Annotated in this window: 54 protein-coding genes; 29 read left to right on the forward strand and 25 right to left on the reverse strand. The window is 67.0% G+C overall.

Annotated elements, in window-relative coordinates; translation table 11 throughout:
• Positions 1–209 precede the first annotated feature (209 nt).
• Both AX750_RS25630 and AX750_RS25635 read left to right on the forward strand, forming a co-directional pair.
• On the forward strand, positions 210–1418 hold the full coding sequence (locus tag AX750_RS25630) for a DUF262 domain-containing protein (protein WP_082735147.1): 1209 nt from the start codon (positions 210–212) through the stop codon (positions 1416–1418).
• Positions 1411–2682: an AAA family ATPase gene (locus AX750_RS25635; protein WP_197426636.1), complete on the forward strand. Its 1272-nt coding sequence runs from the start codon at positions 1411–1413 to the stop codon at positions 2680–2682. The genes AX750_RS25630 and AX750_RS25635 overlap by 8 nt, the downstream gene beginning before the upstream one ends.
• Here AX750_RS25635 and AX750_RS17255 read toward each other — a convergent pair.
• The 6 genes from AX750_RS17255 to aceB all read right to left on the reverse strand — a co-directional run bounded on the left by AX750_RS17255 (position 2673) and on the right by aceB (position 8857).
• Positions 2673–3284, reverse strand: coding sequence for a hypothetical protein (locus tag AX750_RS17255; protein ID WP_066721597.1), 612 nt, complete (start codon positions 3282–3284; stop codon positions 2673–2675). The genes AX750_RS25635 and AX750_RS17255 overlap by 10 nt on opposite strands.
• Positions 3285–3465: 181 nt before the next feature.
• On the reverse strand, positions 3466–3966 hold the full coding sequence (locus AX750_RS17260) for a hypothetical protein (RefSeq protein WP_066721595.1): 501 nt from the start codon (positions 3964–3966) through the stop codon (positions 3466–3468).
• Positions 3923–4540 (reverse strand): hypothetical protein, encoded by a 618-nt coding sequence (locus AX750_RS17265; protein WP_066721592.1) that lies wholly within the window; start codon positions 4538–4540, stop codon positions 3923–3925. Before AX750_RS17265 ends, AX750_RS17260 begins: the two co-directional genes overlap by 44 nt.
• Positions 4541–4665: 125 nt before the next feature.
• A complete protein-coding gene (locus AX750_RS17270) occupies positions 4666–5253 on the reverse strand; it encodes a hypothetical protein (protein ID WP_066721590.1) in 588 nt (195 codons plus the stop codon).
• A gap of 46 nt (positions 5254–5299) precedes the next feature.
• Positions 5300–6694 carry an ISL3 family transposase gene (locus tag AX750_RS17275; RefSeq protein ID WP_066721588.1) on the reverse strand — a complete coding sequence of 465 codons (1395 nt, stop codon included), beginning with the start codon at positions 6692–6694 and terminating at the stop codon, positions 5300–5302.
• Positions 6695–7255: 561 nt separating this feature from the next.
• Positions 7256–8857, reverse strand: a complete 1602-nt coding sequence (gene aceB, locus AX750_RS17280; protein WP_066721587.1) for a malate synthase A — start codon at positions 8855–8857, stop codon at positions 7256–7258.
• 245 nt (positions 8858–9102) lie between these two features.
• On the opposite strand from aceB, the gene AX750_RS17285 reads away from it, so the two are divergent.
• Complete coding sequence (locus AX750_RS17285) at positions 9103–10383, forward strand: pilus assembly protein (RefSeq protein ID WP_082735145.1); 1281 nt, start codon at positions 9103–9105, stop codon at positions 10381–10383.
• Here the strand turns inward: AX750_RS17285 and AX750_RS17290 are convergent.
• Genes AX750_RS17290 through AX750_RS17300 form a run of 3 tightly spaced genes read right to left on the reverse strand, consistent with a single transcriptional unit; the run spans position 10358 to position 12500 of the window.
• On the reverse strand, positions 10358–10972 hold the full coding sequence (locus tag AX750_RS17290; RefSeq protein ID WP_066721583.1) for an HD family hydrolase: 615 nt from the start codon (positions 10970–10972) through the stop codon (positions 10358–10360). The two genes, AX750_RS17285 and AX750_RS17290, sit on opposite strands and share 26 nt — an antisense overlap.
• A 2-nt stretch (positions 10973–10974) precedes the next feature.
• Entirely contained in the window at positions 10975–11619 is a 645-nt protein-coding gene (locus AX750_RS17295) for a DNA-3-methyladenine glycosylase I (protein ID WP_082735144.1), read from the reverse strand.
• On the reverse strand, positions 11616–12500 hold the full coding sequence (locus tag AX750_RS17300) for a folate-binding protein YgfZ (RefSeq protein WP_066721581.1): 885 nt from the start codon (positions 12498–12500) through the stop codon (positions 11616–11618). Before AX750_RS17300 ends, AX750_RS17295 begins: the two co-directional genes overlap by 4 nt.
• A 118-nt stretch (positions 12501–12618) precedes the next feature.
• On the opposite strand from AX750_RS17300, the gene AX750_RS17305 reads away from it, so the two are divergent.
• A complete protein-coding gene (locus tag AX750_RS17305; protein ID WP_066721579.1) occupies positions 12619–13956 on the forward strand; it encodes a dihydroorotase in 1338 nt (445 codons plus the stop codon).
• A gap of 176 nt (positions 13957–14132) precedes the next feature.
• On the opposite strand, the gene AX750_RS17310 is transcribed toward AX750_RS17305, so the two are convergent.
• Entirely contained in the window at positions 14133–14648 is a 516-nt protein-coding gene (locus AX750_RS17310; RefSeq protein WP_066721578.1) for a hypothetical protein, read from the reverse strand.
• A 123-nt stretch (positions 14649–14771) separates the two neighbouring features.
• Between AX750_RS17310 and AX750_RS17315 the strand changes: the two genes are divergently transcribed.
• The 5 genes from AX750_RS17315 to AX750_RS17335 all read left to right on the forward strand — a co-directional run bounded on the left by AX750_RS17315 (position 14772) and on the right by AX750_RS17335 (position 20268).
• Positions 14772–15884, forward strand: a complete 1113-nt coding sequence (locus AX750_RS17315; protein ID WP_245282427.1) for an ABC transporter ATP-binding protein — start codon at positions 14772–14774, stop codon at positions 15882–15884.
• Between the two features lie 22 nt (positions 15885–15906).
• Positions 15907–17037, forward strand: coding sequence for an extracellular solute-binding protein (locus tag AX750_RS17320; RefSeq protein ID WP_066721573.1), 1131 nt, complete (start codon positions 15907–15909; stop codon positions 17035–17037).
• Positions 17038–17203: 166 nt separating this feature from the next.
• Entirely contained in the window at positions 17204–18037 is an 834-nt protein-coding gene (locus AX750_RS17325; RefSeq protein WP_066721571.1) for an ABC transporter permease subunit, read from the forward strand.
• Positions 18034–18849 (forward strand): ABC transporter permease subunit, encoded by an 816-nt coding sequence (locus AX750_RS17330; RefSeq protein WP_066721568.1) that lies wholly within the window; start codon positions 18034–18036, stop codon positions 18847–18849. Before AX750_RS17325 ends, AX750_RS17330 begins: the two co-directional genes overlap by 4 nt.
• A gap of 96 nt (positions 18850–18945) precedes the next feature.
• Positions 18946–20268 carry an O-antigen ligase gene (locus tag AX750_RS17335; protein WP_066721567.1) on the forward strand — a complete coding sequence of 441 codons (1323 nt, stop codon included), beginning with the start codon at positions 18946–18948 and terminating at the stop codon, positions 20266–20268.
• Between the two features lie 22 nt (positions 20269–20290).
• On the opposite strand, the gene AX750_RS17340 is transcribed toward AX750_RS17335, so the two are convergent.
• A complete protein-coding gene (locus AX750_RS17340) occupies positions 20291–21406 on the reverse strand; it encodes an acyltransferase (RefSeq protein ID WP_066721566.1) in 1116 nt (371 codons plus the stop codon).
• A 238-nt stretch (positions 21407–21644) separates the two neighbouring features.
• Between AX750_RS17340 and hydA the strand changes: the two genes are divergently transcribed.
• The gene (gene hydA / locus AX750_RS17345) at positions 21645–23093 is read left to right on the forward strand and encodes a dihydropyrimidinase (RefSeq protein WP_066721564.1); all 1449 of its coding nucleotides are present in this window, start codon (positions 21645–21647) and stop codon (positions 23091–23093) included.
• A 10-nt stretch (positions 23094–23103) separates the two neighbouring features.
• Here hydA and AX750_RS17350 read toward each other — a convergent pair whose 3' ends face one another.
• Both AX750_RS17350 and AX750_RS17355 read right to left on the reverse strand, forming a co-directional pair.
• Positions 23104–23985, reverse strand: a complete 882-nt coding sequence (locus tag AX750_RS17350; RefSeq protein ID WP_066721562.1) for a DMT family transporter — start codon at positions 23983–23985, stop codon at positions 23104–23106.
• A 208-nt stretch (positions 23986–24193) separates the two neighbouring features.
• Positions 24194–24586: a cytochrome c family protein gene (locus AX750_RS17355; RefSeq protein WP_066721560.1), complete on the reverse strand. Its 393-nt coding sequence runs from the start codon at positions 24584–24586 to the stop codon at positions 24194–24196.
• Positions 24587–24835: 249 nt separating this feature from the next.
• On the opposite strand from AX750_RS17355, the gene dxs reads away from it, so the two are divergent.
• The 8 genes from dxs to AX750_RS26210 are packed head-to-tail and all read left to right on the forward strand — an operon-like array spanning position 24836 to position 34383.
• Positions 24836–26812 carry a 1-deoxy-D-xylulose-5-phosphate synthase gene (gene dxs, locus AX750_RS17360; RefSeq protein ID WP_082735143.1) on the forward strand — a complete coding sequence of 659 codons (1977 nt, stop codon included), beginning with the start codon at positions 24836–24838 and terminating at the stop codon, positions 26810–26812.
• Complete coding sequence (ispH, locus tag AX750_RS17365; protein WP_066721558.1) at positions 26809–27774, forward strand: 4-hydroxy-3-methylbut-2-enyl diphosphate reductase; 966 nt, start codon at positions 26809–26811, stop codon at positions 27772–27774. Before dxs ends, ispH begins: the two co-directional genes overlap by 4 nt.
• 17 nt (positions 27775–27791) lie before the next feature.
• Complete coding sequence (gene bchI, locus AX750_RS17370; protein ID WP_082735142.1) at positions 27792–28943, forward strand: magnesium chelatase ATPase subunit I; 1152 nt, start codon at positions 27792–27794, stop codon at positions 28941–28943.
• Positions 28940–30712, forward strand: coding sequence for a magnesium chelatase subunit D (locus AX750_RS17375; protein ID WP_066720209.1), 1773 nt, complete (start codon positions 28940–28942; stop codon positions 30710–30712). The genes bchI and AX750_RS17375 overlap by 4 nt, the downstream gene beginning before the upstream one ends.
• Positions 30709–31602, forward strand: a complete 894-nt coding sequence (bchO, locus tag AX750_RS17380) for an alpha/beta fold hydrolase BchO (protein ID WP_066734783.1) — start codon at positions 30709–30711, stop codon at positions 31600–31602. Before AX750_RS17375 ends, bchO begins: the two co-directional genes overlap by 4 nt.
• Positions 31596–33140 (forward strand): phytoene desaturase, encoded by a 1545-nt coding sequence (locus AX750_RS17385; protein ID WP_066718827.1) that lies wholly within the window; start codon positions 31596–31598, stop codon positions 33138–33140. The genes bchO and AX750_RS17385 overlap by 7 nt, the downstream gene beginning before the upstream one ends.
• On the forward strand, positions 33121–34191 hold the full coding sequence (locus tag AX750_RS17390) for a phytoene/squalene synthase family protein (RefSeq protein WP_066718830.1): 1071 nt from the start codon (positions 33121–33123) through the stop codon (positions 34189–34191). Before AX750_RS17385 ends, AX750_RS17390 begins: the two co-directional genes overlap by 20 nt.
• Positions 34192–34206: 15 nt before the next feature.
• Positions 34207–34383, forward strand: a complete 177-nt coding sequence (locus AX750_RS26210; RefSeq protein ID WP_156446480.1) for a hypothetical protein — start codon at positions 34207–34209, stop codon at positions 34381–34383.
• Here the strand turns inward: AX750_RS26210 and AX750_RS17395 are convergent.
• Together AX750_RS17395 and crtD are read right to left on the reverse strand one after the other, a co-directional pair.
• Positions 34361–35074 (reverse strand): hydratase, encoded by a 714-nt coding sequence (locus tag AX750_RS17395; protein ID WP_068075177.1) that lies wholly within the window; start codon positions 35072–35074, stop codon positions 34361–34363. The two genes, AX750_RS26210 and AX750_RS17395, sit on opposite strands and share 23 nt — an antisense overlap.
• A gap of 155 nt (positions 35075–35229) precedes the next feature.
• Positions 35230–36768, reverse strand: a complete 1539-nt coding sequence (gene crtD / locus AX750_RS17400) for a 1-hydroxycarotenoid 3,4-desaturase CrtD (RefSeq protein ID WP_066726473.1) — start codon at positions 36766–36768, stop codon at positions 35230–35232.
• A 96-nt stretch (positions 36769–36864) separates the two neighbouring features.
• Between crtD and AX750_RS17405 the strand changes: the two genes are divergently transcribed.
• The 11 genes from AX750_RS17405 (at position 36865) to pufM (ending at position 46814) form a co-directional block, all read left to right on the forward strand.
• On the forward strand, positions 36865–37734 hold the full coding sequence (locus tag AX750_RS17405; RefSeq protein ID WP_066726471.1) for a polyprenyl synthetase family protein: 870 nt from the start codon (positions 36865–36867) through the stop codon (positions 37732–37734).
• A 14-nt stretch (positions 37735–37748) separates the two neighbouring features.
• The gene (locus AX750_RS17410) at positions 37749–38903 is read left to right on the forward strand and encodes a methyltransferase (protein WP_348626288.1); all 1155 of its coding nucleotides are present in this window, start codon (positions 37749–37751) and stop codon (positions 38901–38903) included.
• Between the two features lie 109 nt (positions 38904–39012).
• Positions 39013–39945, forward strand: coding sequence for a chlorophyll synthesis pathway protein BchC (gene bchC / locus AX750_RS17415; protein WP_066726467.1), 933 nt, complete (start codon positions 39013–39015; stop codon positions 39943–39945).
• A gap of 41 nt (positions 39946–39986) precedes the next feature.
• Positions 39987–40958, forward strand: coding sequence for a chlorophyllide a reductase iron protein subunit X (locus AX750_RS17420; RefSeq protein WP_066726476.1), 972 nt, complete (start codon positions 39987–39989; stop codon positions 40956–40958).
• 8 nt (positions 40959–40966) lie between these two features.
• On the forward strand, positions 40967–42505 hold the full coding sequence (bchY, locus tag AX750_RS17425) for a chlorophyllide a reductase subunit Y (RefSeq protein ID WP_066726464.1): 1539 nt from the start codon (positions 40967–40969) through the stop codon (positions 42503–42505).
• Positions 42505–43956 (forward strand): chlorophyllide a reductase subunit Z, encoded by a 1452-nt coding sequence (gene bchZ, locus AX750_RS17430; RefSeq protein WP_066726461.1) that lies wholly within the window; start codon positions 42505–42507, stop codon positions 43954–43956. The genes bchY and bchZ overlap by 1 nt, the downstream gene beginning before the upstream one ends.
• 67 nt (positions 43957–44023) lie before the next feature.
• Positions 44024–44260: a hypothetical protein gene (locus AX750_RS17435; RefSeq protein WP_066726456.1), complete on the forward strand. Its 237-nt coding sequence runs from the start codon at positions 44024–44026 to the stop codon at positions 44258–44260.
• A gap of 129 nt (positions 44261–44389) precedes the next feature.
• A complete protein-coding gene (gene pufB, locus AX750_RS17440; protein ID WP_066726453.1) occupies positions 44390–44608 on the forward strand; it encodes a light-harvesting antenna LH1, beta subunit in 219 nt (72 codons plus the stop codon).
• Between the two features lie 15 nt (positions 44609–44623).
• Positions 44624–44824: a light-harvesting antenna LH1, alpha subunit gene (gene pufA / locus AX750_RS17445; protein ID WP_066726450.1), complete on the forward strand. Its 201-nt coding sequence runs from the start codon at positions 44624–44626 to the stop codon at positions 44822–44824.
• Between the two features lie 127 nt (positions 44825–44951).
• The gene (gene pufL, locus AX750_RS17450; RefSeq protein ID WP_066726447.1) at positions 44952–45776 is read left to right on the forward strand and encodes a photosynthetic reaction center subunit L; all 825 of its coding nucleotides are present in this window, start codon (positions 44952–44954) and stop codon (positions 45774–45776) included.
• A 69-nt stretch (positions 45777–45845) separates the two neighbouring features.
• Positions 45846–46814, forward strand: coding sequence for a photosynthetic reaction center subunit M (pufM, locus tag AX750_RS17455; RefSeq protein ID WP_066726445.1), 969 nt, complete (start codon positions 45846–45848; stop codon positions 46812–46814).
• Positions 46815–47008: 194 nt separating this feature from the next.
• On the opposite strand, the gene hemA is transcribed toward pufM, so the two are convergent.
• From hemA to bchL, 10 genes are read right to left on the reverse strand one after another with little or no spacing between them, the layout of a single operon-like run.
• Positions 47009–48220 (reverse strand): 5-aminolevulinate synthase, encoded by a 1212-nt coding sequence (gene hemA, locus AX750_RS17460; protein WP_066726436.1) that lies wholly within the window; start codon positions 48218–48220, stop codon positions 47009–47011.
• A gap of 28 nt (positions 48221–48248) precedes the next feature.
• The gene (gene puhE, locus AX750_RS17465; RefSeq protein ID WP_082735491.1) at positions 48249–49109 is read right to left on the reverse strand and encodes a putative photosynthetic complex assembly protein PuhE; all 861 of its coding nucleotides are present in this window, start codon (positions 49107–49109) and stop codon (positions 48249–48251) included.
• 14 nt (positions 49110–49123) lie between these two features.
• Positions 49124–50203, reverse strand: coding sequence for a magnesium-protoporphyrin IX monomethyl ester (oxidative) cyclase (gene acsF / locus AX750_RS17470; protein ID WP_066726431.1), 1080 nt, complete (start codon positions 50201–50203; stop codon positions 49124–49126).
• Entirely contained in the window at positions 50200–50520 is a 321-nt protein-coding gene (locus AX750_RS17475) for a hypothetical protein (protein ID WP_066726428.1), read from the reverse strand. The genes acsF and AX750_RS17475 overlap by 4 nt, the downstream gene beginning before the upstream one ends.
• On the reverse strand, positions 50517–50990 hold the full coding sequence (gene puhC, locus AX750_RS17480) for a photosynthetic complex assembly protein PuhC (protein WP_066726425.1): 474 nt from the start codon (positions 50988–50990) through the stop codon (positions 50517–50519). Before puhC ends, AX750_RS17475 begins: the two co-directional genes overlap by 4 nt.
• 10 nt (positions 50991–51000) lie before the next feature.
• Positions 51001–51663, reverse strand: coding sequence for a photosynthetic complex putative assembly protein PuhB (gene puhB, locus AX750_RS17485; protein WP_066726421.1), 663 nt, complete (start codon positions 51661–51663; stop codon positions 51001–51003).
• Positions 51660–52436: a photosynthetic reaction center subunit H gene (gene puhA, locus AX750_RS17490; protein ID WP_197426728.1), complete on the reverse strand. Its 777-nt coding sequence runs from the start codon at positions 52434–52436 to the stop codon at positions 51660–51662. The genes puhB and puhA overlap by 4 nt, the downstream gene beginning before the upstream one ends.
• 39 nt (positions 52437–52475) lie before the next feature.
• Complete coding sequence (locus AX750_RS17495; RefSeq protein ID WP_066726414.1) at positions 52476–53909, reverse strand: BCD family MFS transporter; 1434 nt, start codon at positions 53907–53909, stop codon at positions 52476–52478.
• Complete coding sequence (gene bchM, locus AX750_RS17500; RefSeq protein ID WP_066726411.1) at positions 53906–54607, reverse strand: magnesium protoporphyrin IX methyltransferase; 702 nt, start codon at positions 54605–54607, stop codon at positions 53906–53908. Before bchM ends, AX750_RS17495 begins: the two co-directional genes overlap by 4 nt.
• On the reverse strand, positions 54607–55437 hold the full coding sequence (gene bchL / locus AX750_RS17505) for a ferredoxin:protochlorophyllide reductase (ATP-dependent) iron-sulfur ATP-binding protein (RefSeq protein ID WP_210171827.1): 831 nt from the start codon (positions 55435–55437) through the stop codon (positions 54607–54609). The genes bchM and bchL overlap by 1 nt, the downstream gene beginning before the upstream one ends.
• Between the last annotated feature and the right edge of the window lie 42 nt (positions 55438–55479).

Below are 55479 nucleotides of genomic sequence, written 5' to 3' on the forward strand. Positions count from 1 at the left end.
AGCGTCAGATGTGTATAAGAGACAGCCCACCAACGGCTTGCCTTCCGGATGGCTGCCCCTCGGGGGTGAGGTGGTGGCAGAGTAAGGGCGGTGTGGGAGGCGGGGATAAACTTCAGTCGTGGATTCGGTTTCGGCGCTTTCTCTTAGCTGTGCGAGCCTGCTAAGAGCGCTATGGTGCGGTTGTCGAGAACCCGGACTCTGAGCGTGCAATGCGAATAGACCAATCCTCCGTCGATATTTCGACCCTTGTCGATAAAGTCCGGCGAAGCGAGATCGATCTACAGCCGAGTTTCCAACGCGGCCAAGTGTGGGCTGAGTCAAAGAAGCGGCGCCTCATCGATACGATTTTGCGGCAATGGTATGTGCCAGCCATTCACATTGTGGTAGTAGATGAATTTGACCGAGAGGAAATTCTTGACGGTCAGCAAAGGCTTAGAGCAATAATCGATTTTATGGAGGATAGATTTACAGTAGACGGTCGCATTGAGCCGGAAGACGAAGAAATAATATCTCTTCACGGTTCATTTTACTCGCAGCTACCTGAAAGAATAAAGTCAAAATTTCGTCGATTTACAATAACTACGGTCAGGCTTAGGGATTTTAATCCAGAGGAACCGGGCGAGCTATTTTTCAGACTGAATCAGCTGACGGCATTGACTGCTGCTGAGCAGCGAAATGCTTTGATAGGGGCGCCTCGTAATCAGGTTCGTGATTTAGTACGCCTTTTAGAAGAACAGATATCAGGCTATGGTATCGGTTTTACTAATGCTCGCATGAATTTTGACGACACTATCGCGCGCGTTGCAATTTATCTTGAACTTGGATCTTTAAGTGAGAAGGTTACAGCTAGCGTGCTCGAGAGACGATATAGGGCCGGAAATTCGTTTCCGTCCGGCATTCTAGATCGAATTGCGCGTTCAATATTTGCGATATCTAAATTAATAATTGTAAATAACGTTAGAACTCGGCTTAATAAAGCTAGCTTATTCTCCTGGTTGTATTTTTATTCATATTATGGAGTCGGGCAAAGCGAAGAAGCGCAATCCGATTTTTCGGAGTTTTTTGCTGCATTCGAAGCTGTTCGACTCGGACTGAGTGACACCAGTTGGTTAAAATCTAGGTTGAGTGATAGCGTGGGGGTTCGAACGCTGGAGGTTATTGCTTCGATATTTAACGATCGAGCCTCTTCTCGCGTGAATGATACTGCCTCTGTGGTTTTGAGAGATATGTGCCTTGCTGTTTCTTTCGTTGCTGCTTACCCATCATTCTTAAGGCATTCTCCGACTCTTGGCGATCGGATTGAGGTTGTAAATAGTACTCTGTATATTTTATCGGAATTTCCAAGCGACGTAGCGGAGCGCGCAATGGCGGAGTATCGCTTAGCGCGCCAGTGGGAGTCGCGCCGTGCGATTGGCTGAACTCAATAAACTGCGAGAAGATCTCAGCTCTCGTCACAAAGCAGCGGCTCCATCTATCGAATCGTTTAGAATCAAGAACCTCTCCGGCTTTGCAGATTGTGTTATCAATCCAAAAGGAGGCTTCTTGGTCATCTGCGGTGGAACAGGTGTCGGAAAAACAACGCTGTTGGAGCTACTCTATTCGTCGCTCCGCGGCGAAGATGACCCCGCGCCGAGGAATATGAGTCGATTATCCGGGGCTTTTGCTGAGGTGAATGTCGCGTTTCCAGCTGAAATGAAGGGGGATTACAGAGGGATATTTACATTAGATCAGGCTCCGGCAGGAGTTCAGACGGGAGTCCGTTTTGTGGGACTTGAGGCGAGAACTGCGGAGATTCAGTTTGCGCTTGCGGATGAGGATTTCGACGTACTTAAAGAAGGAGCAGGTCGGAAGTTTTTTGATAGAAGCTTGGTCGATTTGGTTTCTTTGGTTTGCTCTAAGTCTTATGATAGAATTTCATTTTATGAAACAGAGATTGGTGATAGAAACGTGCCAATTTTTGAAGTTGAAATGGATGGCCTGATTTACAATTCAAATTCGATGGCGACAGGGGAGCTTTCTGTATTTTATCTTGCATGGGTTATTTCCACGGCGCCTCCTTATAGTATTCTTATAATTGAAGAACCTGAAGCTCATCTTCCGCCGCTGAGTCATTTTGCAATATTTGGTTTGCTTGCGAGATATACTTTAAAACTTAAGCTGTGTCTTGTTATTTCTACGCACTCTCCCACTATTGCTTCAGAGGTGCCGGATCGTTCGCTGGTTTCGATTCGGCGCGCTGGAAGGCAGTCGATATTGCCTGTTGGCATAGAATCGAAAACAAAGATTTTGGCGCGTCTCGGTCTCCAACCCAGGCGTCAAGCCGTGCTGTTCGTAGAAGATAACCTCGCTCGAGATGTCCTTTACGAGCTAATTGCGGAACATGAAATCAATAGTGCTTGCTTTGTTGAGATCCATGTCTGTATAAACGGTGCTGGTGAGATTAAAACAAGACTTGAGAATATTCCATCAGGACTAACGTCTATATCATTTGTGGGCGTATTGGACGGGGATATGAGGCAGAAATCGGCGAGTTGGAAGACTGCAAATCCGATCGTGTTTTTACCTTTTGTAAAGGAGATGGAAGTTGAATTTTTAGGGATATGCGGTTTGAATTGTGGGGTTGTTTCTGTTCGAAAGACCTGTTTTTCAGGCCGCTGTGGGATAGGCTGCGATCATTCGTAGGCGCGCGTGAACGCTTTTGCTTCGAGTGCTAGCCCGGCGTTGCTGAGAAACGAACAGACGATGGCTACGTCGTCGCTCGTGGGCTTGGCCCGCCATCGCACTGCAGCCGCTCTCAGCGTGGCACTGCGCGGCACCTCGATTGGAGCGGTGCTACGCGGCATGAAGTCGAAGTAGCTCATCGCCATCGCGGCGGCGATGGCGACCGCTCGTAGCGGGCCATGAACCGAGAACGTGTCTAAGCGCTGAGTGTGATATTTTACGAGCACATGCGTCGTGAGGATCAGGACCTTGGAGATCTCTTCGTGGTTTCTCCAGCCATAGTCCATCCAGACATCCGCGGACTCTGTTGGCAGGACGGCCTTTTTGTAGGCGCAGCGCATCGCGGCATCGGCGGCTGCGACGACGTGCTCTTCCGCGATGCCTACGGCAGACGGATCGCCTTCGGTCTCGCCTAACGCGACGTAGGCGTGTTTTCCGATGCCGATGAAGTTGCTGTAGCTCATGTCCTCAGAGGTCACGAGCTGGATTGTGTAAGGGAATGGCACGGGTTTCTTGCCGTAGAAGGCCAGGAGGACCCGCCACGTCATGTCTGCATCGGCCATCGCCTTCGCCTTGGCTTGACAGATGTTCCCTGCACGTCCGGCCCAGGCGAAGCCGATGGATCTTGGATCCAGTCCACGTCCCCTTCCGATGACGACGGTGTATCGGCGGGATGCCGACCCGGATTGGTTCCAGTCGGGATAGTTCGCCATTGAAATTCGAGAACGTGAGATACCTGACGCCCTATGACGAGACGACTTCTTGGCTTGGCAGAGGAGTCTTATCGAGCTCTCGCCAGTCGATGCCGGTGCGCTGTTGCTCATACGCGTACCAGCGCTCGTCGTGCGGCATGCGCAGGCGCCGGAGCGGCTCGGCTTCAACGAACAGCATCCGCCGACGGAATGCCATGGGGCTCTCGGCGAGGAGAAAGGGCTTTTCCGCATCGACTCCAGGAGGGAACCAGGGCTCCTTGAGGAAGCGCTTCTTCTTGTCGACCCAGTCGGGCGGGAGTCCGATCCGCCAGCGGCGCGCGAGATGCTCGCCAGCGGCGCCGATGTAGGCGTCGATGTGGGGTTGCTCCGTCAGGGCTGGCTCCTCGGAGATTCGGGACAAGCGGCTGGCAGCATCCGGATCGGCGTAGAATTCGTCGAGGAACTCGTTGAGCGCGACGACGAGCTTCTGCTCGCCGGTCAGCGTCCTTCTAACGACCTCTTTGAGCGTTCCAGGTCTGCCTGCTGGTATCATGGGGTCTCGTTTCGGTCTCTCTGGCAATGGCGTCTTCGATGCGGGCGATGATCCGGTGGTCGACGCCCTTCACCGTCGGGAAGAAGTTTCTCACGGTCGCGAGCATGCTCTCCTTATCGCACCTCTTCGTGATGCGCATAAGGCTCACGACGTCGTCGCGATCTCGACTTGCCTTCTCGATGTCGTCTCGCTGGGAGATGATCAGCTTCATGGCGAGGATATATTCCGGCGTCGGGAGGTGAACGCGCAGGCCCGGGACGTTGTCGTCGCGAGGATATTCGCCGAACAGCGTCAACTTCGAGGGCGGCCCGACGCGTCCGTTGACCATGTGGGCGATTGCCTCGTTTAGCCAATTCTGAGGCAGGTCTCGCTTCCCCGAGATGGTCTTGGCTGCGTTCGCGATGAACTCGCCTTCCTTCAGGAAAGCCGCGTCTACGTCTTTCGTGACATCGCGGGCGTCTGTGGCGAGCATCAGCGATGCGCCGCCGTAGACGGCGATCTCGCATATGAGGCCGCTATCCCTGGCCATCTGTCCGAGATCGTCGAAGGCCTGTTCAAGGATCTCCGTATTCATTTCAGCAGGCATTATCCGTCTTTCTATGGAGGCCGGCAATCAATCTTGATCCGCGACGATCTTCTCACGATCCTCTCTAAAGTCCATTGGCGACGGATTCTTTGATGGACGAAGCGCCGTAATCGCTAGAGCTCGAACCCGTCGCGCGACCTTGTCGCAGCTTTCTTCCTATGCCGCGCCTCGCGCTCGTTGTACTCGCCAACGAAGTCGTTCATGCGCTCGACGAACTCCTCGATGCTCGGGCCGCGCCAGGGCGCCGGCTTCCATGCCTCGCTGTCGCGGTCCGTGGCCCAGGCCTCCGGCAGGCTGTGGCGCTTCAGCGTCGCGGCTAAGTCTGCCGGATCCGTGATCAGCCGGGCTCGTCCGAGCGTTACGAACCAGGTCCTAGTCCTCTTGACGAGGCCGAGCTTGCCGCTGGCCGGCAACTCAATCCAGCTTCCGAGGCCGTCCATGTACGCAACGGTGGCATCGTCGACGAACCGCGTGCCGAGCTCTTCCACTTCGAAGTCCTCGAGCGGGAAGGCCTCGCGTCGCGCGATGGTGGCCGACAGCGCCATCGTTCCGGCTGGCTTGACGAGGAACGTCGCGATCCGCATCTCGATGTGGAGATCCGGGGCGCTCTCGGTCGGATGCGGCAGGTCCTCCGCCCCGTCCAGGCGCCAGGCCCTGTAGAGGCCGATCAGGTTGCGCGAGCTCGTCGATGTTGGGTTCACAGGGCTCTCCGGGGGTCGGTCCCCAATTTTCTGCCCCTGCTTCCTCTCAGGTTTGGTCCGGGTGGCTGGCGCCCGGTTCCTCCAAAAGCCACGCTGCCAACTCAGTCTGAAATTCGGCTATCGTGCGCCGGCGGTAGGTCGTGGTGGCCGGCACGATCAGCCTCTCGTAGACGACGTCTCGATCCTCGGCGCCGAACACCATGAACGACATTGAATCGTCGTGGCGACGTGGTTTTCGTCGGATCGACGAGCGTCCCTTCACTGTCACCTCCTTGTAGAGGAGGCGAGCCCGCAGCACGTCGAAGCTGTATCCGCGGCCTTGCCGGTCGATCTGTCGGATCGCGGCGTTGACGCCTTCGGTGAAGCCGTTGGTGAAGCGGTGGTCGAAGTAAGCGAGGATCTCAGGCCGCCAGTTCTTGACGATGCTGAGGAGCCCTTCGAAGTCGCCGTCCAGGTGCGATGGGATCTTCCGGAGGCAGTCCCCTAGTAAGCGCGCCGCCTCATCCCGATCGCCGACTTCGTATAGGGCCGAGAGGCGTTCTTTGGTTTCGTAAGCTGCGCGCAGGTCGGGAAACTCGGCGAGCCAAGGCTGGATGCGGTGCCATTCCTCGTCGGTTAGCGATCGCTCCCGCGTGAGCAGGAGGAAGCGCTCGTCCTTCAGCCGGATCTTCTGCTCGTGTTTCAGCCTGCGGCCGGTGCGCTTCCTAATCTCGTCCAGTCCCTTCTGGGCGAAGCGCACAACGTGGAACTTGTCGACGACGACGGGGCGTCCGGGAAAGTGGACGCGCGCGAGGTCATGATAAGGCCGCCACATGTCGGCGACGACGACCTTCACCCGTTCTTTGCCTGGCAAGGCGCCGAGGTAGGGGTCGAGATAGTCCTTAGTGCGGGACGGCAGGAGATCGAAGATCTTCTTTCCCTCAAGGTCGGTCAGGACGCAAAGTGCTCCTTTGAGGTGGATCTCGTCGATTCCGAGCACAGGCGGCGTCTCTCGGCGATCGTTGCGCTCCATCTCCTCGACGAAGTCCTTGAAGACGGCTCGTATCGTGCTCTCGTCGAGACCGACGTCGTCGGCGACGCTGTAATTGGTGTCCTTGAGGCAGCGCTTCACGATGAATTGGCGTAGCCGCTTGGTCATGAGCCGCCCGTCATCCAGGGACGGGATCTTCTCCATCCACGTATGGCCGCACGAGCTGCATTTGAAGCGATTTCGCCGCAGCTTGAGGACGGTTGGCTCGCCGTGCGGGATGTCGCGGAACTCTTGCTCGATCGGTCCGTGCTTATGGACCCATCTCGGCTCTTTGGTGCAGGATGGGCACGCCGGCCGGTCCAGTAGCGACTGGACGACGATCAGCTTCTCATCAGGTTGAGAGAGGACGGTGATCGTCCTGAGATCGGGCAGGCCGAGCATATCGCCCAGCGACGGAATATGGATGTTCATAGGTCGACCATGGCATCATGGGGGTAACCAACGTGCTACCGGGTGTCCCACAGCTCATCCCGCAGATGACCTATCCTTAACGTATCAAATTTTATTTATTCCACGTGACATACCGCATATCCATTTTTAGATTCGGCTGAATCTAGCTTAGCTAATTTTGCCAAACGAATTGGACGAAAGGTCGACAATCTAGAATATTCTTTGTCTTCGACTCAAGGTCAAAATTATCACGATAGGTATAAAAACGTTTCATATAAATTGAGAATGGATGAAATTGCGTTCACTAACCATGCTCTGAAGCATTGGGTTTCTAAAAAAGGCCGTACGCGCGCCATCAAGCGCTTCATGTCTTCTTTGTCTAAGGCTATCGGATTGAATGGTATTTAGTTCTCTATCAAAAAATACATTTTGATATTCTATTATATGAGTATTTGAAAAAATTTAATCTTATTAAGTGCGTGGATCGGTTTGATTTTTTTGCTTTGCTCCGCTGCACGCGATTCAAGGCGAAAAAGGCGCCGCCTCGCGGCGGCGCCCTCGCATCATTAGTGCCTTAGCCCCTCACAGCTTCCCATAGGCCGGCAGGGTCAGGAAATCCTCGAACTGCGGAGCGAGCGAGAGGTCCGAGAACAGCGCGATCGCCTCGGGGAAGCGGCCCTTGTCGTAGGCTTCGGCGCCGAGTTCGGTCTTCACGCGGGCCATCTCCTCGGTGAGGCAGCGCCTGAACAGGTCGGGGGTGACCTTGGTGCCGCCTTCGAGTTCGACGCCGTAGCTGACGAACTGCCAAATCTGGGCGCGGCTGATCTCGGCCGTCGCGGCGTCCTCCATCATATTGTAGATCGGCACCGCGCCGCGGCCGCGCAGCCAGGCCTCGAGATACTGGACGCCGACGCGGATGTTCTCGCGGAAGCCCTCTTCGGTGCGCGTGCCCTGATGGACTTCGAGCAGGTCCTGCGCCGTGACCTGCACATCGTCGCGCTTCTTGTCGAGCTGGTTGGCCTGCGGCATCAGCCGGTCGAAGACCTCCATGGCGACGGGGACGAGGTCGGGATGGGCGACCCAGGTGCCGTCATGCCCGTTGCCGGCCTCGCGCTCCTTGTCGGCCTTGACCTTGGCGAAGGCGGCGGCGTTGGCCTCGGGATTGTTCTTGACCGGGATCTGCGCCGCCATGCCGCCCATGGCGAAGGCGCCGCGGCGGTGGCAGGTCTTGATCAGCAGCAGCGAATAGGCGTTCAGGAAGGCCTTGGTCATCACGACCTGCGAGCGGTCGGGCAGGACATAGGCCGGGTTGCGGGCGAGCTTCTTGATGAAGGAGAAGATGTAGTCCCAGCGGCCGCAGTTCAGGCCGGCCATGTGGTCGCGCAGCTCGTAGAGGATCTCGTCCATCTCGAAGGCGGCCGGCAGCGTCTCGATCAGGACGGTGGCCTTGATCGTGCCGGTCTTCAGACCGAGCGCTCCTTGCGCCGCGACGAAGACGTCGTTCCAGAGGCGCGCCTCGAGATGGCTCTCGAGCTTGGGCAGGTAGAAATAGGGGCCGGAGCCCGCCGCCAGGGCGGCCTTGGCGTTATGGAAGAGATAGAGCCCGAAATCGACCAGCGAGCCCGAGGCCTCCTCTCCATCGATCAGAATATGCCGCTCCGGCAGGTGCCAGCCGCGCGGGCGGATGATCAGCACGGCGGGCTTGGCCGACAGCTTGTAGGCCTTGCCGGTGGTCGGGTCGGTGAAGTCGATCGCGTTTGCCCAGCGGTCCTTCAGGTTGATCTGGCCCTCGACCATGTTGGCCCAGACCGGCGAGGAGGCGTCCTCGAAATCGGCCATGAAGACCTTCGCGCCGCAGTTCAGCGCGTTGACGATCATCTTGCGGTCGACCGGGCCGGTGATCTCGACGCGGCGGTCGAGCAGGTCGGCGGGGATCGGCGCCACCGTCCAGTCGCCCTCGCGGATATGGCGGGTCTCGGCCAGGAAGTCCGGCGTCTCGCCGGCGTCGAAGCGCTTCTGCCGCTCGGCGCGCAGCGCCAGCAGGCGCTTGCGCGTCTCGTTGAAGCGGCGGTGCAGATCGGCGACGAAGGCGAGCGCATCATGGCTCAGCACCTCGTCATAGCGCGCGGCGAGCGCGCCCTTGACGACGACGCCCTTGGGTAGGGTGAGGGAAGCTTCGGTCATGGCTCGCGCTCCGGCTGGCTTGTGCTGGCGCCCCTTATCGCCCGCAAGCATCCTTCACGAAAGAGCGCAAAAAGGTCAGGACCTTTGCCCAAATGGAAAGAATGGGCTGACGTGCCCCATCGAACGACCTGACCATTTTTCATCAAAAGCCGTCCACCAGGGCGATCCCGACAATTCGAGCGATCGGATTCAGCCGGCTGCAACAGAGGCTCCTTCTTGATGGTGGCGGGTATCGGGGGATAGCCATGAGAGTGCCTGCCATGCTGAAGCGGTTGAAATGGCTGAGGCGTCTGCGCTCGGACGAGCGCGGCAATGTGATGGTGATGTTCAGCTTCGCCATGGTCCCGATCATTGGGCTGACGGGCGCGACCATCGACTATTCCCGCGCCAGCGAAGCGCGGATGATGCTGAACTCGGCGGTCGACTCGGCGGCCCTGATGGCGGCGCGCGACGCGACCAAGCTCAGCGACAGCGAATTGCGCGAGCGGATCAACAAGTGGATCGCGGCCAATCTCAGCGGCGAGGCGGCCAAGAGCTTCACCAGTGCCACCATCTCCATCGACCGCACCAACCGCATCATCACGGTGGGCGCCAACCTCGCCGTCGACACCAGCCTGGCGCGGGTGATGGGCCAGAACAGCATCGCGGTGGCGAGCTCGGCCCAGTCGACCTGGGGCACCAATACGATCGAACTGGCGCTGGCGCTCGACAATACGGGCTCGATGGCCTCGTCCGGCAAGATGGACGCGCTGAAGGCCGCCTCGCTCGACCTGATCAAGATCATGAAGGAAGCGACGCTGACGACGGACCAGATCCGCATTTCGGTCGTGCCCTTCGCCACGCAGGTCAAGGTCTCGACCTCGCTGAAGGACGAATCCTGGCTGCGCTTCGACCAGACGCAGACGACCTGGTCCCGCGACCGCTGGGGCAACTGGATCGCCAACACGGTCACAATCAACAAGTCGAGCTGGACCGGCTGCATCAGCGACCGCGACCAGCCCAACGACGTCAAGGACAATGAGTCCGTCTCGGCTTATGCGACGCTGTACCCGGCGGATTTCTGCGCGCAGTCGACGCTGGCGCCGATCACGCCGCTGACATCCGACTGGACGGCCCTGACCAACGCGATCAATGCGATGACTCCGGTGGGGAACACCAACGTCACCATCGGCGCGAACTGGGGCATGGCGACGCTGACGCCGGGCGCACCCTTTACCGGGGCGAAGGCCTTCAACACGCCGCGCCTGCAGAAGTACATGATCCTGCTCACCGACGGCGAGAACACGCAGAACCGCTTCACGACCAATGGCAGCGCAATCGACGATCGCACCAAGCTCGCCTGCCAGAGCGCCAAGGATGCCGGTATCCGCGTGTACACGGTGCGCGTGATCAATGGCGACCGCACCTTGCTGCAGAACTGCGCCAGCACGCCGAGCATGTATTACGAGGTCAGCAACGCCGCGCAGCTCACGCCCGTCTTCCAGCAGATCGCCCGCGAGATCAGCCAGATCCGCCTGACGCAGTGAGCGCCGCGAAGCGCGCGAGGAAGCGCTCCTGCGCGGCCTGGGTGTCGAGCGGCTGCAACAGCACGGTTACCGCCCGCGGCAGCGCCTGCGGCCGGCCGAAATAGCGCAGCGCCTCGTCGCGCGAGAAGCCGGCCAGTTCCGTCGCCTCGAGGAAGGCGGCGATGGTGTCGGCCTCCTTGGTCTTGCGCTTCTGCATCGCGGGCGGGGCCGCCGGCAGGCCGAAGCGCAGATGAATGGCGCCGAGGAGGCGCGTCTCCACCGCCTTATAGGCGTCGCCCATTACGAGTTTGAAGGGCGAGATCATGTCGCCGATGACGTATTCCGGCGCGTCATGCAGCAGCGCCATCAGCTTCCAGGCCTGCGACCAATTGGGGTTGAGATGATCGGCGATCGCCTCGACCAGCAGGCTGTGCTGCGCCACCGAAAAGGAGTGCGGCCCTTGCGTCTGGCCATTCCAGCGCGCGACGCGGGCGAGCCCATGGGCGATGTCCTCGATCTCGACATCGAGCGGGGAGGGGTCGAGCAGATCGAGCCGGCGTCCGGACAGCATGCGCTGCCAGGCGCGAGGCGGGGCGGGGGCGCGGGCCATGGTCAGGCGGCGGGCTTGAGGTCGCGCGCCAGGGCGGCGCATTCCTGCCAGCGGAAGCAGCCGGTGAGGTGGTCGTTGACCAGCCCGCAGGCCTCCATGAAGGCGTAGACGATCGTCGGGCCGCAGAAGGTGAAGCCGGCCTTCTTCAACTCCTTCGCCATCGCCTCGGAGATCGCAGTCTGCGTCGGCACCTCGCCTTGCGTGCGGAAGCTGTTCTGCAGGACGCGGCCGTCGAGATGCTTCCAGAGGAAATCCGCGAAGGGCTCGCGCTCGCTGATGGCGAGATAGGCGCGCGCGCTCTTGATCGTGCCCTCGATCTTGCCGCGATGGCGGATGATGCCGGGGTCGGCGAGCAGGCGGGCGACATCGGCTTCCGTGAAGCGCGCGACCTGTTCCGGATCGAAGTTCGCGAAGCCGGCGCGGAAGGCGTCGCGCTTGCGCAGGATGGTGATCCAGGACAGGCCGGCCTGAAAGCCGTCGAGGATCAGCTTCTCCCAGAGCGCGCGGGAGTCGTATTCCGGCACGCCCCATTCGGTGTCGTGATAGGCGAGATAGAGCGGGTCGCTGCCCGGCCAGCGACAGCGGAACTTGCCGTCGGGCCCTGCGATGGCGACGCGCTCCTCGCCGGCAGTGATCGCATCGCTCATGCCGCGGCTCCGAAGCCCGCCTCGCCCGGGAAGGGGAAGCGGATGAAATCCGGCTTCACCAGCGTGAAGGCCATGCCGCCGCCGAGCAGGGGCTCTCCGGCCGCCTGTGCCTCGGCGACACGGTCGAGCCGGAGCAGAGCGAGCGCGCGGCCGTTGGCGCCGGAGCCGATCCGGCCCAGCGGCTTGCCGCCGGCTATCGCCTCGGCGCCGGTCTCGGCCGCGATGCCGCCCTCGAAGACGACCGGCACGACGCGGGTGCGGGCGGTGCCGCGATGCTGCATGCGGGAGACGACCTCTTGGCCGATATAGCAGCCCTTCTTGAAGGAGACGCCGCCGGTCTGGTCGAGCAGCGCCTCATGCGGGAAGGCGTCGCCATAGGCGAAATCGCGCCCGCCCTCGGGGATGCCGAGCGCGACGCGCCGCGCGTGCCAGTCGTCGGCGGGGGCGGTCGCGATCTCGGTGACGGCGTCGCGGTCGATCAGGGCGCGCTGGCCCAGGCCCGGCAGGCGCGGATCGGCATAGACGAGGCCGCTATCGGCCGGTAGCGCGCCGCCATCGGTCGCGGCGACCACGGCTGTCGCCTCCGTGAGGTCGTCCAGCGTCACCTTGGCGCGCAGCTTGTAGAGCTTGAGGCGTTTCATCAGGTCGGCGGTCTGGAGCAGGGGCGTGTCGAGCAGGAAGCCACCGCCCTCGTCCTCGGGGACCGCGACGATGAGAAAATCGCAGATGATCTTGCCCTGCGGTGTCAGCAGCGCGCCATAGCCGGCCTTGTCCGGCGTCACCGCCTCCAGGTCGTTGGTGACGAGGTTCTGCAGGAAGGGGCGAGCCTCCTCGCCGGCGACACGGATGACGCCACGGTCGATCAGATGGGTGACGGGCATGGCATCGGCTCCAGCGGACAGAGGCGATAGGTAGGCGGCTTCGCGCGCGTTCTCAACTCGCCAGCGCCCGTCGTTTCGGCTAATCGCGGTTCATTGCAGACCGACCGGGAGACCCGCCATGCCGCAGACCTTCGACGTGATCCTCAAGGGCGGCACGGTGGTGAACCATGACGGGCGCGTGCAGCGCGACCTCGGCATCACCGGCGGCAAGATCATGGCGCTCGGCGATCTCTCGCGCGCCTCGGCCGGGGAGGTCGTCGATTGCACGGGGCTGCACATCCTGCCTGGCGTGATCGACAGCCAAGTGCATTTTCGCGAGCCGGGGCTCGACCATAAGGAGGATCTCGAGACCGGCTCGCGCGCGGCCGTGCTGGGCGGCGTCACCTGCGTCTTCGAGATGCCCAACACGAATCCCCTGACCACGAGCGAGGCGGCGCTGGCCGACAAGATCGCGCGCGGGCAGCACCGCATGCATTGCGACTTCGCCTTCTGGGTCGGCGGGACGCATGAGAATGTGAAGGACATCCCCGAACTGGAGCGCCTGCCGGGCGCGGCCGGCATCAAGGTCTTCATGGGCTCGTCGACCGGCAACCTGCTGGTCGAGGACGATGAGGGCGTCGCCGCGATCCTGCGCCAGACGCGCCGGCGTGCCGCCTTCCACTCCGAGGACGAGGCCATGCTGCGCGAGCGGATGGGCCTGCGCGTCACGGGCGACCCGGCGAGCCACCCGGTCTGGCGTTCGCCGGAGGTGGCGCTGACCTGCACGCAGCGTCTGGTGCGGATCGCGCATGAGACGGGGGCCAGGGTGCATGTCCTGCACATCTCGACCGGCGACGAGATGCTGTTCCTGAAGGACCACAAGGATGTCGCCACGGTCGAGGTGCTGCCCAACCACCTGACCCTGGTCGCGCCGGACTGCTACGAGCGGCTCGGCACCTATGCCCAGATGAACCCGCCGATCCGCGACGACAGTCACCGCCAGCGCATCTGGTGGGGGCTCACACAGGGCATCGTCGACGTGCTCGGCTCCGACCATGCGCCGCACACGCATGAGGAAAAGCACCACGCCTATCCCGCCAGCCATTCCGGCATGCCGGGCGTGCAGACGCTGGTGCCGATCATGCTCGACCATGTGAATGCCGGCCGCCTGACGCTCGAGCGCTTCGTCGATCTCTCCAGCCACGGGCCGCAGCGCATCTTCGGGATGGAGGGCAAGGGACGCATCGCCGCCGGCTACGACGCCGACCTCACCATCGTCGATCTGAAGCGGCGCGAGACGATCACCAACGCCTGGGGCGCCTCGAAATGCGGCTGGACGCCCTATGACGGCGTCACCGTCACCGGCTGGCCGGTTGGCACCTATGTGCGCGGCCGCAAGGTGATGTGGGAGGCCGAGATCGTGACACCCTCGCAGGGCGAGCCGGCGCGGTTCCTCGAGGCGCTGCCGCGGGGGTGAGGGTTCGCGATTGAACCACTGTCGTCATTGCGGGGCAGGCCGAAGGCCTGAGCCCGGAACCCATGAACACTGTCCATGACGAGACGGGCGGCGATCGCCCCGCCTATTGCTGAACCATCAGCGGATCTGGGTTCCGGGCTCTTCGCTGCGCGAAGCCCCGGAATGACGGTGGAGGTTCACCCAAGCGTCACCGTCTCGGTAATGCGCCAGTCGGCTATGGGCACGTCCTGGCCCGACGTCACCACACAGAGGCGGTCGAAGCGGATCGGGCGGCCGGTGAGCGCGGTCGACACCTGCGCGGCGGCCTCCGCTTTCGGGCCGGCGGGGACCGGGCCGTAGAGCAGCGAGACATGCGGCAGGAAGGGCTCGCGCGCCTGCGGGTCGAGCCGCTGCTTGAGCGCGGCCAGCGGGGCCGACACGGCAAAGCGCGCATAGAAGGAGCGGAAGAAAGTCTCGCTCGTCTCGATCCCCAGCACCTCCCCGGAGAAAGCCGCGACCTCGTCGGCTGCGGCTGCGGCTGCGATCTCGGTCGCGAGCTGCGTCACCGGCCTGTCGGTATCGCCTGCGATGGTGAGGTGTGGCGTGAAGAGGGGCGTGCCGAAGCGGGCGGAGAGATCGGCGAGGACGCTCGCGAGCCGGGCGCCGTCTTCGGCCGCGGGCATGAGCCAGAGGGAGTGGATCGGGGCTGTCATCAGAGCTTCATAAACCTATTGCACACGGTCCGACACAGACGTTATGTTTGCTCCAAGCGTATCGGAAATGGAAGGTTCATTCCATTTCAGCCGAGCAAAATGCGCGTTTAGGGAGATGGCACCGTGCCAACCGACATGCCCAACGGGCCGCGCAGCGGCGCGTCGATCGCCGTGCGCGACCTGAAAGTCGCCTATGGCGGCACGCGGGTGCTGCATGGCGTCAGCCTGGATTTCGAGCCGGGCAGCTTCACTGCGCTGCTGGGCTCTTCTGGTTGCGGCAAGACCACTCTGCTGCGCGCCCTGTCGGGCTTCGTGCCGGTCGAGTCCGGCGCGATCCTGGTCGGTGGGCAGGACGTCGCCCCGTTGCCGCCCGAGAAGCGCGGCATGGCGATGGTTTTCCAGTCCTATGCGCTGTGGCCGCACATGACCGTGCTGCAGAACATGGGCTACGGGCTGAAGCTGCGCGGCGTGCCGAAGGCGCAGATCGCGGCCAAGGTCGGCGCGCTGCTCGCGATGCTCGGCCTTTCCGGCTATGAGGACCGCAAGGTCACGGCGCTGTCGGGCGGGCAGCGCCAGCGCGTCGCGCTCGGCCGGGCGCTGGCCATCGACCCCGGTATCCTCCTGCTCGACGAGCCGCTCTCCAATCTCGACGCCAAAATCCGCATGGTGATGCGCCACGAGATCCGCGCCATTCAGCAGCGGCTCGGGCTCACCGCGGTCCATGTCACGCATGACCGCGAGGAGGCCATGACCATGGCCGACCGGCTGGTGATCATGCAGGCGGGGCGCGTCGCCCAGGTCGGCACGCCGGAGGAGGTCTATGACCGTCCGGCCAGCGCCTTCGTCGCCAATTTCATGGGCGCGGAGAACGTTCTGCCGCTGCATGTGGCGCGCGCCGAGGGCGGCGCCTCTGTCATCGCCGGCACGGCGATGGCGCGGCTCGCGCCGGAGGCAGCCCAGGCGCTGCCGGCCGGCGAGGCGGTCGCCTATTTCCGCGACGATGTCGCCAGGCTCGACGCCAGCGACGCAGCGGCGGGCGGGGATCTGCTGGTCCCCGCCACAATCGCTGCGCGCGCCTATCCGGGCGGGGTCTATCGCTACCGGGTCGAGGCCGCCGGCCGCCAGATCACGGTCGACGACGCCGACCGCCACGAACTCGGAACCACGATCGGCCTGCGCATCCCGCTGCAGCGCCTGCACATCTTCCCGGCGTCCGAGGCCGGGATCGCCGCCTGACGTCCCACCACAGGAGTCTCCCATGCGCATCCTCACGATTGCCTGCTCGCTCGCGGCGCTGATGGCGGCATCCCCGCTTTCGGCCCAGACCCTCAACGTCGCCTCGGCCGGCGACCAGAACATGGTCGACTACGTCAAGGACTTCCTCGGCCCGATGTTCGAGAAGGCCAATCCCGGCGTGAAGGTCGTCTCGGTCGGGACCGGCGCGGGCGATTCCGGCTCGCAGAAGATCTACGAGAAGCTCGACGCCCAGAAGGGCTCGGCGACGACCGATTTCGACGTCGTCGTGATCCACCAGAAGGCCGCCGGCCAGATGGTCAGGGAAGGGCTGCTCGACAAATACACCGCCAATGTCCCGACGGCGAAGCTCGCCACCGGCGAGGCGGCCAAAAATGCGCTCGGCACCGACGTCTCGGGCTATGTCATCCCGATGTTCCAGTCGCAGACGGCGCTCGCCTACAATGCCGACATGGTCAAGACGCCGCCCTCGACCTTCGCCGAGCTGGCGGAGTGGGCGAAGAAGAACCCGAAACAGTTCGGCTATAACGGCATCAAGGGCGGCATGTCCGGCGTCTCCTTCGTCGCCGGCTGGGTCTACGCCTTCGGCGGCGACGCCGAGAAGCTGATGAAGGGCCCCTATGACGCTGCCACCAAGACGACTTGGGACAAGGCCTTCGCCGATCTCAAGGAGTTCAACAAGAACGCCACGATCACCCCCGGCAATGCCGGCACGCTCGACATGCTCAACCGTGGCGAGATCGCGATCGGCCCGGTCTGGGTCGACATGTTCTATTCCTGGCAGGCCGACGGCAAGCTGCCGCCGAACATGAAGCTGAAGCTGATCTCGCCCGGCATGCCCGGCCAGCCGATGTACTATGCCGTGCCCGCCAAGGCCGGCCAGAAGAAGCTGGCCGAGGCCTTCATCGCGCTCGCCACCTCGCCGCAGGTCCAGGCCGACGGCATCGTCAAGAAGTTCAACTGGTATCCGGGCATCGACGCCGCCAACCTCGAGGGCAAGCTCGACAAGGCCGCCTGGGACAAGCTCTTCGTCGACGTCACCCCGGCCGACCTCGCCAAGAACGGCAAGGCCTTCCCGATCGCGCCCTACTTCAACGACATCCTCGAGGGCTACGAGAAGAAGGTCGCGAACTGAGACGGCATCCCACGCCACGTCATTCTCGGGCGAAGCGCAGCGCAGACCCGAGAATCTCGGCCTCTAGCCCGCTGGTCTGAGAGATGGTCGGGTCAAGCCCGACCATGACGCAAGCCTCCGTCCCGGCTCGATGCCGGGCCGCTCCTCCTTCGAAAAGCGCAGTGGAATGAGCCTCTCCCAACGCCATCTGGCGCTGCTGCTGATCACGCCCGGCCTCGTGCTTGTCGCGGCGCTGTTTCTGTATCCGCTCGGCTTCTCGCTGATCTCCGCCTTCAGCAAGGACGGCGCGTTCACGCTGGAGTGGTTCGCCAAGGCGTTCGAGCTCTACTCGACCGACATGGTCTTCACGGTGGTGATCGTGCTCACCTCCTGCGCGCTGACGGCGCTGGCCGCCATCATCATCGCCGGCACGCTGACGCTGGGCGAGAACCGCTACATCGTCGGCACGCTGAAGGCGCTCTATCGCTGGCCGCTGTTCATTCCCTTCATCGTCGCGGCGCAGTGCATGCGCACCTTCCTCGCCAAGAACGGGCTGATGAACAACAGCTTCGTCTCGCTGGGGCTGATGGAGCCGCTGCAGGCGGTGAGCTATCTCGACTGGCGCGGCATCATCGCCACCTTCGTCTGGAAGCAGACGCCCTTCGTGGCGCTGCTGCTGGCGGGGGCCCTCGCCTCGATCGACCGGGCAACGCTGGAGGCCGGCCGCAATCTCGGCGCCTCGCGGCTGCGGGTGCTGATCGAACTCGCGCTGCCGCAGGTCATGCAGACGCTGCTGGTCGCGCTCGTGCTCTCCTTCGTGACGATGCTCTCGGTGCTGTCGGTCCCGCTGATGGTCTCGGGCTCGCAGCCGACCATGCTGACCGTCGACATGGCCTTCCGCATCAACGCCTATGGCGACTACGCCACCGCCAATGCGCTCGGCGTCATCACCTATCTGATCAGCGCGGGGGCCGCGATCCTGTATCTGCGCCGCGGCCTGTCGCAGGAGGCGCCGCGATGACGAGACTGGCCTCCTCCGCCCGCACGGTCCTGGCCGCGAGCCTGCTCGCCGCCTTCGCCTTCGTCCTGATCGGGCCGATCCTGAACCTCGCGCTCTGGTCCGTCGCCGAGCGCTGGTACACGCCATACAAGCTGCCGGTGACCTATGGCACGCGCTATTGGGAGCAGGTCTTCCGGCCGACGGGCGACGCCATGGCCTCGCTCGGCACCAGCGTCTGGATCGCGGTGCTGACGGTGCTGTTTGCGCTCGCCCTGTCGATTCCCGCCGGCTATGCGCTGGCGCGCTTGAGGCTGCCGATGCGGGCGCTGTTCATGCTGATGTTCCTGCTGCCGCAGGCGTTTCCGTCGGTGGCGATCTACATCAACGTCGCCCGGATCTTCTACCAGCTCGGCATCAACGGCACGGTGCTGGCGGTGGTGCTGGTCCATGCCGCGCATGGGCTGGTGTTCTCGGTCTGGATCGCGGCGGCGGCCTTTGCCGCGGTCGACAAGGATCTCGAACTGGCGGCGCGCAACATGGGCGCCTCGCCGCTGCGGGCCTTCTTCACCGTGACGCTGCCGCTGGCGGCGCCGGGCATCATCGCGAGCGGCATCTTCGTGTTCCTGGAGTCGCTCGACGAGTTCACCGGGACCTTCTTCGTCGGCGTGCCGCAGGTCACGACGCTGCCGCTGCTGCTCTACAATGCGGCGATGGGCGGCAACTATCAGGTCGCCTCGATCACGGCGCTGATCCTGCTCGTGCCCTCGGTGCTGTTCATGCTGTTCATCGAGCGCTTCCTGCGGGCCGACGTGCTCGCCAAGGTCGGGACGTGAGGGGCGGGCTTTCGCGGATCGCGGCTACAGGGTCTTAAGCTTCGCGCCCTTATCGTCGGTCTCGGCCCCTGCGGCCGGAAGGGCCAGCGGAGCGGCATGTCGATCACGGCGGGCGAGACGAAGGGCGGCGAGGGCGCGATCGATCCGCGCGCGGCGCAGGCTCGTGCGCGGGCGATTGCCGCCTTCCTCTCGGGCTTCGGGCTGTTCCTGCTGCTGCTGACGCTGCAGCCCTTTGCCGGGCCGCCGCAGACGCTCGAAGGCGAGTCGAGCGGCAACATCGTCAACCAGATCGGCTATGTCACGCTCGCGCTGATCTATGGCGGCGCGATGGCGGCGTTCTGCGAGCGGGCGGCGCTGGCGCGGCTGGGGACGAGCAGCCTGATTATCGTCTTCGCGGTCGCGGCGTTCTCGCTGCCGCAGGCGGTCGATTCCGAGGCTTCCTTCCGGGCGCTGCTGCTGGCGAGCTTCGCCATGGTGCTGGTCGCCGGCGTGCTGCTGCTGCCCTGGAGCGAGCAGAGCTTCGCCACCGCGGCGGCGCATGCGACGCTGGCGCTGCTCGCTCTGGTCTATGCCGCGCTGCTGCTGGCGCCGTCGCTGGCGATCCATGGTTCGGAAGGTGTCGAGGGCGTGCATGCCGGCCACTGGCGCGGGCATCTCACGCACAAGAACTACGCCGCCCCGGTGTTCTCGATGGTGGCGATGATCGGGATCTATGTCTGGCGCATGGGGCTGCGCTGGCGCGGCGCGGCGATCGTGCTGCTCAGCGTCGTCTTCGTGCTCAACAGCGGGTCGAAGACGACGATGGGGTTCCTGCCGATCGCGATCGGGCTCGTGCTGCTGGCGCGCCTGACGGGGCGGCCGCGGCTGATGCTGATCATGCATGCCTGCATGGTGCTGCTGGTCGGCGCTCTGACGGTGGGCACCGTGTTCTCGCCGGCGCTGCTCAAGCTTTCCGCGGCGATCAACGCCGACCCGACCTTCACCGGGCGCGACGAGATCTGGAAATTCGCCGCCGCCAAGATCGCCGAGAAGCCCTGGCTCGGCTATGGCTATGTCAGTTTCTGGCAGACGCCGGTGGTGACCCGGCTGGAGGAGAACTTCGAGGCGAGCTGGGACATCCGCGGCATCGGCTCCGGCCATAACAGCTATCTCGACGCGCTGCTGATGTTCGGCGTCCCCGGCGGTCTGGTGATGATCTATGTGCTGATGATCAAGCCGCTGGGGAATTATCTCGCCGCGCAGGCCGACCCGCAGCGCCGCCGCCTCGCCGATCTCGGAGCGATGATGGTGATGTTCCTGACCTATGTCGGGATGCTCGAATCCTTCTTCCTCAACCGGGCCGAGCCGATCTGGCTGCTGGCGGCCTTCTCCGTCCTGACACTGGAACTCACCAGCCGGATGGGCGTGCGACAGGGCTGAGGCCGCAGTCGCTGCACCGGCTTCAGCGCGCGGCCGCGGGTGCGATGGTCTCGGCGGTCGGGCCGGCCGCCGGCATGACGATGCGTCGCTTCAGCCTCAGGAAGGGCTTCTCGACGTAGAGCCAGGACAGCAGCGCGAAGATGATCGTCAGGGGCAGCGAGGCGGCGAAGAGCAGCGCTCCGGAGCCGTGGAGGATGGCGAATTTGGCGATCAGCGCCTGCTGGATCGGGAAGCCGTAGAGATAGATGCCATAGGAAATGTCGAGGCGGTTGATCGACGTCGGCAACTGCAGCGGCAGCAGGCCGATATAGATCACGCAATAGGTCAGGAACGGCGCCACGAGGAAGCCCAGTTCGCGATCGCCCGCCATCAGCAGCATCGCCGCAGCGAGAGCGCCAAGGAAGAGCAGCCAGTGCATCTTCAACGCGTCCCGCCACTGGTAGAAGACGCAGCCAGCGAGGAAATGGAGCACGGCCACCGACCAATGGTAGTTGCCGGGCTGGGCCCCGAAGCCGAAGCGATAGGCGGCCGCCGTTCCGGCACAGGCGAGGCCGAGCAGCCCGAAGGGCAGCAGCAGCCGGTGGCGCAGCACGCCGACGCCGATCATCAGCGCCATCAGGATGTAGCAGTAGAATTCCGGCTTCAGGGTCCAGAGGTTCTGGTTGACCGTGTTGGGCAGGGGATTGGTTTCGAAGACGCCCGGCAGCTCGAAGCGGATGCGGCCGACGATGTTGCCGAAATACTCGATGAAACGGATGTCGCGGACATAGTCGATCAAGGGATAGGTGGTGAAGAGCGGCCCCAGAACGATCGCCGAGAGCGAGACCTCGACCAGCAGGGCCGGCGCGATCCGCAAAATGCGCAGACCGAGGAAGGGCGTCACGGCCGCAACGCGGACGGCGCTGCCGGTGACGAGAAACCCGCTCAGCGCAAAGAAGGCCGGAACCAGGCTGAGCAGGAGGATGCCTTTTAGGCCGGTCCAGTCCTGGCTGACGTCGGCGCCCGCAATCCAGCCGGAATGGGCCGCGAGGATCAGGATCGAGAGGTAGAGGCGCAGCGCGTTGAAGCCCGGACCTTCGCCGCGATGGGCACGCAGGATGTCGCCTGCACTCGGAGCCGGACGGCTGGAGCCGATCATGTCAGGAAAAACTCCGCCGATCGGCGCGGGATGGTTAACGCCGTCTTAACGTTGTGCACGGCGACAGGGTGAAAGCCCACCGCCGATCGGCTTTATGGTTAACGGAGGGCCTCCGCCCGCGGGCCGGTGACCCCGGTTCCGTGCTTGCGGCAGGGCCTCCATCGCCGCACACTCGCGCGGCATGAAACTTGTGTCCGGCGGAGGGACCGCGCGGTCGCGTCTGCGCCAGGAAGCCTTCATGAGCTACGATCTCGTCATCGCCGGCGGCACGGTCGCCACCGCCTCCGACACCTTCTCCTGCGATATCGGGGTGCGCGACGGGACGATCGTGGCGCTGGGGCATGATCTCGGGCCGGCCAAGGAGACCATCGACGCCACCGGCCATCTCGTCCTGCCCGGCGGTATCGACAGCCATGTCCACATCGCCCAGCCGAGCGGCGAGGGCATCGTCATGGCCGACGATTTCGCCTCGGGCACGCTCTCGGCCGCCTTTGGCGGCAACACCACGGTGATGCCGTTCTGCATGCAGGAGAAGGGCACGTCCCTGCGCCAGACGGTGAAGGACTATCACAAGCTGGCGGAGGGGCGCTGCTACACCGACGTCTCCTTCCACCTCGTCATCTCCGAGCCGAGCGAGCAGGTGCTGGGGCAGGATCTGCCGGCGCTGATCGAGGACGGCTACACCTCCTTCAAGGTCTTCATGACCTATGACGGGCTCGCCCTGAACGACCGCGAGATGCTGGAGGTGATGTCGGTGGCGCGCGAGACCGGCGCGCTCGTCATGGTCCATGCCGAGAACTACGACGCGATCCGTTTCCTGACCGACCGGCTGGAGCGGGGCGGCCATATCGCGCCGAAGTTCCACGGCACCTCGCGGCCGATTCCCGTCGAGCGGGAGGCGACGCATCGCGCGATCTCGCTCGCCGAACTCGTCGATGTCCCCGTGATGATCGTCCATGTCTCGAACCGCGAGGCGATGGAGGAGATCGCACGAGCCCGGTCGCGGGGCCTCAAGGTCTATGGCGAGACCTGCCCGCAATATCTCGTGCTGACCGAGAAGGACATGGACGGCCTCAACATGGAGGGCGCGAAATATGTCTGCTCGCCGCCGCCCCGCGACACCGCCAGCCAGCAGGCCTGCTGGGAGGGGTTGTCGAACGGCATCTTCAACGTCTTCTCCTCCGACCACTGTCCGTTCCGCTATGACGACCCGGCCGGCAAGCTGATCCCGAAGGGCAGGACGTCGTTCCGCTGGGTGCCCAATGGCATCCCGGGCGTCGAGACAAGACTGCCGATCCTGTTCTCTGAAGGCGTCGGCAAGGGGCGGATCACGCTGAACCAGTTCGTCGCGCTGTCCTCGACGAACCACGCCAAGACCTATGGGCTGACGAAGAAGGGCTCGATCGCGATCGGCATGGATGCCGACATGGCGATCTGGGACCCGAAGCGCGAGGTCACGATCAGCCAGTCGCTGCTGCACCATGGCAGCGACTACACACCTTATGAGGGCATTGCGGTGACGGGCTGGCCGGTGACCACGATCCTGCGCGGACAGGTGCTGGTGCGCGACGGCCAGCTCGTCGGCAAACCAGGGCAGGGCGGGCATGTCGCGCGCGAGCGCTCGGCTTTGGCCGCGCCCGCTGGCCAGTTGCCGACATCGTTCGCGCCGGCCGGGCGCTACCGGTGACGGAGCTGCCTTAGCCGCGCGAGCGGATCAGCGCCACGCCGCTGGCGACGACGATGGCCGCCCCCAGCAGGGTCGCCACTGTCGGCACCTCGCCGAAGGCGAGATAGCCGATCAGGCAGGCGGCGATGATCTGCGAATAGATCATCGGCGAGATGACCGCGGTCGGCGCGCGGCGGAAGGCCTCGATCAGCAGGAGATGGGCGAGCGTGCCGAAGGCTCCGCCCACCGCCAGCACGCCCCATTCCCAGGGCTCCATCCGCGACCACGACCAGGGCAGGGCGAGCGAGGTCAGCAGGAAGGCGAAGAAGCCGACCTGGAAAAGCATCGCCAACGGGTCTTCATCGGCGGCGATAGCGCGCGTCAGCACGTGATAGCCGGCATTGCACAGCGCCATCGCGAGGGGGAAGATCAGAAAACTCCCGGCGCCCGGTGCCGTCGGCTGCAGCGCGACCATGACGCCGCCAAAGCCGATCAGGATCAGGGCCCAGCGCCTGAGCGATGGGCGCTCCTTCAGGAAGACCATGGCGAGGATGGTCGCGATCAGCGGCGCCGAGAAGGTGATCGCATAGGTCTGGGCCAGCGGCATGGATTTGAGCGCCAGCACGATGAAGACCGTGGTGCCGACCAAGGCCGCGCCGCGGCCAAGCTGGATGACGGGATGGCGCGTCACCAGCATCCGGCGCGCGCCGAAGAGCGGCATGACGGCGACCAGATAGATGACCTGGAAGAGGTTGCGGCCCCAGGCGAGGAACAGCACGTCATGCCGTGCCGCGAGTGCCTTCAGGATCGAATCGAGGCTGACGAAGCAGAAGGTCGACACCACCATCAGCGCGGCACCGATAAGGATGTCGCGCCGGGCTTTGGTGGCGGCTGCGCTCTCCGCCTCAGACAAGGGCGACCTGCCGGGGCAACGCAGCTTTCGCGAGCGGAGAGATCATCGAGCGGCGCGTTCCTAGCGGCGTCTCATCGGCACCACAGATCCAAGCGGATGGCCAGAGCCATGCCGTGGGGGTGGCCCTGCTGCGCCTGCGCATCGGCTCCAACAAAAAGCGCCCCGGCGAGCCGGGGCGCGAGGCAGTCGGGAGGTTTGTGGCCGGGACTTACTTCTTCTTGCCGTCCGGGCCGAACTGCTTGAGATAGGCGATCAGATTGGTGATCTGGGCATCGTCCTTGAGGCCCGGATAGATCATCTTGGTGCCGGGCGTGACGCCGCGCGGATCCTTGATGTAGACGCGGAAATTGTCCTCGTTCCAGACCTTGTCGAGCGACTTGTAGGCCGCCGAATAGGTATAGCCGGGATGCGTCCCGGCCTTTCGGTTGTCGAACAGCCCGTTCAGCACGGGGCCGACGGCGTTCTTGGCCGTTTCGCCGACCTGATGACAGGTCCGGCACTGGAGGAAGACCTTCTCGCCGGCGGCGACATCCTGTGCCTGGGCGGTGGCGGGCAGGAGTGAGAGGAAACCGGCTGCGGCTGCGTAGGCAAGCTGTCTCATGGCGTGTGACCTTTCCGAGACTTCGTCCAATTCCAACGAAGACGATACGCGCGAAAAGGTTCCGGCGATCACCCCGTCGTCGCTCATTCTGGTCTTCAGGCCTCGCGCCTCTTGCGGATCGTCGGGGGCCAACCGTCCAAAAAGCACGACCAAAGCGATTGCATGTCGTGCGACTCCTTCGTAGTGTATCGACAGCTTGACATCAATATGTAAATTCAAGCTGACACATCAGGCGCGAAGGGGAATGGAATGCCAACGACCCCGCTTCTGGACGGCATCGCCTCTCCTGCCGATCTGCGCCGCCTGTCACCATTCCAGCTGAAGCAGCTCGCCGACGAGCTGCGGGCCGAGACGATCGATGCGGTCTCCGTCACCGGCGGCCATCTCGGCGCCGGCCTCGGCGTCGTCGAACTGACGGTCGCGCTCCACCATCTCTTCGACACCCCGCGCGACACGCTGATCTGGGATGTCGGCCACCAGGCCTACCCCCACAAGATCCTGACCGGGCGGCGCGACCGTATTCGCACGCTGCGCCAGGGGGGCGGGCTCTCCGGCTTCACCAAGCGCGAGGAGAGCGAATACGACCCGTTCGGCGCGGCCCATACCTCGACCTCGATTTCGGCCGGGCTCGGCTTTGCCGTCGCACGCGACCTCAAGGGCGCGGACGGACATGTCGTGGCCGTGATCGGCGACGGCGCGATGTCGGCCGGCATGGCCTATGAGGCGATGAACAACGCCGGGGCGCTCGGCAAGAGGCTGATCGTCATCCTCAACGACAACGACATGTCGATCGCCCCGCCGGTGGGAGCGCTGTCGGCGCATCTGGCCAAGCTGCTCTCCGGCAAGACCTATCTCTCGCTGCGTGATCATGGCCGCCAGCTCACGCGGCGGCTGGGGCGCGGGCTCGATTCGAAGATCACCCGCGCCGTCGAGCATGCGCGCGGCTACCTCACCGGCGGCACGCTGTTCGACCAGCTCGGCTTCTACTATGTCGGGCCGATCGACGGCCACAATCTCGACCATCTCATTCCGGTGCTGCGCAATGTCCGCGACGCGCCGAACGGGCCGATCCTCGTCCATGTCGTGACGCAGAAGGGTAAGGGCTATGCCCCGGCCGAGGCGACGGCGGACAAGTACCATGCGGTGGTGAAGTTCGACGTCGCGACCGGGCAGCAGGAGAAGGCGCCGGCCGCCGCGCCCTCCTACACCAAGGTCTTTTCGCAGTCCCTGCTGCGCGAGGCGGCGCGCGACGACAAGATCATCGCCATCACCGCGGCCATGCCCTCGGGCACGGGGCTCGATGCCTTCGCGAAGGCGTATCCGTCCCGCTTCTTCGATGTCGGCATCGCCGAGCAGCATGCGGTGACCTTCGCGGCCGGGCTCGCCTGCGAGGGGCTCAAGCCGGTCTGCGCGATCTACTCGACCTTCCTGCAGCGCGCCTATGACCAGATCGTCCACGACGTCGCGCTGCAGAAGCTGCCGGTGCGCTTCGCGATCGACCGCGCCGGGCTGGTCGGCGCCGATGGCGCGACCCATGCGGGGGCCTTCGACACCGCCTATCTCGGCTGCCTGCCCGGCTTCGTGCTGATGGCGGCGGCCGACGAGGCCGACCTTGTCCATATGGTCGCCACCGCCTGCGCCCATGACGAGGGGCCGATCGCGCTGCGCTATCCGCGCGGGGACGGCGTCGGCCTCGCACTGCCGGATGTCGGTGTGCCCCTAGAGATCGGCCGCGGGCGGGTGCTGCGGGAGGGCACGCGGGTCGCCATTCTCTCCTATGGCACGCGGCTGGGCGAATGCCTCGCGGCGGCCGAGCGCCTCGACGCGATGGGGTTGTCCACCACCGTCGCCGATGCGCGCTTCGCCAAGCCGCTCGACCGGGCGCTGATCCGGCGCCTGGCGCAGCATCACGAGGCGCTGATCACGGTCGAGGAGGGCTCGGTCGGCGGCTTCGGTTCCTTCGTGCTGCATGCCCTGGCCGATGACGGGCTCTTCGAGGCCGGGCTGAAGATCAAGACGCTGACGCTGCCGGACCGCTTCCAGGACCAGGATACGCAGGCGCGGCTCTATGCGCAGGCCGGGCTCGATGCCGATGCGATCGTGGCGGTGGCGACAGGGCTCTGCCGACCGGCCGCGCGGCGGAGCGCCATGGCGGCCGCGGCAGGCCTGCGGCTGGTGCCGGGGCACGCCTCCGGCACCGTCCCGCTGCACGAGGCCTCGACATGAACGCCGTGACGCCCTTCAAGCGCCCGCTGACGGTGCTCCTGGCCAAGCCGCGCGGCTTCTGCGCCGGCGTGGTGCGGGCGGTCGAGATCGTCGAGCGCGCCATCGCGCAGACGGGCGCGCCGGTCTATGTCCGCCACGAGATCGTCCACAACACCCATGTCGTGGACGGCCTGCGCGCCCAGGGCGCCGTCTTCGTCGGCGAGGTCGACCAGATCCCGGCGGGCGCGACGACGATCTTCTCGGCCCATGGCGTGTCGCGCGGGGTCGAGGCGGCGGCGGCGGCGCGCGGTCTCGACGTGATCGACGCCACCTGCCCGCTCGTTCAGAAGGTCCACAATCAGGGCCGGCGCTATGCGCAGCTCGGCTACGACGTCGTGCTGATCGGCCATGAGGGGCATGCCGAGGTCGAGGGCACGCGCGGCCAGATCGACGGGCGGCTGCATGTCGTCGCCACGGCCGCCGAGGTGGCCTCGCTGGTCGTCGCCGATCCCGAGAAGGTTGCGTATATCAGCCAGACGACGCTGAGCGTGCAGGATACGCGCGAGGTCATCGCCGCGCTGACCGCGCGCTTCCCGGCGATCGTCGGCCCCGACATCCGCAACATCTGCTATGCGACCCAGAACCGGCAGGCGGCTGTGCAGGCGATGGCGCCGCATTGCGACCTCATCCTCGTCGTCGGCTCGCGCTCCTCCTCCAACACGACGCGGCTGCGCGAGGTCGGCGAGATCGCCGGCGTCGCGAGCCATCTGATCGAGGGGCCGGATGCGATCGATCCGGACTGGTTCGATTCAGTCGAGACCGTCGGCTTCACGGCGGGGGCCTCGGCGCCCGAGCGGCTGATCCAGGATGCGATCGACCGGCTGCGCGGCTTCCGCTCGGTCACGGTGCGGGATCTCGAGGGCGTCGACGAGGAGGTGGTGTTCCGCCTGCCGCCGCGGCTGGTCGAGGCGATGGCGTCCTGAAACGGGGAGAGACGGCGATGGACGGGCTCCTGGATCATGCGGATGTCGTCGGGCGCTCGTCCCGCGAGGAGCCGCAGCCTGTCGAGACGGAGCGGCCCTCCGGACCGGCGCGGGCCGTCGCAATCCGCAGAACGGCGCAGCGCGCCGCAGCCGCGACAGCGACCGCTTCCACCGATGGCCGTCCGCCGCCCTTCCCCTTCTCCGCCATCGTGGCGCAGGAGGAGATGAAGCGCGCCCTGCTGCTGGCGGCCATCGACCCGACCATTGGCGGCGTCCTGATCTTCGGCGATCGCGGCACCGGCAAGTCGACCGCCGTACGCGCGCTCGCCGCCCTGCTGCCGCCGATGCGCGCCGTGGTCGGCGATCCCTATCACCGGGCCCCGCAGCCGGGCCTGCGCGGCCAGAAAACCCATCTCGTGCCGGTGCCGGTGGTCGATCTGCCGCTGGGGGCGACGGAGGACCGTGTCGTCGGTGCGCTCGATCTGGAGAAGGCGCTGGTCAGCGGCGAAAAGGCCTTCCAGCCCGGGCTGCTGGCACGCGCTCATCGCGGGTTCCTGTACATCGACGAGGCCAATCTGTTGGAGGACCATCTCGTCGACGTGCTGCTCGATGTGGCGGCCTCGGGCGAAAACGTCGTCGAGCGCGAGGGGCTGAGCATCCGCCATCCGGCGCGCTTCGTCCTCGTCGGCAGCGGCAATCCCGAAGAGGGCGAGTTGCGCCCGCAACTGCTCGACCGGTTCGGCCTCTCCGTCGAGGTCGCGACGCCCGCCGATCTGCCCACCCGCATCGCGGTGGTGAAGCGCCGCGACGCCTATGACCGCGATGCGCATGGCTTCGCGGCGCAATGGCGGGCGGCCGATGCGGCGCTGGGGCGGAAACTCATAGCCGCCCGCAAGCGGCTGACCCTGGTCGAGACCTCCGATGCCGCGCTCGGCCGTGTCGCCGAACTCTGCCTGCATCTGGGCACCGATGGGCTGCGGGGCGAGCTGACGCTGATGCGGGCCGCGCGTGCCTTCGCCGCGTTGGAAGGCGACATGGCGATCGGCGACAGCCATATCCGCAGCGTCGCTCCGGTCGCGCTGCGTCACCGGCTGCGACGCAACCCGCTCGACGAGGCCGGCTCGACGGTGCGGATCGAGCGCGCTCTGGCCGAGGTGTTCGGGCCGTGAGCGCGGCCGGCGCCGGTGCGGAGCGTCCGGCGCTGTCGCCCTGGCGGCTGGCCGAGACGGCGGCCGCGCTTCTGGCGCTGGATGGTGCCGCGATCGGCGGGCTGACCTTGCGGGCACCGGCCGGGCCGGTGCGCGACGCGTTTCTTGAGCGGGTGGCAAGCCTGAGTGGGGATCGGCGGCTCCTGAAGATGCCGGCCGGCATCGGCGATGCGCGGCTGCTCGGCGGGCTCGATCTCGCGGCCACGCTGTCAGCGGGACGCCCCGTCGGCGAGCGCGGGCTGCTGGTGGAGGCCAATGGCGGGATCGTCGTGATCGCGATGGCCGAGCGCCTCGAGATCGGGACGGCAGCCCGCATCGCCGCCGTGCTCGATGCCGGTGCGGTCACCGTCGAGCGCGACGGGCTGGGTCTGACGCTGGCCAGCCGCTTCGGCGTGCTGGCGCTCGATGAAGGCCTCTCTGAGGAGGAGCGGCTTCCCACGGCGCTCGGCGACCGGCTCGCCCTGCGGATTGACCTGACGGCGCTGTCGCATCGCGACATCGAGGCCGAGGTCATTTCGCCTGCGGAGATCGCGGCTGCGCGCGCGCGTCCGACGGCTGCGATGGCCGACGACATGCTCGCCAGCCTGTGCGCGGCCGCCTTCGCGCTGGGGATCGACTCCTTCCGTGCGGCGCTTCAGGCGGTGACGGTGGCCCGGCTGAGCGCCGCCCTCGCCGGACGCGACACGGTAGCGGAGGCCGACGCGGCGCTGGCCGCTGCACTGGTGCTGGCGCCGCGCGCGACGCGACTTCCCGCCGTGCCGGAAGACGAACCGGATTCCCAGACGGATCGGCAGGATGATCCGCCCCCCGCGGATGACGAGACCGCTTCCGGCGAGGCGCCGCGCGATCTCGACGATCTCGTGCTGGCCGCCGCGCGTGCGGCCCTGCCGGCCGGGCTTCTCGCCCGGCTGCTCGCTTCCGGCGGACGGGTGAAGGCGCGTGCTCCCGGTCGGGCCGGGCAGATGCAGAAAGTGGCGCGGCGTGGCCGTGTCATCGGCTCGAAGGCGGGCGATCTGCGCGGTGCGGCGAAGCTCGATGTTGTCGAGACCCTGCGCGCGGCGGCCCCCTGGCAGAAGCTGCGGCGCTGCGAGGCGGCGATGGCGGGCCGCGAGGGGCTGATCGTTCGCCGCGGGGACTTCCGCGTCGCGCGTCACAAGCAGCGCAGCGAAACCGCGACACTGTTCGTCGTCGATGCCTCCGGCTCCTCGGCGCTGCAGCGGCTCGCCGAGGCGAAGGGCGCCGTCCGGCTGCTGCTGGCGGAGTGTTATGTGCGGCGTGACGAGGTGGCGCTGATCGCCTTCCGGCGCAGCGAAGCCGAGATCGTGCTGCCGCCGACACGTTCGCTGGTCGCGGCCGAGCGGGCCTTGTCGGGCCTGCCGGGTGGCGGCGCCACGCCGCTCGCCACCGCCATCGAGGCCGCCTCTGCGCTGGCCGACGCCGTGCGGCGCAAGGGACGCACCCCGGCGCTGGTCTTCATGACCGACGGCCGCGCCAATATCGACCGCGCCGGAAAGCAGGGGCGGGCTCAGGCGCAGGCCGACGCGCTGGCTGCCGCGCGGGGCCTGCGCGGCGAAGGCTTCAACGCGATCCTGATCGACACCTCGCCGCAGCCGCAGCCGCAGGCAGCCGAAATCGCGGCGGCGATGGGCGGGCTCTATGTGCCGCTGCCGCAGGCCGATGCGGCGGGCGTCGGCCGTGCCGTCGGCGCGGCGCTGGCGGCCGCGCGATGAGCGCGGCGCTGTCCTGGGCGAGCGAGGGGCGGGACTGGCCGAACCGCGCCGCCAGCCGCTTCGTCGCGGCCGGTGGCCTGTCCTGGCATGTGCAGGAGATGGGGCAGGGGCCGACGCTCCTGCTGCTGCACGGGACCGGTGCCTCGACTCATTCCTGGCGCGATCTGTTGCCGCTGCTGGCGCGCGATTTCCATGTCGTCGCGCCGGATTTGCCGGGCCACGGCTTCACCGAGGCGCCCGAGCGCGACCGGCTCTCGCTCCCGGCGATGGCGCGTTCGCTCGCCGCGCTGCTCGGCAAGCTCGGGGTCGAGCCGGAGGGTGTCGTCGGCCATTCCGCGGGCGCCGCCATTGCGATGCAGATGGTGCTGACCGGGGCCGTCGCACCCTCCTGCCTGATCAGCCTGAACGGTGCGCTGCTGCCGTTCAGGGGCGTGGCGTCCCAGCTCTTTCCGTCGGTCGCGCGGCTGCTCGTGCTCAACCCGCTGGTGCCGCGCTTCTTCGCCTGGCGGGCGGGGAGTGCCGATGCGGTGACGCAATTGCTGGAGGGCACTGGCTCGCGGCTCGATGCGCGCGGTCAGGAACTCTATCAGCGGCTGTTCTCCAACCGCGTCCATGTCGCCTCCACGCTGGGGATGATGGCGAACTGGGACCTCGAGACGCTGGGGCGGGGTTTTCCCCGCCTCGACCTGCCGGTGCTGCTGGTCGTCGGCGCCGGCGACCGGGCGGTGCCGCCCGCCGATGCGCGCGAGGTCGCGCGGCGCCTGCCCCAAGCGCGCATCGAGACGGTGCCGGGCGCGGGCCATCTCGTCCATGAGGAAAAGCCGGCGGAGATCGCGGCGCTGATCGGCGCCGAGATGCTGCGCCACAGGGAGGCGGTCGCGTCATGCTGAGCGAGCTTCATCCGCCGAGCCTGGGGGCCGGCACCCGCCAGCCCGAGGCCGACCGTCGGCCCCATGCCGTGGTGATCGGCTCCGGCTTCGGCGGGCTCGCAGCCGCCATCCGGCTCGGCGCGCGGGGCTACCGCGTCACAGTGCTGGAATCGCTCGATCAGCCCGGCGGCCGGGCGCGCGTGTTCCGGCAGGACGGTTTCACCTTCGATGCCGGGCCGACGATCGTCACCGCGCCCCATCTCTTCGAAGAGCTCTGGGCGCTGTGCGGGCGGCGGATGGAGGACGATGTCAGGCTGACCGCGCTCGATCCCTTCTACCGGCTGATCTTCGCGGACGGCTCGAGCCTCGACTGCTGCGGCGACGAAACGAAGATGCGCGCGCGGATCGCCGCCTTCGCGCCCGGCGATTCCGCCGGCTACGAGGCCTTCATGCGCGATGCCGAGGCGATCTACGGGGTCGGTTTCGAGCAGCTCGCGGATGTGCCCTTCGGCACGCTCGTCGATATGCTGAAGGCCCTTCCCGCGATGGCGCGGCTGCGGGCCGACCGCAGCGTCTATGGTCTCGCCGCACGCCATGTCCGCGACGAGCGGCTGCGGACGGCGCTGAGCTTCCACCCGCTTTTCATCGGCGGGAATCCCTTCGCGACGACGGCGATCTACGCGCTGGTGATCCATCTCGAGCGCAAGTTCGGCGTTCATTTCGCGCAAGGCGGAACGGGGGCTCTCGTCGCGGGGCTGGTAAAGCTGCTGGAGGGCCAGGGGGCGACGCTGCGCTACGGCGCGGAGGTGGCGGAGATCACCGTGGCCCACGGTGCCGCGACCGGGGTCCGGCTGGCGGATGGTCAGGCGATCGCCGCCGATGTCGTCGTCTCCAATGCCGATGCCGCCTATACCTACGGCACGCTGCTGAAGGCGCAGCCGCGCCAGCGCTGGAGCGATGCGAAGCTCAAGCGGGCGCGCTATTCGATGTCGGTCGTGGTCTGGTATTTCGGCACGCGCCGCCGCTACGACAGCGTTCCCCATCACAGCATCCTGTTCGGCCCGCGCTATCGCGGGCTGGTCGATGACATCTTCGAGCGGAAGGTGCTGTCTCAGGATTTCAGCCTCTATCTGCATCGTCCGACGGCGACCGACCCCACCCTCGCGCCCGAAGGCTGCGACGCCTTCTATGCGCTCGTGCCGGTGCCCAATCTCCAGAGCGGCACCGACTGGGCGACGGAGGTCGAGCCTTTCCGGGCCCGCATCCAGCAACGGCTCGAGGCGACCCTGCTGCCGGGGCTCGGCGACAGCCTCGTCAGCTCGCGGCTGATGACGCCGCCCGATTTCCGCGACGAACTGCTCTCGGTCCATGGCGCGGCCTTCGGGCTGGAGCCGCGGCTGCTGCAGAGCGCCTGGTTCCGGCCGCACAACCGCAGCGAGGAGGTCGACCGGCTCTATCTGGTCGGCGCGGGGACCCATCCCGGCGCCGGGCTGCCCGGCGTCCTCTCCTCTGCAGCCATTCTCGATACGGTGGTGCCTCATGCGACCCGACTGGTCTGATCCGCGTCTTGCGGGCCCCTCGGCGGAGGATTTCGCCGCCTGCGACGGCATGCTCCGCGACGGCTCGAAATCCTTCCGGGCGGCGGCGCTTTTGCTGCCGCGGGCGATCCGGCGGCCGGCGACGGCGCTCTACGCCTTCTGCCGGCTGGCGGACGATGCGATCGACGAAGGTCCGGGCGATGCGGCGACGGTGGCGCGGCTGGAGCGGCGGGTCGAGAGAGCCTATGCGGCACGCCCTATCGACCATCCGGTCGACCGCGCCTTCGCCGAGACCGTGCGCAGGTTCGGCGTGCCGCGCAGCGTCGTGATGGCGCTGATCGAGGGGCTCTCCTGGGACGCGCAGGGCAAGCGCTACGAGACGCTGGACGAGCTCTGCGGCTATGCGGCGCGCGTCGCCGGCTCGGTCGGCGTGATGATGGCGGTTCTGATGGAGCGGCGCTCGGCCGATGTGCTGGCGCGGGCGGCGGATCTCGGGGTGGCCATGCAGCTCAGCAACGTCGCCCGCGATGTCGGCACCGATGCGGCGATGGGGCGGATCTATCTGCCGCTCGCCTGGCTGCGCGAGGCGGGGATCGACCCCGAGGCCTTCCTGGCCCGGCCGCAATTCACGCCGGCGCTCGCCTCCGTCGTCGTGCGTCTGCTGGCGGAGGCGGAGCGGCTCTATGCGCGTGCCGATGCGGGGATTGCGGCTTTGCCGGCTGGCTGTCGCCCCGGCATCCGGGCGGCGCGGGCGATCTATGCCGAGATCGGGCATGAGGTGGCGCGGCGCGGGCATGACAGTGTCTCGCAGCGCGCTGTCGTGCCGGCGCGGCGCAAGCTCGTGCTGCTTGCAGGCGCGCTCGTCACCGGCTCGGGGGCGGACAATCTGGCCGCGCCTGCGCTGCCGGGCACGGCCTATCTGGTCGCGTCGGCTGCAATGTCGCAGGCGGCGCGCCCGGCCTTGCGCGGTGCGCCTCCGGCATGGTGGAATCTGGTCGGCCGGGCGACGGCGGTGATCGAGATGTTCGAGCGTCTCGGCCGGGTCGAGCGCTCCGTCGTCAGGGGGCCGTGAGGGAGGGTTCGTCCGATGTCGTCCAGTGCGCTGATCATCGCCGAGATGGTCCTGACGCTCGGGCTGTGCCTCGGCTTCGGCTTCTACCAGCTCTGGGACCTGCGCCGCGAGAAGGCCAAGGACGCCGCCAAGGCGGCGGAGGCCGCGCGAGCGGGCGCCGAGCCGGCGGTCAAGACCTCCGCGGCATCCTGAAGGGCAGCATCGCCTGCACGACCGGATTTGCGAAGCGGTCGAGCGACAGGCTTTCATGCATGGCCGTGACGCTCTCGCCCGCGAGCGAGGTCTTCACCAGCGAGCGCGCATAGAAGGGCGTGTCCTCCAGCGTCTCGACCAGTACGGCCGGCCGGCCACGATCGCTGCGGGTTTCGCGGGCGATCCGCCAGCCGCTCCCGGGGAGGGCGGCGACTGGGCCCGGCTGGATGGGGGTCGCGCTGCCGGCGCCGTCGAAGCGCCAGCCGAGATCGAAGACCGAGCCGTCCCGGCGCGTGCCGCCATAAAGAACGGCGGCGCCGTTGACTGTTGCGGCCCGCGACCAGTGCCAGCTCCGGAAACCGTCGGCGAGCGGCGCATCGCCCTGGTTCATGTCGAGATAACCCGGCCCGTTCCAGCTCAGATCGGGCTCGCTCAGGTCGACCTCGACCCGCGAGAGCGGGGCGACCGGCCACCAGCGATGGGCGCCATCCGGGTTCAGCGTCACGACATGGTCGGTGATCGCCTGCGGCGTGACGCGGACCGTGCCGCGGACGCGGCGGGGCACCGGCAGCGGCATGCCGATCTCGTCGATCGCGATGGTCAGCGACGACCCATCCCAATGCAGGGCGCTGGGGCCGATAAGGAAGCGCTCAGGCGCGACATCGACATGACGCCGGCCGCGCTCGGTCATGGTCCAGCGCCGGGCGCCGGGGCCGTAGAGACCGACATTCAGCGCGCAATGATCCAGCGGGTCGGGCCGTCCGCGCCGCCGCGCCCAGGCGTAATAGGGCGAGAAGACGCTGCCGACGAAGGCGATGATGCTGAGCCCGTAGCGGCCGTCGTCGCTCAGCGCGTCGACATACCACCAGGCATAGCCGCCGGACGGGACCGGGATGTCGAAGCGAGGTCCGCCATGAGGCTCTGCACGGCCAGCAGGCCCGAGAGCGCCACCATCGGGACGCCCGGCCCCGGATGGACGCTGCCGCCCGTCCAGTAGAGCCCCGGCAGGCGGCTGCGCGAGCCCGGCCTCTCGAAGCTCGCCATCGCGCCATGGGTCGAGCGGCCATAGAGACCGCCCCCCGTCGCGGGAAACAGCGCCTCCCAATCCGCCGGCTGGGTCGCCAGCGTCGCTTCCGGCTGGGGGGAGACCGCCAGCCCGCATTGCGCCAGCCGCGCGAGGCTCCTGTGCAGGCATGACTCGATCTCCTCTGGCGGGAAGCGGGCACGGTCGCCGCACGGCGGGGCGTTGACGAGGACGAGCAGGCGCTCGGGGCCGTCCGGCCCATGGCCGGACTCGTCGCGATCCTGCGCGCAGACATAGACGGTGGGCTCGCCGGGCAGCCGGTCCTGGCGGAAAATCGCCTCGAACTCGGCGGCGTAGTCGTTCGAGAAGAAGACGTTGTGCCGCTGCAGCGGGAAGCCGGAGCTGCGCGCGACCATGGCGAAGGTGACCGCCGAGAGCGAGCGCTGCGTTGGCCGCGTCGGCGGCGCGTGGCGGCTCGCCTCGCGGCCGAAGCGGCCGATGGCGATGGCGTTCACATCGGCATTGCTGACGATCGCGTCGGCCTGCAGGACCTCTCCTCCGGCGAGGCGGACGCTGGCGGCGCGACCGCCTTCGACGAGGATCTCGCTGACGGCCTCGCCATAGCGCAGCGTTGCGCCCTTCGCCTCGGCGAGCGCGGCCAGGGTGCGTGCGAGCCGGTGCATCCCGCCCTCGACCAGCCAGACGCCCTCCTGCTCGACATGGGCGACCAGCATCAGCGTCGCGGGCGCCGCGAAGGGGGAGGAGCCGCAATAGGTGGCGTAGCGGCCGAAAAGCTGGCGCAGGCGCGGATCCTGAAAGCTGTTTCCGAGCGCGTCCCAGAGCGTGCCGAAGGGGCTCGCGCCCCAGAGCTGGCGCAGGCCGGCGATCCCGGCATGCTGCACCAGCCCGAGCAGGCTCGGCCGCTCGCGTGCCATGAAGCTGTCCTTCAGCGCATCGTGCAGGCCGCGCGCCTGGTCGCAGAAGGCGAGGTAGTTGCGCCCCTCGGCGGGGCCGGCAAAGGCGGCGATCGCATCGGCCGAGGCCGCGCGGTCGGCGAAGAGATCGAGCCGCTCGTTCTCGCTCCAGGCGTGGCGGGCGAGGATCGAAGCCGGGGTCAGGGTGAGGTGATCGTCGAGCTGCGCGCCAGCCTCAGTGAAGACGCGGTCGAAGACCCAGCGCATCGTCATCACGGTCGGGCCGGCATCGAGCCTGCGTCCGCCGACGGCCACTTCGCGCATCTTGCCGCCGGGGGTCGCCGCCTGGTCGACCACGGTGACGTCAAGGCCGCGTGCGGCGAGCAGCAGGGCCGAGACCAGCCCGCCGATCCCCGCGCCGATGACGACGATGCGTCCCGTGTCCACTGGCTCTCCGCGTGCCCGTTGACTTCACTGCGAAACTGTCCACTCTTATTGACACATAGAATGTCAGTTTGAAAGAACGCTCATTCGGAGGGTCGCATGGATACCGGGACACGGATCGAACAGACCCTCGAGGCGGCGCTGGCCGCGGGGCATCGTCAGAACTGCCCCCCGCTGCTGGCCCAGGCGATGCGCCATGCCGTGTTTCCCGGCGGGGCGCGCATCCGCCCGCGGCTAACGCTGGCCGTGGCGCGGGCCTGCGAGGATGCCGATCCCGCCATGGCCAGTGCGGCGGCAGTGGCGATCGAGTTCCTGCATTGCGCCTCGCTCGTCCATGACGACCTGCCCTGTTTCGACGATGCCGACATGCGGCGCGGGAAGCCCTCGCTGCACAAGGCCTATGGCGAGCCGCTGGCGGTGCTGGCGGGCGACGCGCTAATCGTGCTCGCCTTCGAGACGCTGGCCGAGGCGCCGGCCCGTCGGCCGCAGAGCCTCGGCACGGTGCTGCGGGTCGTCGGCGGCGCCGTCGGCAGCCGCGGCGGGATCGTGGCCGGGCAGGCCTGGGAATCGGAACCCGCGATCGACTGCGCGCTCTATCACCAGGCCAAGACCGGGGCGCTGTTTGCCGGAGCCACCATGGCCGGCGCGGCGGCGGCGGGCGTTGCGCATCAGGACTGGCGCGGTCTGGGCGAAAAGCTCGGCGAGGCCTTCCAGGTCGCCGACGACATCCGCGACGTCGCCGCGACGCCGCAGGAACTGGGCAAGCCCTGCGGGCAGGATGCCGCGCATCTGCGCCCGAACTATGCGCTGGCCCATGGGCTCGGCCCGGCGATCGCGCATCTCGATGCGCTGGTGCTGGAGGCGATCGCCGCCATCCCTGACTGTCCGGGCCGGCAGGATCTCGGCACGCTGATCGGCCTGACGGCCAAGAGCTTCCTGCCCGAGAGCCTGCAGCGCCGCGCGGCCTGACCGTGCCCCCGGCCTTGGTCCCAGCCGCCGGGCCTGTCGCGGAACCGGCCCGGCCGGTCTCGCTGGCCGACCGGTTGGCGGGATGGCGCAACCGGCTGGTGGCGAGCCCGCGCTTCCAGCGCTTCGCCGCCTCTTTTCCGCTGACCAGGCCGATCGCGCAGCGGCAGTCGCAGGCGCTGTTCGATCTCTGCGCCGGCTTCGTCTACGCGCAGGTGCTGCAGGCCTGCATCCAGCTCGACCTGTTCCGCATCCTCAACGAGGCGCCCCGCAGCGCCGCCGAACTGGCACCCCGGCTCTCGCTGACCGAGGCCGCGACCGAGCGTCTGCTCGGCGCCGCGGCCGCGCTCGACCTGGTCGAGCGGCGCAGCGGCGGACGCTACGGGCTCGCCATGCTGGGGGCCGCGCTGCTCGGCAATCCCGGCGTCGGCGCCATGATCGCGCATCACCGGCTGCTCTATGACGATCTCGCCGACCCGCTCGCGCTGCTGCGGGGCGAGAACGGGCCCACCGCGCTGTCGGGCTACTGGGCCTATGCGACGGCCGAGCGGCCGGCGGCCGCGCCTCCCGCAGACGTCGCGGCCTATAGCGCGCTGATGGCGCAGTCCCAGCATTTCGTCGCCGACGACATCCTCGCGGCCTATGACTTCTCGCAGCATCGCCGGATCCTCGATGTCGGCGGCGGGGAGGGGGCCTTCCTCTGCCGCGTCGCCGCCCAGGCTGCGGCGCCGGCGCTGATGCTGTTCGACCTGCCGGCGGTGGCCGAGCGGGCGCGGCTGCGCTTCGCGGCGGAGGGACTCTCGCTGCGCGCCGAAGTTGCCGGAGGCGACATGCACCGCGAATCGCTGCCGGGAGGCGCCGATCTCGCGACGCTGGTCCGCGTGCTGCACGACCATGACGACGCGGCGGTGCGTGCGCTGTTGCGGCGGGTGCGCGCCGCCCTCGCGCCGGGCGGAACGCTGCTGATCGCCGAACCGATGGCGGGCTCGCCCGCGACCCGGCGCATGGCGGAGGCCTATTTCGCCTTCTATCTGCTCGCCATGGGTAGCGGCCGCGCCCGCAGCCCCGCGGAACTGACGGTTTTCCTCCGGGAGGCCGGCTTCAGCGACATCCGCTCGCTGCGCACGCGGCGGCCACTGCTGACCGGCGGCCTGACCGCCCGCGCCGCCTGACACAGTATGTGTAATTTAAGATTGACACATGACCTTGTTCCGCTAGCTTGACACTCAGGTGACGGAGCCCGGCCAGGCGGCTGGCTCCCCGACCTCGAAAGTGCTCCCGATGCATGCGCTGGCAGTCCTCGTCGAAAGGCCCGAGCATCTGGTTCTCAGCCAACTGGAACTGGTTGCGCCCGCGGATGGCGATGTCGTCGTCGCGACCGCCTGGAGCGGCATTTCGACCGGCACCGAACGCCTGCTCTGGTCGGGCCGCATGCCGCCCTTTCCGGGCATGGGCTATCCGCTGGTGCCGGGCTATGAATCGGTCGGCCGCGTCGTCGAGGCGGGCCAGTCCTCCGGGCGCAGCGTCGGCGAGCTCGTCTTCGTGCCCGGCTCGCGCGGCTTCAAGGACGCGCGCGGCCTGTTCGGCGGCGCTTCCTCCCATCTCGTCGTGGCGGGCGCCAAGGCCGTACCCATTCCCGAGACACTGGGACCGTCAGGCGTGCTGCTGGCGCTCGCGGCCACGGCCCAGCATGCGCTGGCCGGCGGCACCCTTCCCGAGTTGATCATCGGCCATGGCGTGCTCGGACGGCTGCTCGCCCGGCTCGTTCTCGCCCATGGCGGCCAACCGGTCGTCTGGGAAAGCAACCCGCTGCGGGCGACGCCGGCGCAAGGCTACACGGTCGTCTCCGCCGAGGCGGATGCCCGCAAGGACTATCGCGTGATCTGCGACGTCAGCGGCGACGCCTCGCTGCTGGACACGCTGATCGCAAGGCTGGCGCCGCAGGGCGAGATCGTGCTGGCGGGCTTCTACGACCAGCCGATCGCCTTTTCCTTCCCGCCCGCCTTCATGCGCGAGGCGCGGCTGCGCGTCGCCGCCGAATGGCGCCAGACCGACCTCGACATCGTCATGACGCTGATTGCCGACGGACGGCTCTCGCTGGACGGGCTCATCACCCACAGCGCCCCGGCGAACGATGCGCCGGCCGCCTATCGCACCGCTTTCAGCGATCCGTCCTGCCTCAAGATGATCCTGGACTGGAGTGCCTGCTCGTGAACATCCAGATCCGAAATCCCGTCCCGTCGCCCGCCGCCGCCATGGCCGCCCGCCTGCGCGACGAGGCCGCCCAGCCGCAGGACGCGGTCGTCACGACCGGCCCGACCAAGGACACGCAGATCATCGCGATCTACGGCAAGGGCGGCATCGGCAAGTCGTTCACCCTGGCCAATCTCAGCTACATGATGGCCCAGCAGGGCAAGAAGGTCCTGCTGATCGGCTGCGATCCGAAATCCGACACCACCTCGCTGCTCTTCGGCGGCAAGGCCTGCCCGACGATCATCGAGACCTCCTCGCGCAAGAAGGCGGCGGGCGAGGAGGTGAAGATCGGCGATGTCTGCTTCAAGCGCGACGGCGTCTACGCGATGGAGCTCGGCGGGCCGGAGGTCGGCCGCGGCTGCGGCGGGCGAGGCATCATCCACGGCTTCGAACTGCTGGAGAAGCTCGGCTTCCACGACTGGGGCTTCGACTTCGTGTTGCTCGACTTCCTCGGCGACGTGGTCTGCGGCGGCTTCGGCCTGCCGATCGCCCGCGACATGTGCCAGAAGGTCATCGTCGTCGGCTCCAACGATCTGCAGAGCCTCTACGTCGCCAACAATGTCTGCTCGGCGGTGGAGTATTTCCGCAAGCTCGGCGGCAATGTCGGCGTCGCTGGCATGGTCATCAACAAGGATGACGGTACCGGCGAGGCCCAGGCCTTCTGCGACAAGGTCGGGATTCCGGTGCTCGCCGCCATCCCCGCCCATGATGACATCCGCAAGAAGAGCGCCAATTACGAGATCATCGGCCGGCCGGGCGATGTCTGGGCGCCGCTGTTCGAGGAACTGGGACTGAACGTCTCCGAGGCGCCGCCGGTGCGGCCGGCGCCGCTGACGCAGGACGCGCTGCTGGGCCTGTTCTCCAGCGAAAGCACCGGCCGCGACGTCGTGCTGGTTCCCGCCACGCTGGAAGACATGTGCGGCCCCTCCGCCCTCAAGAAGGCGACCCTCGAAGTCGTCTACGACCAGGTCTGAGGCGCATCATGACCGTGCATCAGCCCCTGCCCGACGCCGCCTCCGCCCCCGCGATCAACGCGGCGGCGACGACAGGCGACGGGCTGGGCTGCCATTCCGGCCAGGAGGCGATGCGCAGCGCCGCCACCGCGGCCGGCAACGCCGAAATGCTGGAGCGCTTCGCGAAGGATTATCCGGTCGGGCCGCACGACAAGCCGCAGAGCATGTGCCCGGCCTTCGGTTCGTTGCGTGTGGGCCTGCGCATGCGGCGCACCGCGACGGTGCTGTCGGGCTCGGCCTGCTGCGTCTACGGGCTGACCTTCACCTCGCATTTCTACGGCGCGCGGCGCTCGGTCGGCTATGTGCCGTTTAACTCCGAGACGCTGGTCACGGGCAAGCTGTTCGAGGACATCCGCGAGGCGGTGTTCCTGCTGGCCGATCCCGCGCTCTACGACACCATCGTCGTCACGAATCTCTGCGTGCCCTCGGCCTCGGGCGTGCCGCTGCGGCTCCTGCCCAAGGAGATCAACGGCGTCCGCATCATCGGGATCGACGTGCCGGGCTTCGGCGTGCCGACCCATGCCGAGGCCAAGGACGTGCTGGCGGGCGCCATGCTGGCTTATGCTCGCAAGGAGGCCGAGGCCGGCCCGGTCCAGGCGCCGCGCGCCGGGCGCGAGGAGCGCCCGACGGTGACCCTGCTCGGCGAGATGTTTCCGGCCGACCCCGTCGGCATCGGCATGATGCTGGAGCCGCTGGGGCTGGCGGCCGGCCCGGTCGTGCCGACGCGGGAGTGGCGCGAGCTCTATGCCGCGCTCGACTGCGCGGTCGTCGCGGCGATCCACCCCTTCTACACGGCTTCCATCCGCGAGTTCGAAGCGGCGGGGCGCAGCATCGTCGGCTCCGGCCCGGTCGGCGTCGAGGGCACGGTCGCCTGGCTTTCGGCGATCGGCGCGGCCTGCGGCGTGGCCAAGCCCCTGGTCGAGGCGGCGCAGAACCGGCTCGTCCCGGCGATCCGTGGCGCGCTCTCGGCGATGCCGATCAGCGGCCGGATCACGCTCTCGGGCTATGAGGGGTCGGAGCTTCTGGTGGCGCGGCTGCTCGTCGAGAGCGGCGCCGATCTGCGCTATGTCGGCACCGCCTGCCCGCGCACGCCCTGGTCGGAGCCCGACCGCGAGTGGCTGGCGGCACGCGGCGTGATGGTCAATTTCCGTGCGACGCTCGAGCAGGATCTGGCGGCGATGGCCGAGTTCCAGCCGGACCTCGCGATCGGCACCACGCCGGTTGTGCAGAAGGCCAAGCAGCTCGGCATCCCCTCGCTCTACTTCACCAACCTGATCTCGGCGCGGCCGCTCTTCGGGCCCGCCGGCGCGGGTTCGCTCGCCCAGGTCGTCAACGCGGCCATCGGCAACAAGGGCCGCATGGACGCGATGAAGGCCTTCTTCGCCGGGGTCGGCGAGGGCGACACCGCCGGCACCTGGCAGGACACGCCGCAGCTGCATCCCGATTTCCGCGAGAAGTTCGCCCGCCGCGCCGCCAAGGCGAAGGCGGCGGCCGAGGAGATTCCGTGATGCTGATCCAGGATCACGACAGGGCCGGGGGCTATTGGGGCGCGGTCTACGTCTTCTGCGCCATCAAGGGCCTGCAGGTCGTCATCGACGGCCCGGTCGGCTGCGAGAACCTGCCGGTGACCTCGGTGCTGCATTACACCGACGCGCTGCCGCCGCACGAACTGCCGATCGTTACGACCGGTCTCGGCGAAGAGGAACTCGGCCAGCACGGCACGGAAGGCGCAATGAAGCGCGCCAATGCGGTGCTCGATCCGCATCTGCCGAGCGTGGTCGTCACCGGCTCGATCGCCGAGATGATCGGCGGCGGCGTGACGCCGGAAGGCACCAACATCCAGCGCTTCCTGCCGCGCACGATCGACGAGGACCAGTGGCAATGCGCCGACCGCGCGCTGTTCTGGCTCTGGGGCGAATACGGCGCCAAGCGCGGCATCGTTCCCAAGGCCAAGCCCCGCAAGGAGGGCGCGAAGCCCAAGGTCAACATCATCGGCCCGGCCTATGGCATGTTCAACATGCCCTCCGACCTCGCCGAGGTGCGCCGCCTGATCGAGGGCATCGGCGCCGAGGTCCACATGACCTTCCCGCTCGGCTCGCATCTCGCGCAGGTGCAGCGCCTGGCCGATGCCGAGGTCAATGTCTGCCTCTATCGCGAATATGGCCGGCTGCTCTGCGAGGCGCTCGAGCGGCCCTATCTGCAGGCGCCGATCGGGCTGCATTCGACCACCGCCTTCCTGCGCTCGCTGGGCGAGCTGCTCGGGCTCGACCCCGAGCCCTTCATCGAGCGCGAGAAGCACACGACGATCAAGCCGCTCTGGGACCTCTGGCGCTCGGTGACGCAGGACTTCTTCGGCACGGCTTCCTTCGCCATCGTCGCCAACGAGACCTATGCGCGCGGAATCCGCCACTTCCTCGAGACCGAGATGGGGCTGCCCTGCACCTTCTCGGCCTCGCGCTGCGCGGGCCAGAAATCCGACAACGACGCGGTGCGCGCCTCGCTCAAGGAGAAGCCGCCGCTCGTGCTGTTCGGCTCGTTCAACGAGCGCATGTACATGGCCGAGGCCGGCGGGCGCGGGATCTACATTCCCGCCTCCTTCCCCGGCGCGGTGATCCGCCGGCACACCGGCACGCCGTTCATGGGCTATGCGGGCGCGACCTACCTGGTCCAGGAGGTCTGCAACGCGCTGTTCGACGCGCTCTTCCACATCCTGCCGCTGGGCACGCAGATGGACGCCGTCGAGGCGACGCCCGCGCGCCTGCACCGCGAGCTGCCCTGGTCGGAAGAGGCCAAAGCCCTGCTCGAGGACTGCCTGGAGCGGCAGCCGGTGCTGGTGCGGATCTCCGCCGCCAAGCGCCTGCGCGATGCCGCCGAGGCCCGCGCCCGGCAGGCCGGCGCCGCCCGCGTCCAGGCCGACCATCTCGATCGTGTCGCCAGTCGCGAAGGAGCCTTCGCATGAGCGCACCGAGCCAGCATCGACGGCGAGACGGCCGCAGCAGAACCGTTCCCGAGGGGAGGAGAGACGCATGACCATGCAGTTCACCGCGCGCCATTCGGAGCAGGATCATCTGCGCCGGGTGAAGTCGCTGGCCTCCGACCGGCGCATGTGCCGGCGCCTGACCACCCTGTCGATGCCCTTCTTCCTCGCCGCCGCGCTGGCGCAGAGGGTGCTGCGCCCCGCTCCCGCCGGCCCCCGGATTTCGCTGGTCGCCGAGGCGCGCGCCCAGGCCAACGCCACCATTCCCTTCATGTTCATGGGCTGAGGCCAGGACGCGAGGGGGCACGCGCTTTCGCCCGGGTTTCGGGCGGAAGGAACTGCCGGGGGTCGAAGCCCGGCAGCCAGCCGCACGGCTTCGTGCGGTAACGGCCGCAAGGCCAAAGGAGAGAAGATCATGACAGAGAGAGACTCACTGTCAGGGTTGACCGAAGCGGAAGCCAAGGAATTCCACGGCTTCTTCATCACGAGCTTCATCGCCTTCACGGTCATCGCCGTGATCGCGCATTTCCTGGTCTGGTCATGGCGGCCCTGGCTGCCCGGACCCAACGGATATGCGTCCCTCGATGAAGGCGTGAAGACGGCCCTGACCACCGCCGTTTCGCTGATTTCATAAGAAAGGAGCGGAACCATGTGGAAAATCTGGCTGCTGTTCGATCCGCGTCGCACGCTGATCGCGCTGTTCACCTTCCTCTTCGGGCTCGCGATCCTGATCCACTTCATCCTGCTCTCTACGAACAGGTTCAACTGGATCGAAGGCCCGCGGAAGGCCGCCGCCGTTCTGCAGATCGAGGCTCCGACCTCGGATGTGACGATCTCGCGGATCGGCTGACGACACTGGTGGACGGGGTACGGGATTCGTCCCGGTCCCGTCTGCCGCTCCGACCGGCCCCTGCCGGGACCACACCGTTCAGACGAGGCGCGGCCCTGAATGCCGGCGCCCGCGGAGGGATGCGACGATGGCTCTGCTCAATTTCGAACGCAAATACCGCGTCAGAGGCGGCACGCTGATCGGAGGCGATCTCTTCGACTTCTGGGTCGGCCCCTTCTATGTCGGCTTTTTCGGCGTCGCGACGGTGTTCTTCGCGGCGCTGGGCACGGCGCTGGTGTTCTACGGCGCGGCGATCGGGCCGACCTGGAACCCCTGGCTGATCTCGATCAACCCGCCCTCGCCGGAATACGGGCTACGCTTCGCGCCGCTCAAGGAAGGCGGGCTCTGGCAGATCATCACGATCTGCGCGACCGGCTCCTTCGTCTCCTGGGCGCTGCGCGAGGTCGAAATCTGCCGCAAGCTCGGCATGGGCTATCACGTGCCCGTGGCCTTCGGCTTCGCGATCCTGGCCTATGTGACGCTGGTGATCATCCGGCCCTTCCTGCTCGGCTCCTGGGCCTATGGCTTTCCCTACGGGATCTTCAGCCATCTCGAATGGGTCTCGAATGTCGGGTACCAGTATCTCCAGTTCCACTACAACCCGGCGCATATGATCGCGGTGAGCTTCTTCTTCACCAGCGCGCTGGCGCTGTCGCTGCATGGCGGCCTGATCCTCTCGGCCACGAATCCCAAGCGCGGCGAGCCGGTGAAGACGCCGGAGCACGAGAACAGCTTCTTCCGCGACACGATCGGCTATTCGATCGGCACGCTCGGCATCCACCGTCTCGGTCTCTTCCTGGCGGTCTCGGCCTCCTTCTGGAGCGCGGTCTGCATCGTCATCAGCGGGCCCTACTGGAGCGAGGGCTGGGCCGAATGGTGGGACCTGTCGCGCCACTTCTCGATCTGGCGCTGAACCCGCCTCACGACGCCTGGCCGCGGCGCGCCGCGGCCTCCTCATCCCGGTTCTTCAAGGATCAAGGCGATGGCCACCTACCAGAACATCTTCACCCGGGTTCAGATCCATGGCGCACCGGATCTCGGCGTGCCGATCCCGAGCCGTGGGTCCCGCCGCGGGACGGCGACCCGCGTCGTGCATCTATTCGGCATGATCGGCGACGCGCAGGTCGGCCCGATCTATCTGGGCTGGACCGGCGTCACCTCGATCGTCTGCGGCATCATCGCCTTCGAGATCATCGGGCTCAACATGCTGGCCTCGGTGAACTGGGATCCGATCCGCTTCGTGCGCGAGCTGTTCTGGCTCCAGCTCGCGCCGCCGCTGCCGCAGCACGGGCTGACCATCCTGCCGCCGCTGAAGGAGGGCGGCTGGTGGCTGCTCGCCGGCTTCTTCCTGACGACCTCCATTCTGCTCTGGTGGGTGCGAACCTATAACCGGGCGCGGGCGCTCGGCATGGGAACGCATGTCGCATGGGCCTTCGCCTCGGCGATCTGGCTCTATCTCGTGCTCGGCTTCATCCGGCCGCTGCTGATGGGGAGCTGGAGCGAGGCGGTACCCTTCGGCATCTTCCCGCATCTCGACTGGACGCAGAATTTCTCGCTGCGCTACGGCAACCTCTTCTACAATCCCTTCCACGCGCTCTCGATCGCCTTCCTCTACGGTTCGGCGCTGCTCTTCGCGATGCATGGCGCGACGATCCTGGCGGTCTCGCGCTATGGCGGCGACCGCGAGATCGAGCAGATCGTCGACCGCGGCACGGCCTCGGAGCGCGCCGCCCTGTTCTGGCGCTGGACGATGGGCTTCAACGCCACGATGGAGTCGATCCATCGCTGGGCCTGGTGGTTCGCGGTGCTCTGCACGCTGACCGGCGGCATCGGCATCCTGCTCAGCGGCACGGCGGTCGACAACTGGTACGAATGGGCGATCAAGCACAAATTCGCCCCGAGCGATCCGACGATGTGGCCGGCGACGCCGGTTCCCCCCGCGCGGCCCTGAGCACGCCGCGCGATCCTCGACCGCGAACGAGCGGACGATCCCTGGGAGGCCGGCGACGGCCTCCCTTTTTCATGCCGCCAGGGCGTCGGCCGAGGGTTGCTTGCAGCCTGCGCAGGACGCCGAAGGGGACCTTCCCAACGGAAAAGGCCGGGCGCTGGGCCCGGCCTTGTCGTGTCCGCAGCGGGAGATCCGTTTCAGGCGGCGCGGCGCAGCCCCACCTGGCCCCAGATCGCCGCCAGCGCGCCGACCAGCGCCTCGATGTCGGCGTCGGCGTGCAGCGGCGACGGCGTGATCCGCAGCCGCTCGGTGCCGCGCGGCACAGTCGGGTAGTTGATCGGCTGGACGTAGATGTCGAAGCGCTCGAGCAGCTCGTCACTGATGCGCTTGCACAGCACGGGATCGCCGACCATCACCGGGACGATGTGGCTGGGGTTCGGCATGTGCGGGATGCCGGCGGCGTCGAGCCGGGCCCGCACGGCGGCGACGCGATCCTGCTGGCCGGCGCGCTCGGTCTGGCTCGCCTTGAGGTGACGCACCGAGGCGAGCGCCCCGGCGGCGAGCGCCGGCGGCAGCGAGGTCGAGAAGATGAAGCCCGAGGCGAAGCTGCGGATGAAATCGCAGGTCGCGGCGCTGGCGGCGATGTATCCGCCCATGATGCCGAAGCCCTTGGCCAGCGTGCCCTCGATCACGTCGAGCCGGTGGCTCAGGCCCTCGCGCTCGGTGACGCCGCCGCCGCGCGGCCCGTAGAGGCCGACCGCATGGACCTCGTCGATATAGGTCATGGCGCCGAATTCCTCGGCGAGATCGCAGAACGCCGCGATCGGGGCGATGTCGCCATCCATCGAGTAGACGGATTCGAAGGCGAGCAGTTTCGGCCGGCGCGGATCGATGGCCTGGAGCTTGCGGCGCAGATCGTCGGGATCGTTATGGGCGAAGACGACCTTGTCGGCCCGCGAATGGCGGATGCCCTCGATCATCGAGGCGTGGTTGAGCGCGTCGGTGACGACGACGCAGCCCGGGATCCGGGAGGCCAGGGTCGAGAGCGAGGCCCAGTTCGACATGTAGCCGGAGTTGAACAGGAGCGCGGCTTCCTTGCCGTGCAGCTCGGCGAGCTCGCGCTCGAGCAGCACATGGTAGTGGTTGGTGCCGCTGATGTTGCGCGTGCCGCCGGCGCCGGCGCCGCAGCCGTCGATCGCGCCATGCATCGCAGCGAGCACGTCGGGGTTCTGGCCCATGCCGAGATAATCGTTGGAGCACCAGACCGTGACGTCGCGCGGTCCCTCCGTGCCATGGAAAGTGGCGCGGGGAAACTGCCCGGCCTTGCGCTCCAGATCGGCGAAGACGCGGTACCGGCCTTCCTTGTGGAGCCCGTCGAGTTCCTGGCGGAAGAACATCTCGTAATCCATCGGCGGCCTCCAGATGCGCGCTGTCGCGCTATGCGACGAGGGTTGGCGGGGGAACGGCGCGCGGAGTCGCGAGGCCGGTGGCGGGGGGCAGGACAGGCCGGGCGCCGGCAGCCGGGTGTTCGGCGCCCGCGGTTTCGCGCGAGCGCAGGCCCCAGGCCCAGAGATCGGCCACCGGAAGCGGCAGCACCAGGAACCAGTGCTCGATCACGCCGAGCACGGCGAAGGTCGCCAGCAGAACGAAGCCGGTGACCAAGAAAGGGTCGTTCGCGCGCACGACGCTGTGGACGAGCCAGGCGCTGAGCAGCGTCGCGGCCGTGACCGAGAGCGGGAACAGCAGGTTCATCGCGCGCTGGCGAAAATGGCTCTTCAGATAGGCGAGGTGGTCGGGCAGAAACTCGACCGTCGTATTGGGCACGCCGAGGAAGATGTTGAGCTTGGTCGAGAGCCGCATGGCGAAAAGCAGGGCGAAGGTGGCGAGCCCGAAGCGGTTGGCGCCGCCGGCTGTGAGCAGCGCGACCAGTGCCAGGGAGGCGAGCAAGGCGAGCTCGTGATGCAGGATCGCCCGGGTCGCGGCGGCGAAACGCGCGCGCCCCCGCAGCGCAGGGTCGCAGGGTGCGCGGTTCGGCCCCGCGACATAGCCGAGCAGGAAGGCGAGCTCGTTCCAGCCCCAGACGACGAGGGCGCTGAACACGGCGAGATAGGCGCCGGCGACGCTGGTGTCGCCGGCGGTGGCGGCCAGTCCCCAGAAGGCAGCAAGCAAAGCGAGCGTGGCGCCCGCCAGGCTCCAGCGGAAGGTCGCCTTCGGCAGCCCGTCGAGATAGAGGATCGCCCCGGTGGAGAACCACCAGGCGATCAAGGTCGCGACGATCGGCAGCCCATAGGTGACCAAGACGAAGGCTCCCTTCAATAGGCCGGCTGCAGCCGGCTGGTGAGCGGGATCTCGTTCTTGATGGTCGGCAGCATATAGAGTTTCAGCAGCGCATAGCCGACCTGGGCCTGATAGGCGCGCATCCGGATCTGCGCGGCCAAACCACCCTGTTCGGACGATTCGGCGATCTTGCCGGCGAGGATGCGAACGCGTTCCAGCCCGGCGCGGAACTTCGGGTTGTCCGTGTCGAGGACGACCGGGAAGACCTGGCGGGAGATTTCCGAGGTGATGCGGTAGACCTCGAAATCATACTCCGTCGGGTCGATGTCGAGCGCCTTGTGGAACTCCGGCCGGACATGGTCGCGCACATACATCGTCGCGTAAACGGCGAGCAGGAAGAAGCGCACCCAGAGCTTGTTGCCGCCGGTCAGCAGATGCGGGTTGGCCCGCATCAGCAGCGAGAAGGCCTCGCCATGGCGGAACTCGTCGTTGCACCACTCCCGGAACCACCGGAAGATCGGGTGGAAGCACTTGTCGGGATGGCGCTCGAGGTGCCGGAAGATGGTGATGTAGCGGGCGTAGCCGATCTTCTCGGAGAGATAGGTCGCGTAGAAGATGAATTTCGGCTTGAAGAAGGTGTATTTCTTGGCCTTCGTCAGGAATCCGAGATCGACGCCGATGCTGAACTCCTTGAGCGCGTCGTTGATGAAGCCGGCATGGCGGGCCTCGTCGCGGCTCATGTATTTGAACAGCTCGCAGATGTCGGGATTGGTGCCGCGCTTGCGCATCTCTGCATAGAGGACGCAGCCGGAGAACTCGGCCGTCAGCGACGACACGAGGAAGTCGATGAACTCCTTGCGCAGCGGCTCGGGGATCTTCTCGAGCTCCAGCTTCCAGTCGGCGTTGCGGGTGAAGTGGCCCTTGTTGGGGTCGCTCTTCATCTCGGCGATCAGCACGTCCCATTCGGCCCGCACCGGCGTGACGTCGATCTTGTCGAGCTCGTCGAAATCGGTGGTGTAGAAGCGCGGCGTCAGCATCGTGTCCTGCTGGGCCATGCGGGTGGCTTCGTTGGGGGCCTCGCGCATGGCGCCGGCCGGGAAGGTTGCGGCAGTCATAGCTTGCTCCTTTCCGAGAAGCTGAATTCGAGAAGCTCCATGAATTCGGCGCGTCCGGAGATCTTGGTCCAGAGCTGCTCGAGCCAGCCGGCGCGCTTCACCGTCGCGATGCGGCGGAAGGTCTGGACCTCGCCGTAAGGGACCTTGATCGGCTCGCCATGGACGATGACTTCGTCGCCGGGGCGGATCTTGATGTCGCCGTCGAGCGTCACATGGGCGTGCAGGCTCTCGAAGGTATGGGACACCTCGATGGTACAGCCGACGTCGAACTGCTTCGGCTCGGCCATGGTTCTGTCCGTCAACGTGAAATCGGTCATGGGCGGTTCTCCCGGGAGGACAGGAAGCGCGCGAAGGTGGCGGCGTTGCCGGGGCCGAAGGCGTCGAGCTCGATGCGTCCGCCGGTGGCGGGATCGCTCAGGCTGAGCCGACCGTTCTCGCGGCGTTCCAGACGAAAGGGCAGGTCCCGCGGCAGGCCGGCCTGTTTGCGCTGGCGCGCCAGGCTTCGCATCGTGCCGCGGATGAAGCCGTCGGCGCCGACGGCGATGGTCTCGAGTTCCCGGCCGGCGCCGTCGCGGACGAGGACCGAACCGTCCTCCCGGTCCTCGAAGCGCAGATCGGCCATGGCAATGGTCGGGCTGTCGGGGATCCCGGTGGCGCCGATGCCGGTCTGGCGCGCGAGGCCGGCGATGGCGATCGTCGCGACAGCGAGCACCGCCATGCCGACCAGAGCCCAGCGCGGCGGCGACAGGCTGGCCGAGGCGGGTGGGGGAAGGGCCGTGTCGCTCATCGCCGCCTCCTCAGCTCGCGGCGGCCATGCCCTGCGGCAGGCGCGCATCATTGGCGGCGGTCGCGGGCTGGGGCAGGGAGACCGCGCTGCCGGCATGGGTGGCGAGCGCGCGGGCGAGGATGCCGGCGGCGCGCTCGGCCTCGGGCAATTCGCGCAGCATCGGTTCCGGACGGGCGAGCCGCCAGGGCCGGGCATGGGGCCAGAGCACGATGTAGGAAATGCGCTCGCCCGGCACGAGGCCGACCGGAATGTCGCCGCTGCCGCCGCGACGCAGCTTCAGCCCCGCCTGCGCGACGAGCGCGAAGGGCAGGTTGATCGTCATCGGCAGGGCGATGCCGAAGCGGAGCACGAGGCGCCGGCTGGTGATGGTGTAGACCGTGCCGCGCGCCGCGAGGAAGGCGAGCCCTGCGAGGAGGCCGGCGGCGATGCTGCCGGCGAGCGTCAGCCAGGTCATCGGCAGCAGCGTGGCCGCGAGCGGCGTGCCCTGAACCAGGGCCAGCACCGGCTGTGCCGCGACGAGGGCGCCGAAATAGCAGGTGACCTCGCGCAGATGGAAGGCGCGCCAGGCGAGGCCCCGCCAGTCGGGCCCCCCTTGCCAGAGGATGGTCTCGCCCTCCGGGGGCAGGGCAGGCAGGCCGGGGACCGGCTCGAAGGCGAAATCGTCCTGGCTCATAGCAGCGGCTCCGCACGGTGCGGCGTCGCATAGAGGGTGCCGGCGCCGTAATAGGCGCAGATCTTTTCCTCCTCGAGCCGGGTCACGGAGTCGGGCTTGCGGAGCGCCGGCACATCGGCGAACTGGCTCGCCAGCAGCGCCTCGACCTTGATCCGCCCGACGCCCGGCTTCACGCCGCGCTTGATGTCGGAGAAGGTCACCGGCAGCAACACGTTGCGTCCGTTCGGGAGGGCGACCTCGAAATAGCGCAGCAGCGCCTCCGAGCGGTCGACCCAGAGATCGACGATCTTGCCGGCCACCTTCATGTCCGCGCCGATGACGTCGTAGCCGCGGGGATCTTCCTCGGCCGAGACCGCGTAGCCGGTGGCGACGCGAACGGGCAGGATCTTGATGTGGTTGTCGTAGCTCATCTCCGGCGCGTCGACCCGCTCCGCCCAGGAGCCGGGGCCGATCGAGTCCAGCATCGGATTGGCGCCGGTGGGGGCCAGCGGCGCGCCGGGGAATTTCGCCGTCGGCCGCGCCGCCAGCACCCGGCCGTCGGGGCGACCGTTCGGTGCCTGGACGGTGGTGCCGTTGGAGAGGTGGAAGGTCTTGGGCGCCGGGAAGAAGACCAGGCTCGGCGGCAGGAACTTGCCGGGATGGGTGTCGGATTCGAGCGGGTAGCCCTCGCGCCGGTCCTCGCGGCGCAGATAGACCACGAGCCCGGCGAAGAAGATCCAGAACAGCCAGATCGTGACCTGGGCGACGTCGATATATCCCATGATCTCACGCATCAGAGAGCCCTCCTTGCAGGGTCTTCGTTCGGGTCGCGGTCATCCTGGAAACTCCGCCAGGCCGAACCGTGTCGCGGGGAGAGGCCGTGCGACGGCAGCGCTTCGCACCAGCGGGCCGATGGCGACCAGCGTGGCGAAGAGCAGCGCGACCTCGATGTGATAGACGGCGTGATAGGCGGCCGCCGGCTCGGCCAGGCCCGGTCCCAGCGTGCCGCTGCTCGCGAGCGCCGCGAAACCGTCCCGGATGGCGCCGCCGAGCGCGATGGCAAGCCCTGCGGCGGTTGCCTGGGCGGCACCCCAGATGCCGACGGCGAGCCCGGCCTGAGGGCCGTCGTCGAGCTCCATGGCGATGGTCAGGGTGCCGACGGCGAAGAGGCCGCCGCCGAAGCCGATCAGCCCCGTGCCGAAGCGGAACAGGCCCGGCGCCTCGATGGCACCGGCGAAGATCACGCAGGGGAAGGCGACGAGGCCGCAGACCAGACCCAGCGCGGCGAGGCGGTGCGGATCGACGCCCGCATTCAGGGCACGCGCCGCCAGCGCGAAGGCGGCCAGCGAGCCTGTGGCGAGAAGGGCGGTCAGGATCGTCGTGCCGCTGACGCTCAGTTTCAGCACCTGGGCGCCGTAGGGCTCGAGGATCACGTCTTGCATGTTGAAGGCGGCGGTGCCGAGCGCGACCGCCACGAGAAAGCGCGTCGCGCCCGGCCGCGCGAGGAAGCCCTGCAGCATGGCGGCGAAGGCCGGGCGCTCGCGGTCGAAGCGCGTCAAGGTCGGGTTGCGGGCTTCCTGTTTCCAGAGCGCGACGACGTTCAGCACCATGGTGACGACGGCGGCACCCTGCACCACTTGGATCAGGCGCAGGGGCGAGAAATCGGCCAGCAGCCAGGCGAAGACCAGCCCACTCGCGACCATGCCGACGAGCAGGGCGACATAAAGCAGGGCGACGACGCGGGCGCGCGTCGCGGGCGTGGCGAGGTCCGTGGCCAGCGCCAGCCCGGCGGTCTGCGTCGTGTGGAGGCCGGCTCCCACGAGCAGGAAGGCGAGCGCGGCGCCGATCTGGCCGTAGAGCACCGGGCCGACGCCGTCTCCCGAGAGAACGAGCAGCGCGAAGGGCATGATCGCGAGCCCGCCGAACTGCAGCAGCGAGCCGAACCAGATATAGGGCACGCGGCGCCAGCCCAGCACCGAGCGGTGCATGTCCGAGCGATGGCCGATGAGTGCGCGCAGCGGCGCGAAGAGGAAAGGCAGGCAGACCATCGCCGCGACCAGCGTCGCGGAGACGTTCAGCTCGACGATCATCACCCGGTTGAGGGTGCCGACCAGCAGGACGGTGGCCATCCCGACCGCGATCTGGAAGAGCGACAGCCGCAGGATCCGGCCCAGCGGCAGTTCCGGCGAGGCCGCGTCCGCAAAGGGTAGCCAGCGCGGAGCGATCCGCGTCAGACCCTTCACGAAGGCGGCCGAGACCGGGTTCATCGGGCGACGAGCTCCAGGGCCTGGGATTTGTAGAAGGCGCTGGACACCCGCTCGCTGCGGCCGATCCGCCAGGGAGAGAGGCTGCGCTCGCCGGCGATGGCCCGCGCGAGGGTGCCAGAGCTGACGGGCTCGATCGCGGGCGCCCGGTCCGCCCGGGGGAAGGCGAGGCCGGCCCAGTGCATCAGCGTCAGCGCCGGCGTGCGCGGCGCGTGGGTGACCAGCATCGAGCCGGCCGTGCGCTCGGCCAGGCGCGACAGGGCGCCGACGATGTCCGCGGCCTTGTAGTGGATCAGCGAGTCCATCGCGACGACATGGTCGAAGCGGCCGAGCGCGGGATCGAGCATGTCGCCGGTGCGGAAGCTGATCGAGCCGCCGCAGAGCTTGCGCGGGCAGCGGTCCTGCGCGAGCGCGACGAGGGTGGGCGAGAGGTCGATGGCGGTGACATGGGCGCCGCGCAGGGCGCATTCGACGGCGAGCGCCCCGGTGCCGCAGCCGGCGTCGAGGATGCGGGCGCCGCGGATGTCGTCGGGCAGCCAGGCGAGAAGCTTGTTGCGCATGGCCTCGCGGCCGGCGCGGACCGTGGCGCGGATGCCGCTGACGGGCGCATCCGTGGTCAGCCGGGCCCAGGCCTCGACCGCGGTGCGGTCGAAATAGGTCTGCAGCTCGCCGCGGCGCTGGATGTAATTGGCGTCCGCCATCACTCGTACCCCAGGAAATCGAAGATCTCGCGATCCTTCATCGGGCGGGCGTCGAGCGCCGGCCCGCCGGCCCAGAGCTGCTCGGCGAGGTTCATGTATTCGCGCTGGACCGCGAGGACCTCGGGCGCATCGCCCATCTCGAACAGCGTCGCCTTCTTCAGCCGCGAGCGGCGGATGGCGTCGAGATCGGGGAAATGGGCGAGGCGCTTCAGGCCCGTGGCGGCGTTGAAGCGGTCGATCTCGTCCGTGCCGGCGGAGCGGTTGGCGATGACGCCACCAACGCGGACCTCGTAGTTCTTCGACTTCGCCTTGATGGCGGCGACGATGCGGTTCATCGCGAAGATCGAGTCGAAATCGTTGGCGGTGACGATGACGGCCCGCTCGGCATGCTGGAGGGGCGCCGCGAAACCGCCGCAGACGACGTCGCCGAGCACGTCGAAGATCACCACGTCGGTGTCCTCGAGCAGATGGTGCTCCTTGAGCAGCTTCACCGTCTGGCCGACGACATAGCCGCCGCACCCGGTGCCGGCCGGCGGCCCGCCGGCCTCGATGCACATGACGCCGTTGTAGCCCTCGAAGCAGAAATCCTCGACGCGCAGCTCCTCCGAATGGAAGTTCACCGTCTCGAGCACATCGATGACCGTCGGCATCAGCTTCTTGGTCAAGGTGAAGGTGGAATCGTGCTTGGGGTCGCAGCCGATCTGCAGCACGCGCTTGCCCATGCGGGAGAAGGCGACGGAGAGGTTGGACGAGGTCGTCGACTTGCCGATGCCGCCCTTGCCGTAGACGGCGAAGACCTTGGCGCTCTCGCAGGCCATCAGCTGGTCCATCTGGACCTGGACCGAGCCTTCGCCGTCCTCGCCCGGAGGCGG

It is taken from the genome of Methylobacterium sp. CCH7-A2, from assembly GCF_001557075.1.
GTDB classification, from domain to species: Bacteria; Pseudomonadota; Alphaproteobacteria; order Rhizobiales; family Beijerinckiaceae; genus Allobosea; species Allobosea massiliensis.

Excerpts from the sequence above, each read along its gene's own strand:
- AX750_RS17325 (WP_066721571.1), top strand. The coding sequence starts at position 17,204 with ATGAGCCTCTCCCAACGCCATCTGGCGCTGCTGCTGATCACGCCCGGC.
- bchZ (WP_066726461.1), top strand. The coding sequence starts at position 42,505 with ATGCTGATCCAGGATCACGACAGGGCCGGGGGCTATTGGGGCGCGGTC.
- AX750_RS17255 (WP_066721597.1), bottom strand. The coding sequence starts at position 3,284 with ATGGCCGATGCAGACATGACGTGGCGGGTCCTCCTGGCCTTCTACGGC.
- AX750_RS17335 (WP_066721567.1), top strand. The coding sequence starts at position 18,946 with ATGTCGATCACGGCGGGCGAGACGAAGGGCGGCGAGGGCGCGATCGAT.
- AX750_RS17290 (WP_066721583.1), bottom strand. The coding sequence starts at position 10,972 with ATGGCCCGCGCCCCCGCCCCGCCTCGCGCCTGGCAGCGCATGCTGTCC.
- AX750_RS17390 (WP_066718830.1), top strand. The coding sequence starts at position 33,121 with ATGCGACCCGACTGGTCTGATCCGCGTCTTGCGGGCCCCTCGGCGGAG.
- AX750_RS17330 (WP_066721568.1), top strand. The coding sequence starts at position 18,034 with ATGACGAGACTGGCCTCCTCCGCCCGCACGGTCCTGGCCGCGAGCCTG.
- AX750_RS17265 (WP_066721592.1), bottom strand. The coding sequence starts at position 4,540 with ATGAATACGGAGATCCTTGAACAGGCCTTCGACGATCTCGGACAGATG.
- AX750_RS17355 (WP_066721560.1), bottom strand. The coding sequence starts at position 24,586 with ATGAGACAGCTTGCCTACGCAGCCGCAGCCGGTTTCCTCTCACTCCTG.
- AX750_RS17310 (WP_066721578.1), bottom strand. The coding sequence starts at position 14,648 with ATGACAGCCCCGATCCACTCCCTCTGGCTCATGCCCGCGGCCGAAGAC.
- pufM (WP_066726445.1), top strand. The coding sequence starts at position 45,846 with ATGGCCACCTACCAGAACATCTTCACCCGGGTTCAGATCCATGGCGCA.
- AX750_RS17475 (WP_066726428.1), bottom strand. The coding sequence starts at position 50,520 with ATGACCGATTTCACGTTGACGGACAGAACCATGGCCGAGCCGAAGCAG.
- AX750_RS17275 (WP_066721588.1), bottom strand. The coding sequence starts at position 6,694 with ATGAACATCCATATTCCGTCGCTGGGCGATATGCTCGGCCTGCCCGAT.
- AX750_RS25630 (WP_082735147.1), top strand. The coding sequence starts at position 210 with ATGCGAATAGACCAATCCTCCGTCGATATTTCGACCCTTGTCGATAAA.
- bchL (WP_210171827.1), bottom strand. The coding sequence starts at position 55,437 with ATGGACCAGCTGATGGCCTGCGAGAGCGCCAAGGTCTTCGCCGTCTAC.
- AX750_RS17320 (WP_066721573.1), top strand. The coding sequence starts at position 15,907 with ATGCGCATCCTCACGATTGCCTGCTCGCTCGCGGCGCTGATGGCGGCA.
- AX750_RS26210 (WP_156446480.1), top strand. The coding sequence starts at position 34,207 with ATGTCGTCCAGTGCGCTGATCATCGCCGAGATGGTCCTGACGCTCGGG.
- hydA (WP_066721564.1), top strand. The coding sequence starts at position 21,645 with ATGAGCTACGATCTCGTCATCGCCGGCGGCACGGTCGCCACCGCCTCC.
- acsF (WP_066726431.1), bottom strand. The coding sequence starts at position 50,203 with ATGACTGCCGCAACCTTCCCGGCCGGCGCCATGCGCGAGGCCCCCAAC.
- bchI (WP_082735142.1), top strand. The coding sequence starts at position 27,792 with ATGGACGGGCTCCTGGATCATGCGGATGTCGTCGGGCGCTCGTCCCGC.
- aceB (WP_066721587.1), bottom strand. The coding sequence starts at position 8,857 with ATGACCGAAGCTTCCCTCACCCTACCCAAGGGCGTCGTCGTCAAGGGC.
- dxs (WP_082735143.1), top strand. The coding sequence starts at position 24,836 with ATGCCAACGACCCCGCTTCTGGACGGCATCGCCTCTCCTGCCGATCTG.
- AX750_RS17305 (WP_066721579.1), top strand. The coding sequence starts at position 12,619 with ATGCCGCAGACCTTCGACGTGATCCTCAAGGGCGGCACGGTGGTGAAC.
- AX750_RS17495 (WP_066726414.1), bottom strand. The coding sequence starts at position 53,909 with ATGAACCCGGTCTCGGCCGCCTTCGTGAAGGGTCTGACGCGGATCGCT.
- pufB (WP_066726453.1), top strand. The coding sequence starts at position 44,390 with ATGACAGAGAGAGACTCACTGTCAGGGTTGACCGAAGCGGAAGCCAAG.
- AX750_RS17420 (WP_066726476.1), top strand. The coding sequence starts at position 39,987 with ATGGCCGCCCGCCTGCGCGACGAGGCCGCCCAGCCGCAGGACGCGGTC.
- pufA (WP_066726450.1), top strand. The coding sequence starts at position 44,624 with ATGTGGAAAATCTGGCTGCTGTTCGATCCGCGTCGCACGCTGATCGCG.
- AX750_RS17285 (WP_082735145.1), top strand. The coding sequence starts at position 9,103 with ATGAGAGTGCCTGCCATGCTGAAGCGGTTGAAATGGCTGAGGCGTCTG.
- AX750_RS17295 (WP_082735144.1), bottom strand. The coding sequence starts at position 11,619 with ATGAGCGATGCGATCACTGCCGGCGAGGAGCGCGTCGCCATCGCAGGG.
- AX750_RS17340 (WP_066721566.1), bottom strand. The coding sequence starts at position 21,406 with ATGATCGGCTCCAGCCGTCCGGCTCCGAGTGCAGGCGACATCCTGCGT.
- ispH (WP_066721558.1), top strand. The coding sequence starts at position 26,809 with ATGAACGCCGTGACGCCCTTCAAGCGCCCGCTGACGGTGCTCCTGGCC.
- bchO (WP_066734783.1), top strand. The coding sequence starts at position 30,709 with ATGAGCGCGGCGCTGTCCTGGGCGAGCGAGGGGCGGGACTGGCCGAAC.
- AX750_RS17385 (WP_066718827.1), top strand. The coding sequence starts at position 31,596 with ATGCTGAGCGAGCTTCATCCGCCGAGCCTGGGGGCCGGCACCCGCCAG.
- AX750_RS17405 (WP_066726471.1), top strand. The coding sequence starts at position 36,865 with ATGGATACCGGGACACGGATCGAACAGACCCTCGAGGCGGCGCTGGCC.
- AX750_RS17435 (WP_066726456.1), top strand. The coding sequence starts at position 44,024 with ATGACCATGCAGTTCACCGCGCGCCATTCGGAGCAGGATCATCTGCGC.
- puhA (WP_197426728.1), bottom strand. The coding sequence starts at position 52,436 with ATGCGTGAGATCATGGGATATATCGACGTCGCCCAGGTCACGATCTGG.
- hemA (WP_066726436.1), bottom strand. The coding sequence starts at position 48,220 with ATGGATTACGAGATGTTCTTCCGCCAGGAACTCGACGGGCTCCACAAG.
- bchY (WP_066726464.1), top strand. The coding sequence starts at position 40,967 with ATGACCGTGCATCAGCCCCTGCCCGACGCCGCCTCCGCCCCCGCGATC.
- puhC (WP_066726425.1), bottom strand. The coding sequence starts at position 50,990 with ATGAGCGACACGGCCCTTCCCCCACCCGCCTCGGCCAGCCTGTCGCCG.
- bchC (WP_066726467.1), top strand. The coding sequence starts at position 39,013 with ATGCATGCGCTGGCAGTCCTCGTCGAAAGGCCCGAGCATCTGGTTCTC.
- AX750_RS17395 (WP_068075177.1), bottom strand. The coding sequence starts at position 35,074 with ATGACCGAGCGCGGCCGGCGTCATGTCGATGTCGCGCCTGAGCGCTTC.
- puhB (WP_066726421.1), bottom strand. The coding sequence starts at position 51,663 with ATGAGCCAGGACGATTTCGCCTTCGAGCCGGTCCCCGGCCTGCCTGCC.
- AX750_RS17260 (WP_066721595.1), bottom strand. The coding sequence starts at position 3,966 with ATGATACCAGCAGGCAGACCTGGAACGCTCAAAGAGGTCGTTAGAAGG.
- AX750_RS17300 (WP_066721581.1), bottom strand. The coding sequence starts at position 12,500 with ATGCCCGTCACCCATCTGATCGACCGTGGCGTCATCCGTGTCGCCGGC.
- pufL (WP_066726447.1), top strand. The coding sequence starts at position 44,952 with ATGGCTCTGCTCAATTTCGAACGCAAATACCGCGTCAGAGGCGGCACG.
- bchM (WP_066726411.1), bottom strand. The coding sequence starts at position 54,607 with ATGGCGGACGCCAATTACATCCAGCGCCGCGGCGAGCTGCAGACCTAT.